53 protein-coding genes, 1 tRNA gene and 3 pseudogenes are annotated in these 52,545 nt (G+C 65.4%); 34 read left to right on the top strand and 23 right to left on the bottom strand.

Annotated features, from left to right (window positions below; translation table 11 throughout):
- The 3 genes from EET13_RS22205 to EET13_RS22195 form a co-directional block, all read right to left on the bottom strand.
- On the bottom strand, positions 1–244 hold a 244-nt coding region (locus EET13_RS22205; protein ID WP_136623228.1), incomplete at its 3' end, for a WXG100 family type VII secretion target.
- A 155-nt stretch (positions 245–399) separates the two neighbouring features.
- Entirely contained in the window at positions 400–1,575 is a 1,176-nt protein-coding gene (locus EET13_RS22200; protein WP_122444285.1) for a PPE family protein, read from the bottom strand.
- 67 nt (positions 1,576–1,642) lie between these two features.
- On the bottom strand, positions 1,643–2,467 hold the full coding sequence (locus EET13_RS22195) for a PPE family protein, SVP subgroup (protein ID WP_122444284.1): 825 nt from the start codon (positions 2,465–2,467) through the stop codon (positions 1,643–1,645).
- Positions 2,468–2,835: 368 nt separating this feature from the next.
- On the opposite strand from EET13_RS22195, the gene EET13_RS22190 reads away from it, so the two are divergent.
- The 3 genes from EET13_RS22190 (at position 2,836) to EET13_RS22180 (ending at position 5,091) form a co-directional block, all read left to right on the top strand.
- Positions 2,836–2,909, top strand: a tRNA-Leu gene (locus EET13_RS22190).
- Between the two features lie 276 nt (positions 2,910–3,185).
- Positions 3,186–4,472: a cytochrome P450 gene (locus EET13_RS22185; protein ID WP_122444283.1), complete on the top strand. Its 1,287-nt coding sequence runs from the start codon at positions 3,186–3,188 to the stop codon at positions 4,470–4,472.
- Positions 4,465–5,091, top strand: coding sequence for a TetR/AcrR family transcriptional regulator (locus EET13_RS22180; protein WP_122444282.1), 627 nt, complete (start codon positions 4,465–4,467; stop codon positions 5,089–5,091). Before EET13_RS22185 ends, EET13_RS22180 begins: the two co-directional genes overlap by 8 nt.
- A 232-nt stretch (positions 5,092–5,323) precedes the next feature.
- Here EET13_RS22180 and EET13_RS22175 read toward each other — a convergent pair whose 3' ends face one another.
- The 5 genes from EET13_RS22175 to EET13_RS22150 form a co-directional block, all read right to left on the bottom strand.
- Complete coding sequence (locus tag EET13_RS22175) at positions 5,324–5,920, bottom strand: hypothetical protein (RefSeq protein WP_136623227.1); 597 nt, start codon at positions 5,918–5,920, stop codon at positions 5,324–5,326.
- 354 nt (positions 5,921–6,274) lie between these two features.
- A complete protein-coding gene (locus EET13_RS22170; protein WP_244604047.1) occupies positions 6,275–6,706 on the bottom strand; it encodes a DUF5709 domain-containing protein in 432 nt (143 codons plus the stop codon).
- 655 nt (positions 6,707–7,361) lie between these two features.
- Positions 7,362–7,730: a DUF3060 domain-containing protein gene (locus EET13_RS22160; protein ID WP_122444278.1), complete on the bottom strand. Its 369-nt coding sequence runs from the start codon at positions 7,728–7,730 to the stop codon at positions 7,362–7,364.
- Between the two features lie 37 nt (positions 7,731–7,767).
- Complete coding sequence (locus EET13_RS22155; protein ID WP_122444277.1) at positions 7,768–8,487, bottom strand: hypothetical protein; 720 nt, start codon at positions 8,485–8,487, stop codon at positions 7,768–7,770.
- Positions 8,488–8,839: 352 nt separating this feature from the next.
- Complete coding sequence (locus tag EET13_RS22150; protein ID WP_122444276.1) at positions 8,840–9,553, bottom strand: hypothetical protein; 714 nt, start codon at positions 9,551–9,553, stop codon at positions 8,840–8,842.
- Between the two features lie 168 nt (positions 9,554–9,721).
- Here EET13_RS22150 and EET13_RS22145 point away from each other — a divergent pair, with 168 nt between their 5' ends.
- The 3 genes from EET13_RS22145 to EET13_RS22135 are packed head-to-tail and all read left to right on the top strand — an operon-like array spanning position 9,722 to position 12,721.
- Positions 9,722–10,246, top strand: coding sequence for a hypothetical protein (locus EET13_RS22145; protein WP_244604046.1), 525 nt, complete (start codon positions 9,722–9,724; stop codon positions 10,244–10,246).
- Positions 10,247–10,288: 42 nt separating this feature from the next.
- Positions 10,289–11,071, top strand: a complete 783-nt coding sequence (locus EET13_RS22140; RefSeq protein ID WP_168991318.1) for a hypothetical protein — start codon at positions 10,289–10,291, stop codon at positions 11,069–11,071.
- 54 nt (positions 11,072–11,125) lie between these two features.
- Positions 11,126–12,721 (top strand): esterase-like activity of phytase family protein, encoded by a 1,596-nt coding sequence (locus EET13_RS22135; RefSeq protein WP_122444274.1) that lies wholly within the window; start codon positions 11,126–11,128, stop codon positions 12,719–12,721.
- Between the two features lie 4 nt (positions 12,722–12,725).
- Here the strand turns inward: EET13_RS22135 and EET13_RS22130 are convergent, their stop codons facing one another.
- Positions 12,726–13,238, bottom strand: a complete 513-nt coding sequence (locus EET13_RS22130) for a nitroreductase family deazaflavin-dependent oxidoreductase (protein ID WP_244604045.1) — start codon at positions 13,236–13,238, stop codon at positions 12,726–12,728.
- 69 nt (positions 13,239–13,307) lie between these two features.
- On the opposite strand from EET13_RS22130, the gene EET13_RS22125 reads away from it, so the two are divergent.
- The 7 genes from EET13_RS22125 to EET13_RS22095 all read left to right on the top strand — a co-directional run bounded on the left by EET13_RS22125 (position 13,308) and on the right by EET13_RS22095 (position 20,260).
- Positions 13,308–14,063 (top strand): dienelactone hydrolase family protein, encoded by a 756-nt coding sequence (locus EET13_RS22125; protein WP_122444272.1) that lies wholly within the window; start codon positions 13,308–13,310, stop codon positions 14,061–14,063.
- 12 nt (positions 14,064–14,075) lie between these two features.
- Positions 14,076–14,387: a DUF6295 family protein gene (locus tag EET13_RS22120; RefSeq protein ID WP_122444271.1), complete on the top strand. Its 312-nt coding sequence runs from the start codon at positions 14,076–14,078 to the stop codon at positions 14,385–14,387.
- A complete protein-coding gene (locus EET13_RS22115; protein ID WP_122444270.1) occupies positions 14,384–15,154 on the top strand; it encodes a DUF427 domain-containing protein in 771 nt (256 codons plus the stop codon). The genes EET13_RS22120 and EET13_RS22115 overlap by 4 nt, the downstream gene beginning before the upstream one ends.
- 394 nt (positions 15,155–15,548) lie before the next feature.
- Positions 15,549–16,799, top strand: a complete 1,251-nt coding sequence (locus tag EET13_RS22110) for a YncE family protein (RefSeq protein WP_122444269.1) — start codon at positions 15,549–15,551, stop codon at positions 16,797–16,799.
- A 136-nt stretch (positions 16,800–16,935) separates the two neighbouring features.
- Entirely contained in the window at positions 16,936–18,567 is a 1,632-nt protein-coding gene (locus EET13_RS22105) for a long-chain fatty acid--CoA ligase (RefSeq protein WP_122444268.1), read from the top strand.
- Positions 18,568–18,643: 76 nt separating this feature from the next.
- A complete protein-coding gene (locus tag EET13_RS22100) occupies positions 18,644–19,714 on the top strand; it encodes an NAD(P)H-dependent amine dehydrogenase family protein (protein ID WP_122444267.1) in 1,071 nt (356 codons plus the stop codon).
- 72 nt (positions 19,715–19,786) lie between these two features.
- Complete coding sequence (locus EET13_RS22095; protein WP_122444291.1) at positions 19,787–20,260, top strand: SRPBCC family protein; 474 nt, start codon at positions 19,787–19,789, stop codon at positions 20,258–20,260.
- 36 nt (positions 20,261–20,296) lie between these two features.
- Here EET13_RS22095 and EET13_RS22090 read toward each other — a convergent pair whose 3' ends face one another.
- Positions 20,297–21,916 (bottom strand): amidohydrolase, encoded by a 1,620-nt coding sequence (locus EET13_RS22090; protein WP_122444266.1) that lies wholly within the window; start codon positions 21,914–21,916, stop codon positions 20,297–20,299.
- A gap of 162 nt (positions 21,917–22,078) precedes the next feature.
- Between EET13_RS22090 and EET13_RS22085 the strand changes: the two genes are divergently transcribed.
- Positions 22,079–22,933 carry a class II glutamine amidotransferase gene (locus EET13_RS22085; RefSeq protein ID WP_122444265.1) on the top strand — a complete coding sequence of 285 codons (855 nt, stop codon included), beginning with the start codon at positions 22,079–22,081 and terminating at the stop codon, positions 22,931–22,933.
- A gap of 6 nt (positions 22,934–22,939) precedes the next feature.
- Positions 22,940–23,791, top strand: a complete 852-nt coding sequence (locus EET13_RS22080) for a patatin-like phospholipase family protein (RefSeq protein ID WP_122444264.1) — start codon at positions 22,940–22,942, stop codon at positions 23,789–23,791.
- A gap of 1 nt (position 23,792) precedes the next feature.
- Here the strand turns inward: EET13_RS22080 and EET13_RS22075 are convergent, their stop codons facing one another.
- A complete protein-coding gene (locus tag EET13_RS22075) occupies positions 23,793–24,875 on the bottom strand; it encodes a patatin family protein (RefSeq protein WP_122444263.1) in 1,083 nt (360 codons plus the stop codon).
- Between the two features lie 99 nt (positions 24,876–24,974).
- Complete coding sequence (locus EET13_RS22070) at positions 24,975–25,433, bottom strand: lipoprotein LpqV (protein WP_122444262.1); 459 nt, start codon at positions 25,431–25,433, stop codon at positions 24,975–24,977.
- Between the two features lie 121 nt (positions 25,434–25,554).
- Here EET13_RS22070 and EET13_RS22065 point away from each other — a divergent pair, with 121 nt between their 5' ends.
- Together EET13_RS22065 and EET13_RS22060 are read left to right on the top strand one after the other, a co-directional pair.
- Complete coding sequence (locus EET13_RS22065) at positions 25,555–26,148, top strand: cysteine dioxygenase (RefSeq protein ID WP_122444290.1); 594 nt, start codon at positions 25,555–25,557, stop codon at positions 26,146–26,148.
- The gene (locus tag EET13_RS22060) at positions 26,148–26,531 is read left to right on the top strand and encodes a rhodanese-like domain-containing protein (protein ID WP_122444261.1); all 384 of its coding nucleotides are present in this window, start codon (positions 26,148–26,150) and stop codon (positions 26,529–26,531) included. The genes EET13_RS22065 and EET13_RS22060 overlap by 1 nt, the downstream gene beginning before the upstream one ends.
- A gap of 12 nt (positions 26,532–26,543) precedes the next feature.
- Here EET13_RS22060 and EET13_RS22055 read toward each other — a convergent pair whose 3' ends face one another.
- From EET13_RS22055 to EET13_RS22045, 3 genes are read right to left on the bottom strand one after another with little or no spacing between them, the layout of a single operon-like run.
- Positions 26,544–28,310, bottom strand: coding sequence for an alpha/beta hydrolase (locus EET13_RS22055; protein WP_122444260.1), 1,767 nt, complete (start codon positions 28,308–28,310; stop codon positions 26,544–26,546).
- Positions 28,307–29,080: an enoyl-CoA hydratase gene (locus tag EET13_RS22050; protein WP_122444259.1), complete on the bottom strand. Its 774-nt coding sequence runs from the start codon at positions 29,078–29,080 to the stop codon at positions 28,307–28,309. The genes EET13_RS22055 and EET13_RS22050 overlap by 4 nt, the downstream gene beginning before the upstream one ends.
- Positions 29,081–29,091: 11 nt before the next feature.
- On the bottom strand, positions 29,092–30,129 hold the full coding sequence (locus EET13_RS22045) for an enoyl-CoA hydratase/isomerase family protein (RefSeq protein WP_122444258.1): 1,038 nt from the start codon (positions 30,127–30,129) through the stop codon (positions 29,092–29,094).
- Between the two features lie 239 nt (positions 30,130–30,368).
- Here EET13_RS22045 and EET13_RS22040 point away from each other — a divergent pair, with 239 nt between their 5' ends.
- A complete protein-coding gene (locus tag EET13_RS22040; RefSeq protein ID WP_122444257.1) occupies positions 30,369–31,205 on the top strand; it encodes a Bax inhibitor-1/YccA family protein in 837 nt (278 codons plus the stop codon).
- A 150-nt stretch (positions 31,206–31,355) separates the two neighbouring features.
- Here the strand turns inward: EET13_RS22040 and EET13_RS22035 are convergent, their stop codons facing one another.
- A complete protein-coding gene (locus EET13_RS22035) occupies positions 31,356–32,573 on the bottom strand; it encodes an acetyl-CoA C-acetyltransferase (RefSeq protein WP_122444256.1) in 1,218 nt (405 codons plus the stop codon).
- A gap of 534 nt (positions 32,574–33,107) precedes the next feature.
- Between EET13_RS22035 and EET13_RS22030 the strand changes: the two genes are divergently transcribed.
- The 3 genes from EET13_RS22030 to EET13_RS22020 all read left to right on the top strand — a co-directional run bounded on the left by EET13_RS22030 (position 33,108) and on the right by EET13_RS22020 (position 34,493).
- Positions 33,108–33,320: a hypothetical protein gene (locus EET13_RS22030; protein ID WP_122444255.1), complete on the top strand. Its 213-nt coding sequence runs from the start codon at positions 33,108–33,110 to the stop codon at positions 33,318–33,320.
- A 96-nt stretch (positions 33,321–33,416) separates the two neighbouring features.
- Positions 33,417–34,055, top strand: coding sequence for a hypothetical protein (locus EET13_RS22025; RefSeq protein ID WP_122444254.1), 639 nt, complete (start codon positions 33,417–33,419; stop codon positions 34,053–34,055).
- Positions 34,056–34,079: 24 nt separating this feature from the next.
- The gene (locus EET13_RS22020; protein ID WP_122444253.1) at positions 34,080–34,493 is read left to right on the top strand and encodes a hypothetical protein; all 414 of its coding nucleotides are present in this window, start codon (positions 34,080–34,082) and stop codon (positions 34,491–34,493) included.
- A gap of 175 nt (positions 34,494–34,668) precedes the next feature.
- Here the strand turns inward: EET13_RS22020 and EET13_RS22015 are convergent, their stop codons facing one another.
- Positions 34,669–35,640, bottom strand: coding sequence for an SGNH/GDSL hydrolase family protein (locus EET13_RS22015; RefSeq protein ID WP_122444252.1), 972 nt, complete (start codon positions 35,638–35,640; stop codon positions 34,669–34,671).
- 243 nt (positions 35,641–35,883) lie between these two features.
- Here EET13_RS22015 and EET13_RS22010 point away from each other — a divergent pair, with 243 nt between their 5' ends.
- From EET13_RS22010 to EET13_RS21995, 4 genes are all read left to right on the top strand, one after another.
- Positions 35,884–36,951, top strand: a complete 1,068-nt coding sequence (locus EET13_RS22010; RefSeq protein ID WP_168990858.1) for an alpha/beta hydrolase — start codon at positions 35,884–35,886, stop codon at positions 36,949–36,951.
- Between the two features lie 43 nt (positions 36,952–36,994).
- Positions 36,995–38,389 carry a cystathionine beta-synthase gene (locus EET13_RS22005; protein ID WP_122444251.1) on the top strand — a complete coding sequence of 465 codons (1,395 nt, stop codon included), beginning with the start codon at positions 36,995–36,997 and terminating at the stop codon, positions 38,387–38,389.
- Positions 38,390–38,513: 124 nt separating this feature from the next.
- Positions 38,514–39,233: an RDD family protein gene (locus tag EET13_RS22000; RefSeq protein ID WP_122444250.1), complete on the top strand. Its 720-nt coding sequence runs from the start codon at positions 38,514–38,516 to the stop codon at positions 39,231–39,233.
- An 80-nt stretch (positions 39,234–39,313) separates the two neighbouring features.
- Entirely contained in the window at positions 39,314–40,483 is a 1,170-nt protein-coding gene (locus EET13_RS21995) for a cystathionine gamma-synthase (protein ID WP_122444249.1), read from the top strand.
- Between the two features lie 68 nt (positions 40,484–40,551).
- Here the strand turns inward: EET13_RS21995 and greA are convergent, their stop codons facing one another.
- Both greA and EET13_RS21985 read right to left on the bottom strand, forming a co-directional pair.
- A complete protein-coding gene (gene greA, locus EET13_RS21990) occupies positions 40,552–41,046 on the bottom strand; it encodes a transcription elongation factor GreA (protein ID WP_122444248.1) in 495 nt (164 codons plus the stop codon).
- Positions 41,047–41,275: 229 nt separating this feature from the next.
- Positions 41,276–41,710: a DUF4307 domain-containing protein gene (locus EET13_RS21985; protein ID WP_122444247.1), complete on the bottom strand. Its 435-nt coding sequence runs from the start codon at positions 41,708–41,710 to the stop codon at positions 41,276–41,278.
- A 108-nt stretch (positions 41,711–41,818) separates the two neighbouring features.
- Here EET13_RS21985 and mca point away from each other — a divergent pair, with 108 nt between their 5' ends.
- From mca to EET13_RS21965, 4 genes are read left to right on the top strand one after another with little or no spacing between them, the layout of a single operon-like run.
- Positions 41,819–42,691 (top strand): mycothiol conjugate amidase Mca, encoded by an 873-nt coding sequence (mca, locus tag EET13_RS21980; RefSeq protein WP_122444246.1) that lies wholly within the window; start codon positions 41,819–41,821, stop codon positions 42,689–42,691.
- A complete protein-coding gene (locus tag EET13_RS21975) occupies positions 42,688–42,987 on the top strand; it encodes a hypothetical protein (protein ID WP_122444245.1) in 300 nt (99 codons plus the stop codon). The genes mca and EET13_RS21975 overlap by 4 nt, the downstream gene beginning before the upstream one ends.
- The gene (locus tag EET13_RS21970) at positions 42,974–44,986 is read left to right on the top strand and encodes a thioredoxin domain-containing protein (RefSeq protein ID WP_122444244.1); all 2,013 of its coding nucleotides are present in this window, start codon (positions 42,974–42,976) and stop codon (positions 44,984–44,986) included. Before EET13_RS21975 ends, EET13_RS21970 begins: the two co-directional genes overlap by 14 nt.
- 13 nt (positions 44,987–44,999) lie before the next feature.
- The gene (locus EET13_RS21965; protein WP_122444288.1) at positions 45,000–45,383 is read left to right on the top strand and encodes a nuclear transport factor 2 family protein; all 384 of its coding nucleotides are present in this window, start codon (positions 45,000–45,002) and stop codon (positions 45,381–45,383) included.
- A gap of 277 nt (positions 45,384–45,660) precedes the next feature.
- On the opposite strand, the gene trhA is transcribed toward EET13_RS21965, so the two are convergent.
- A complete protein-coding gene (trhA, locus tag EET13_RS21960) occupies positions 45,661–46,389 on the bottom strand; it encodes a PAQR family membrane homeostasis protein TrhA (protein WP_122444243.1) in 729 nt (242 codons plus the stop codon).
- A gap of 154 nt (positions 46,390–46,543) precedes the next feature.
- On the opposite strand from trhA, the gene EET13_RS21955 reads away from it, so the two are divergent.
- From EET13_RS21955 to EET13_RS21945, 3 genes are read left to right on the top strand one after another with little or no spacing between them, the layout of a single operon-like run.
- Complete coding sequence (locus EET13_RS21955) at positions 46,544–47,332, top strand: (2Z,6E)-farnesyl diphosphate synthase (RefSeq protein ID WP_122444286.1); 789 nt, start codon at positions 46,544–46,546, stop codon at positions 47,330–47,332.
- A gap of 3 nt (positions 47,333–47,335) precedes the next feature.
- Positions 47,336–47,632 carry a 2-isopropylmalate synthase gene (locus EET13_RS32425; RefSeq protein WP_280177887.1) on the top strand — a complete coding sequence of 99 codons (297 nt, stop codon included), beginning with the start codon at positions 47,336–47,338 and terminating at the stop codon, positions 47,630–47,632.
- 4 nt (positions 47,633–47,636) lie between these two features.
- Entirely contained in the window at positions 47,637–49,010 is a 1,374-nt protein-coding gene (locus EET13_RS21945; RefSeq protein ID WP_122444242.1) for a hypothetical protein, read from the top strand.
- Between the two features lie 107 nt (positions 49,011–49,117).
- Here EET13_RS21945 and EET13_RS21940 read toward each other — a convergent pair.
- A pseudogene (locus tag EET13_RS21940) lies at positions 49,118–49,267 on the bottom strand (IS21 family transposase); the annotation flags it as partial.
- Positions 49,268–49,507: 240 nt separating this feature from the next.
- Here EET13_RS21940 and EET13_RS21935 point away from each other — a divergent pair.
- Both EET13_RS21935 and EET13_RS21930 read left to right on the top strand, forming a co-directional pair.
- A pseudogene (locus tag EET13_RS21935) lies at positions 49,508–51,082 on the top strand (Mu transposase domain-containing protein).
- Positions 51,083–51,164: 82 nt separating this feature from the next.
- Positions 51,165–51,332, top strand: a pseudogene (locus EET13_RS21930) (ATP-binding protein); the annotation flags it as partial.
- A gap of 61 nt (positions 51,333–51,393) precedes the next feature.
- Here the strand turns inward: EET13_RS21930 and EET13_RS21920 are convergent.
- Entirely contained in the window at positions 51,394–51,642 is a 249-nt protein-coding gene (locus tag EET13_RS21920; protein WP_122444241.1) for an integrase core domain-containing protein, read from the bottom strand.
- A complete protein-coding gene (locus EET13_RS21915) occupies positions 51,584–52,204 on the bottom strand; it encodes a DDE-type integrase/transposase/recombinase (protein ID WP_211189118.1) in 621 nt (206 codons plus the stop codon). Before EET13_RS21915 ends, EET13_RS21920 begins: the two co-directional genes overlap by 59 nt.
- Positions 52,205–52,545: the final 341 nt, after the last annotated feature.

Here is a 52,545-nt window from a genome sequence, read left to right as displayed (position 1 = left end):
CGTCGCGGATCAGACCGTCACGCACCCCGTGCAGCATGTTCACAATGTTGCGGAAGGCCTGGTTCATCTGGCCCATGGTGTCCAACGAGGTCGCCTCGGCCAGACCGCTCCAGCCCGCGCCGGAGATGTTCTGCGAGGACGCCCACATCCGGCGGGCCTCGTCCTCAACCGTCTGAGCGTGCGTCTCGAAACGGCCCGCCATCGCGCGCATCGCGTGGGGGTCGGTCATAAAGCGTGTTGCCATGTTGCCTGTCTCCTATCTCGAAGTCCGTTGTTGTAAGAGTTCTAGCATTTGAATCGTGCGGTGGTGGCAGCTTTGCGGAATCGCCTACGGCGCGCCCGCGGATTGCCGCCCTCACATATGCGACATGCCCCCTTTTTGGCCGGTTCTTGCAGCGGTCACACGACCACCTGCTTGGGCATAACTATTGGCTTGAACCCGTAACGCGGCCCGGCGTACGCGCCGGCGCCCTTGGCGGCAGCCGCCATCCCGGGCATCCCCGCCATTCCGGAGACCGGTGCGGCTTCCTCCGGGACACTCCAGCCGCTACCCGATAGCAAGCCGGCGGTGGAAGCCGTTGCTGGTGCGGCGCTCGACCAGCTCGCCGGCACCGACAGGCTGCCGACCAGTGACGCCTCGCCCAACCCGGCCGAGATCGCTCCGGCGCCGGCCGCGGGTGCGACGCTTTCTGCCAGCCCCGCGCCCGCGGCGGCGGCCGCTCCTGCCGCACCTTCGACAGCTTCTGCGGCTGCCTCCGTCGGCGCGAGGGCGTTGGAGAGGAATATCGCATTGGGGATCGCGGCCATAACGAACCACGCGGCGGTGTTGATCGCTCCGTTACATATGTTCGCTATGAACGGATTAGCCATGAGCGCGTCAATGTCGGAAATGATCCCGGTCAGTCCGGTCGCGTCGAGAACCGACGTGACCGGAGAGGCGAGCCCGGAAATCGTATTGGGCAATGCGGTAATCAGGTCGGTGAGTTGCGTGACGCCGGAAGAAGCGGCGGCCTGGCTCACCGCGGCGGCCTGGGCGGCGATCCCGCCGGGGTTAGTGGCCTGCGACGGCGGGGTCAACGGGGACAACACCCCGGCGGCACCCGATGCCGCCGCATAGCCGTACATCGCCATCGCGTCTTGGGCCCACATCTCCATATAGTGGCCCTCGGTGAGCATGATCGCCGGCGTGTTGATGCCCAGGAAGTTGGTGGCTACCAACGCCGCCAGCAGAGCCCTGTTGGCAGCGATGATGGGCGGAGGAACCGTCGCGGCAAACGCCGCTTCGTATGCGGCTGCCGATGCCATGGCTTGCACACCGGCCTGCTCCGCCGCAGCGCCGGTATAAGCCAACCAGGCTATGTAGGGCTGAGCTGCGGCGGCCGCGGCCAGCGACGCTGGGCCCAACCATAATTCGCCGGTCAGCTGCGCGATGATCGACTCAATTGAGGCCGCTGTGGTGCTCAGCTCGACGGCCATCCCGTTCCAGGCCGCCCCGGCCGCAAGCAGCGGTCCGGCGCCTGCGCCGGTGTACATCAGTCCCGAATTGACTTCTGGGGGCAAGGCTGCGAAATCCATTTCGTTCCTATCCTTTTGGCTTGTTTTCGCTCAGCTATCGCGTGGTGCCGGGTACCTAGACGCTCACTTAGACGCTCACCGGTTTCGGCATGACGATGGGTTTGACGCCGTAGCGTGGCGCACCGAAGCCGGCGCTGTTGCGCGCGGCCGAGGCCAGTCCCGGCACCCCGGGATAGAGCATGCCCGGAGTGGCTGCTGGTGCCGCGGCGGTCCATCCGGCACCCTGCAGCGCTCCGGTGGTTGTGCTCGAGACCAACGTGGCCTGTCCGGCCCAGCTGGGCGGCACCGACAAAGCGCCGATCGCCGACGCCTCGCCGACGCCGGCCGCGATGGAGCCTTCACCGAGCGCTGCCTCGGCCGCGCCGAGTTCTCCCAAGGCGGCTTCGCCGCCGAGGAAGGAGTCGGCGGCAGCGGCCTCTTCGGCGGGAAGCAACCCACCGCCGGCCAAACCGAGCAGGTTGGACGTGGCGGACGCCCAGTTCCCCATCCCGATGTTCAGGATGTTGGCCATGCCACCGGAGAACTGGTCGGGGATGGCTTCAGTCGTCCCCTGGATGAGGCCGCCCATGCCCGACATCAGTCCGGAGAAGGGCGAAGCGGCCGCCGAGGAATTGAGGGCCTCGGTGGCACCGTAAGTTCCGGCGCTGATCCCCAGGGTGTTCACGAACTGGTCGTGCAGGGCAGCTGCCTCGGCGCTGATCTGCTGGTAGAGAACGCCATACCCAGCGAACAGCGACGCCTGTAGTGCCGACACCATGTCGGCGGCTGCGGGAGCTATCGCAGTCGTCGGTGCGGCGGCTGCGGCGTTCTGTGCGGTCAATGAGGTGCCGAGCGCCCCTAGCTGGGCAGCCGCAGCTGTCAGCTCTTCCGGCACTATCTGCAGGAATGACATTGGTGCCTCCTAATGTGAAACATGGCGACCTTTTGACTCCCCGGGTCAACCCTGTGTGTTTGCGTAACGACCCCTGTGTATTGGCGTAACGCTAACCAGCCATGGCTTCACATTCGCCATCGAAAGCCTTAGGGTGGCAAACGTTTACGGCCTCTTAACGCTGGCGCGGGCAGTTTTAACAAGCTCCATGCGAGCGACACGGCCGTGTCATATGACCCCGATCGGCGTTGGTGTACTCATGCGCGGGGCGGGTGATCCTACTCAAACCCCCGCCAAGGCGCACGCTAGTGTTTCCTGGTTCGTATCCACATTCGTACCCAGCAGGGGATGTCGGGCGTCCGGCGTTCGGGCGCTACATTCGCCGCCGGGCCCCCATAGCCCAATTGGCAGAGGCAGCGGACTTAAAATCCGCACAGTGTCGGTTCGAGTCCGACTGGGGGCACGGGATTTCCTGCGGGTAGAGGGCAGTCCTTGCCTCAAACGTCGACAGCCTTGGGTCCCTGCACACCGGTCCATGGCTGCATGAGTCGGTAACCGGCTATTGCGCTGACTTCAGGGACAGTGCATATGCTCGGCCCTTGGCGCCACTGTGGGGACGTCATTGCGTAATACGTATGATCATGGCGGGCTAGATACCTTCTAGACAGGCGTTTTACCATCTTGTATTGACCGCTTTAGGCCGTTGGTCATACGCTCTTGATGACTGTGTCCGCACCCAATGTGCCGGTCTAGGCGCCAGCGGAGGTTGGGATATGACGTGAACAGCGCAGCTCCCAGCGTCTTCGAAGCCGGCCTTCCGACGTTCGCCTACGACCTCACCGCCACTCCACACGACGTCCTCGAAGATCTCCGACTGGCGCAATCGCGCGCGCCTCTCGCCATCGGACCCCTCGGCCCGGAAATCCTGTCCTACGAACTGGCTCGCGACGCATTGCGTGACAGCAGATTCCGCCTGCCACCTGGCATCACCCTGGCAGCGCAGGGCATCACGTCGGGTCCGTTGTTTGACAAGTTGGCAAGCAGCCTTCTGGGCCTGGACGGTGCATCACATGTTCGGTTGCGCAAACTGGTTTCCAAGGCGTTCACACCCCGCGCGATATCACGTCTTCAAGAGACGATCCATGGGGTGGTGAACGGCCTGATCGACCGGGTGGTTGACGCCGGGCGGTGCGACGTCGTGACCGACATCGCCTATCCCTATCCCACCCCGATCATGTGCGCGCTGCTCGGAGCGCCTCGCGAGGATTGGCAGTTGTTCGCGGACTGGACTGAGGAGGTCTTCAAAGCCTTCAACTTCCAGCCGGACGTCACCTTCGATGAGTCCGCGATCATGCGCGCATGGAACGAACTCGACGCTTATGTCGACGACATGGTCGCCGCCCGCCGAAACAATCTGACCGATGACCTGCTATCCGAGCTGATACGCGCAGAAAGCGACGGCGACCGGCTCAGTCTCGGCGAGCTGCGCATGCTGGTGGCGGGCTTCCTGATGGCCGGAACGGATACGACGCGAAACCAACTGGCGGCGTCGGTGCAGGTGCTCTGCGAGCACCCGGACCAATGGATGACGCTGCGCGACCATCCAGAGCTTGCGATGCAGGCGGTCGAGGAAAGCATGCGCCACTCACCGGCAGCCTGTATCGTCCCGCGGGCCGCCACTGACGATGTTGAGTTCGCCGGGTACACGTTCCCGGGAGGGACTTTCCTACTCGTGAATACCTTTGCAGCCAACCGAGATCCAGCGATCTATTGCGATGCGGACCGCTTCGGCATCGCGCGCAAGGACGTACCGGCAATTGTGACTTTCGGCGGTGGCGCGCACTACTGCCTCGGGGCTAACCTCGCACGCCGCGAACTGGCGGAAGCACTCACTGTCCTTAGCCGTCGCCTCCCCGCCACCCGTCGCGTCGGACCGGCCCCGTGGAAACCCCTGCTGGGAATGACCGGTCCCACAAGTCTTCCGATCGAATTCACCGGCGAAAGGCTAGTGAGGGCGGATGCGTAGCCGTGGCTGGGCCGGTTTGACACCCTCGTCGGACGAGGAGGCCATTTCGCGAATTCTGACTGCGGTAGACGAAGAGGTCGCCGAGCATGGAGCGGCAATACGTCTTGCCGACGTCGCCCGCAGACTCGGGGTCACTCGCCAGACGGTGTACCGCTATTTTCCCAATGCGGACGCGCTGCTCATCGCCAGCGCAATGCGTGCTGTCGACGGTTTCATCGACCAAGTTGCAGAACATGTTCGCGGACTCAACGACCCAGTCGCCGCAATCGTTGAAAGTGTGTCGTTTGGAATCGAAAATCTCGCCGGTGATCCACAGCTGGAAAACTTGCTGACCCGGCGACATGACGGCCAAGCCGTCACCTCGCTGACGTCCGACACGGCCATTACAATCTGTTTGTCCGTCTTTCACCGCTTCGATGTGGATTGGAGGCTTCACGGTTACCACGGCACCGCGCTCGGTGAACTCGCCGAAATGACCTTGCGCACAGTGCAGTCCATCCTGACCGATCCCGTGCAGCCACCCCGTGAGGGAATCGAATTACGCCGGTTCATTAGTCGATGGCTCGGTCCGGCCATCCTGTATCCACGGCTGGTGTCGCTGGTTGGCGCTGCTCGTTAGCTATCCAGGTAGCTGTCTGAGATTCTCTGCGCGAACGGTTCCTTGAGGCACTGACCGCGGAACGGTTTGTCAGCGCTTGAACTCGCGGATCGGCCCGACGACAACCGGCTGTGCCGTGCCGCAGTCCGGTGAGGATAGTCCGGGGGCTTGATTCGGGCCCCCAGGTTCAGCGCGGCTCGGCCGCAAAACCCACTGCCAGAGCGGGTTTGGTGCTGAATGACCTGTGTGGCAATCAGCCTAAACTCGTGGTTTGAGTCCGGGTGCGGAAGAACTCCTTACTGGCCGGCTGCAGGATCAATATCAGGATGGTTCCCACAAATGTCAATTCCAGGAACGCGAAAAAAATGATGATGACACCAATGCCAGCAGCCAGCAGCGTGAAAACCCCGATCGGTAGGAGCAGGATTGACAAAATCGCCTCTACCACCGAAACAACCAGAAGGACTTTTCTGGTACGGCCCTTCACAGCGGCGATTCCACCCCATATGAACAGAACGCCCAGGGCAAGCCGCACCAACGCGAACACGCCCTCCCCGACACGCCACGCATCTGTCACAAAGTGCTTGATGTCGAGGATGTCGAGAAGGAACAACAGTACAAAAAGATGGATGAGAATTTCCATGCCGCCAAGACCAAACGAAATGACCGCGGCGGTGGTGACGGCACTTGGGGGCCGTCCGGCGCGGTAGTCACCCGACATGGCAGTGCCGTACGCCGGGGCTGGAATGCCATAGCCGGGCGGTGCGGCGCCAAAGACCGGCGGTGGGGCCGGTTGAGGATGGGGCGCAGCCGCAGTATGCCTGGGCGGGCCGTGATCCGGATAAGACATCGGTTCCTCCCGTGGGCGGCGGTGTGAACGGCGCAAACCCTGACTGCCATCACACCACGCCTCACCGAAAAGCGCGCCATGACCCAAAGAAACGATGGTGTCGGGCCTTGTTGCGCCCGCGCTGGCCCGACTGGTCGCGCCGGATGAATTTCGCCGAATGGGACGAATCGGGCACCCGCGCAACCGACATCCACTGAAAGGCCGGTGACTATTGCCCAGCCGGTCTGCGTGACGACAGGCTCGGGCGCCCGAGCGCGCTATTGCCCGTGAGGCAACACGGCCAGCAGCACAGCCCACCGACCGGCATGGCGTCGGATCATGCGCGTTGTCTGTGGGCGCTCACGGCGAACTCGGTCAGTCGCCGTCGTCGATGATGTGCATCGCGGCTTCCTCGGCCGAGGCTGCGCCGCCACTGATACCGACGTCCTCGGCGACCAGTTCTGCCTCGGTGTCTTCGCCGAAGCCCAGGTCAGGTGCGACAAGGCGGCCCGCTCGGGCCCACCCGACCTCATCGCGCTGCGGGAACTCTGTCTCGCGCTCGGCTTGATCGGAGCGTTGCTGTTCGTCGTCGTCCAGCCACACCCCAATTCGCGACGCCGGATCCGGTTCTTCTTGCGCAAGCAGCTGATCCAACGTTTCGGACGGCCCGAAGGCGCCACGCGGGTACGGTCTCTCCGGCGGGGAGTACCCCTCATCGAGGATGTCGTCGACGCCCCGGTCGATCAGCGTGTCCTGCGGTTGAAGCTGGTTGTCGTCTTCCGCGTCGGCCCGGTAGGCATTGCTCACGGTGTCCTCCTTCAAATCCTGACCGCGAAATCGTGATCGCGCCGGATGTTTTCGACTCGCGCCAAGCCACAATCTAGCGCTTCCCGATTGCTGCGCCCTAGGGCCATTGGGCCTTCAGGGGCAGCGAAGCCACATCGATCAGTCGGCACCCACCACCGTTTTCAATTCCGGCCAATCTCGGTTGGAATCCGACTGGCGGCGGGCTGAAACCACGGCGGAAGGCCAGCAACTTGGCAACACTTCTGTCCGCCATCCGGGGCCGAATCATGTTGTCCACTTGCGTCTTTGGCCGGCTCAACGCTGCTTCGGTGACCACTGGCAAATGGTTGTGTTCGCTCCTGCTCAATCACCGACCACTTTTCGGAGCTTTCCCATATCCCGCCGGTTGCCGGACTCTGTGGTCGCCGATCCGGAAGTGCTTCATGGCGGACCGTCTTTGCGGCCATTTTCCGGCCCGGCTATCGGCCTGCCCGTCGTGGTTTTGTGGCAGCCCGCAAGCCAGAGGGTGACCGCCGTCATCGCCGCAACGGCGACCGGTGTTGCGCTACTCGCTTACACGGCAATCGAAGTCGGCGTCGTAGTAATACGGGATTCGCAGCTGATCCGCCAAGGCGGTCGGGTTGCTCGCCCTTCGGTAAAGGCCTGGCATCTGGTGCTACCCCTTGGTGATGCTGTTGCCCAAGCCGAGGTCTTGAATCTGCGGGTTTCCCTCCCGGTAGGTGACGGTGTTGTTCAGCCCGGCGATGACGATCTCGGCATCCACCCGCTGGAAGCGGAGTTTGTTCTCATCCCCGCCAATGACGACCGAGCCGCATCTGCCGGTTACCGTCAGGGTGTTCTTGGAGCCGCCGATGTTCAGTGACTTCCCGTCGGCGCAGTCCAGCTTGTCGGTGGCTCCAAATGTTCCATCGTTGATGGTGTTGTTGATCTCGGCGATCGGCGGCTTAGATGGCCCTTTGTTCTTCGAGCTGCACCCGACCAGGCCCACGGTGACCACCGCCACCCCGGCGACGATCTGAAGCATGCTTCTACTCACTGTGGCCAACTTTCTGTCATCGCAGCTATGTCATCGCCGACCAGGTACCGGTGGACTCCCACGCGTTCCCGGTGAAAGAAGTTGGGCCTCCGCCACTGTAGGTTCCGTGAATCTGGGGCGGCCCCTGACGAATCAGCACGGTTCCGTCGAGGTTGAAGATGAAGGTGGCCGGCCCGGACAGGTCTTGCTCGTAGCGGCAACTGGGATCAGCGGGTGAATGGCCTGTTTGGTGTCCGTTGAAGGTTCCGGTGGCGGTCAGCCCGGACAAAGTTCCGGTGAACTGCTCCTCGTAGGTATCCGTGGTGCCAAACGGAGCCACCAGGGTTCCCGCGCACGAAACCGAGCTTCCGCTGACCCGGCAGTCGTATCGGCTCTCGCCGTTGCCGATGGTCTTGATGCCGAGGTGGGAAGGTAGGCCCTTCCCGGTGCCACCGCCCGCCGGCGTCGAGGGGGGCGGATTCGGGTTCCCGCCTCCGCCGGCACCTCCATGGCGGCACGCGTTGAAGGCCTCGACGCATCGGGCAACGTCTTCGGGCGCCACGTACCTGACTCCGTAGAGACCGGTCTTCACGCTGGCATGCAGGCATTCACGCAGGTCGCTGCTGCACGTGGGTGAGGGCGCGGCCGAGGCGATGTTGGCCGGGTGCAGGCAAGCCATCAAGGATGTGGGCACATCGATCGCCGGAACGTACAGCCCGACCGCAGCCGCTGCGGCGACCGCGATCTTGCCGAGCCGGGTGGTCATGCTCGTAGCCATTGGTCGCCCATCGCTCTTTCCCGTCGCCTGCCGCTACTTGACTGACGGCCAAGTGCCTGTTCGGGCACAGATCGGGCCCAGATCGGGCCGGTATGGCATTCGGGCGGAGAGTCTGCGCAGCCCCCCTGAGCACAGCGTTTCTGTTGCATCGGTCCCTCACGCATGACCACCGTGGCGCCGGGCTGGAAAACATCACTGACCGGGCCGGAAAGACCTTGTGTGGCAACGTGATTGCCGCGGGAAACAGATTGCGTGTGACGGTTCTCGTCACCGTCGACCCAGACTGTGTTGCGGTGATTGCCATCCGCTCTTGATTGCGTCGAAATCGCATCGTCAGCACCTACTTGAGCGGCGTCCACGTGCCGGCGACTTCCCCTCGCGGCGTGGTAGCTGAAGTCGCCTCAGCACAACTGAACGTTGACTGCCGCTGTCCAGGACCGAAATTCAGGGTCACAGATCCGTCGGGGCCGAATACGTAGGTGTATGGCGTTGAATAGTTTTCGTCGAAGGTGCAGCCGTTGGCGTAGTGACCCTGTTGATGTCTGGCCTCGGTGCCCGTGACGGTCGAGCCCGACAGGGTCCCGCTGAAGGTTGCCGCGAAAGAATCGATGTCAGCGGGCCGAGGTTCCAACGTCGACGTGCAGGTGACCGTATCGCCATTGACCCGGCAGTCGCTGGCGTAACCCTCGAATTTCATCGTGAATCGTTGGGGCAAAGTCGAACCCGTTCGATCGTCGCCGCGAGCCGAGGTCGACGTGGGCGAAACCGGGTTACCGCCCCCACTGGTGTTGCCATGCGCGCAGGCATTGAAGGCCTCCACACATCGGGCCACATCCTCTGGCAGCACGTACCGGACGCCATAGATATCCGTTTTGGCGGCGGCATGCAAGCATTCACGCAAGTCGCTGCTGCACGTCGGTGACGGCGCGGCGGTGGCGACCCCGGCGGTGCGAGGGCACAACCGCGACGGCAGCGGCAGCCCCAGTGTCGGAGCGTATAGCCCTACCGCGGCGACGGCAGCCAGGGCCAGCTTGCAGAAGGTTCTGGTAGCCATCCACCACCTCGTCGTTGACGCTTCCTGCCGCTGCCATCGGCAGGAATCGGGCAACCCTAGCAACGCCGATCGGTTGTCAATAGAGACTTTGGGCCTCGTGAAGTGAATGTTCTGCGGCGTTCGGGGGAGTCCGATCGGGTGCGAATTCGCTGCACATCGTGTGCCGCCGTGACTAGGGTTGACCACGTGTCGTCGTGGCGTTATTGGTTGCTAGCCGGTCTGGGCATGACGATGATCTCGGTTGCGCCGGCGGTTGCCGCTCCGCCCGGCGACGACAACCCACCACCGGGGGAAGACCTCGACCGCTATCCGCTGGCCGCCGGGCTCTACGACGGTGTGTACGGCAGCCTCACGCCACAGACGCCCAACTTCTGGGGGTACTGGCTCTACTTCAAGACACCGGGGGGATGGTCATGCGGCCTGGCCCCCAACGGCGGCCCGATCGGCTGCGACATGGTGCCCGCCGACGCACCGCCGGGCACCAACCAGACCTTCGCCGATGCCGCCCATCCCGCCGGATACCGCCAATCCAATACTGCGACCTTCACCCGTGACGTCCCGGTGCTTCCCGCCGGTCAACGGGTGCAGACGCTTGGTGCCAGCTGCGCGATCGACGACACCGGTGCGGTGCACTGCCAGACGCAGGGCAACCACGGCTTCATTCTGTCCGCCGGCCACGGCGTGCTGTGGTAGCTGTGCGCTGCGGTTGCGGCGCCGGCCATAAACTGAACCTTCGTGGGCATGCTCTTTGGTTTTGCGCCGTGGATCGTCTACTGGGTGCTGGTCGGCAATGTCCCGTTCGAGATTGCCGTCGCGGTGTCGCTGTTGATCGCGCTGGCGGTTTTCGCGGTGGGCCGGGCCACCAACGAGCCCGGCCGAACGATTGAAATCGGTTCTGTCGCAACATTTTCGGTGCTAACGGTGCTGACCTTTGCGTTCAGCGAGCCGGTGATGGCGCGGTGGATACAGCCGTTGAGCAACGCGGGGATCTTGCTCGGGGCGCTGGCCGGCCTGCTGATCGGCAAACCGTTCGTCGGCGAGTTCGCCGCGGCCGAACAACCGCCCGACGTGGTCAGGACCGAGCTGTTCGACAGGATGAGCGTGAGGTTGACCTGGTTGTGGGTCGCCGCGTTTGCCGGGATGACGCTGTCATCGGTGATCCCGGCTATCGTGCTGCGCGACGCCACCATCCTCGACACGAATACGCCGCTGTTGTTCATCGGCTACTGGGTCGTCCCGTTTTCGCTGCTGGGTCTGGCGGCGCTGGCGTCTCGGCTATTGTCCGATCGGATGCTTGCCGGGGCGGGCGACGCCGTCCGGGAAACCTCCTTCGTCGCCTACGACGAAGCCACCATCGACGAGCTGTACTACCTTGCTCAGGAGCACGCCAATCGCGAAGTCGGCCCAGGTAAAGAGGCTTACAACGTCAAGGTCGGCGGCATGGGGATGCCGCTGACGGGCGACGAGTCGCGCAAGTCGTGGCCCTCGACCTACAAGGTTCGCGACAAGAAGCGCTAGCACATCTCGGCTCCCGTATACCCACGCGACAACTTCTCCTGCTAAATCATGCCCATGACGAACACGACGAGATGGTGGGTTGCGACGGTAGCGGTGTGCACAGCGCTGACGGCCTGCTCGTCGAGCACGTCCGACTTCCGGGCCGCGCATCCGGGCAAGGTGGATCTGAGCACGAGGGCCGGGACCGCTCTCACGATCACCCCGGACCGCATGTTGGCTGCGACGGGTGGCCTGACACCGGTGGCCTTCGGCAAGCCTGCGCACGGAACCATCGCCTACGGGGCAAACGGATCGATGATCTACACCCCCGACGCCGGCTTCGCCGGAACCGACGAACTCAGCGTCACCATCAGTCGCGCCGTCAAGACCTACGCCGAGAATCAGCTACCCCTGGCCACCATCGGCGGTGTCGCCATCAAGGCCAGCGCGCACGGGTCTGGGATTGCCGCGGTGCCCGGAACTTCCGACGAAATCTACGGCCTGACCGACCGCGGCCCCAATGTCGGTGGGCGCGCCCCCAACGAAAGGGTGTTTCCGGTACCGGACTTCCAGCCGCAGATCGCCAAGCTCAAGCTGGCCGACGGTGTGGCCACCATTGAGCGGACGATCCCGCTGCGCGGTCCAGACGGCTCACCCTTGGTCGGGCTGGTGGAGCGGCAGGCCAATACCGGCGAGTCGGCGGTTGACCTCAACGGCACGCCGCTGCCGTCGTCGGACTACGGAGTCGACCCCGAGGGCTTGGTCGCCACCCGCGACGGCAATTTCTGGATTTCCGACGAGTACGGTCCCTACCTGATCCACTTCGACGCCAATGGCAAAGAACTGGAACGTCTTTCACCGTTTGACGGCACATTGCCCAAGGAGTTGTCGCTGCGCAGCCCCAATCGCGGCATGGAAGGACTGACCATCAGTCCCGACGGCGCGATGTTGGCCGGCATCATGCAGTCGGCGTTGCAGACGCCGGGGCTGCAGGGCGACGCAAAATCGGTGCCATTGGCCCGCATCGTGACCGTCAACGTCATTGATCCCCAGATCGTCCACGAGTATCTGTATCTGCTGGCCAATCCTCAGGAGACGGACGTCTCGGTATCGGAGATCACGGCGCTGAGCGCCACCACCTTCCTGGTCGTCGAGCGGGATAGCAGGGCCGCACCCAACGCGGACAAGAAGATCTACACGGTCGACATTGCCGGGGCCACCGACGTAGGCCCCCGTTCGACGGTGCCCGGGGCGTCTTACCAGGCCGACCGCGGTGGGCTGCTCGTCAACGGGGTTCCGATCGAGACCACCGTCGGGGTTGGCACGGATACCGATGCCGTCGCCAAACTCAGGGCCGCCGGGATCACCGTTGCCACCAAGACGCTCAAGCTCGACCTGGAAGCGCTGCTGCGAACGCTGTCGGCCACTGGCGACTTCTACGGACACGACAAGATCGAAGGCCTGCTTACCCCGGACGGTGGTAAGACGCTCATCGTCGCCAACGACAGCGATTTCGGTCTGGCCGGGCTGGCGTCGGCAACCCCGCCGATGCGCCTGCAGCCCAAGGTCCTGCCCAACGGAACTCAGGACAACGGTGAGATTCTCGTCGTCGACACGACGGCACTGCCGCCGAAGACCGAGTCGGTGATGGTCGCGATCAAAGTGCGCTGACCGCTCAGTCGGTCACCGGCCGCAGCCGGAAAACCCTGATCTCGCGGGGCGCACATTTGGCGCGGTAGCGCTCGTAGCCGGCGTAGAAATCGGCGGCGGTGGCCCAGGCCTTGGCGCGGGCATCGCCCCTGAGCAGCTCGGCGCGGTACCGGCGAGGCGGTCCCTTGAATTCAACCGTGCAGTCGGGGTGCGTCAGCAGGTTGGCGCTCCACCCGGGATGGTTGGGTCGCCCGTAGTTGGACCCGATGGCCAGCAGCGTGTCGCCGTCTTCGAGAAACGTCAGCGGCTGGATGCGGGGCTTGCCGGATTTGGCGCCGGTCGAGGTGAGCAGACCGACCTTGTTCCAGCCGACCGAACTGAGCCGGCCGTTGGTGCGCGGGATCAGCGCTTTGTCGACACGCGGCGCAACGTGCAGGACGAACAGATCACCCACCGCGCTGATCAACACGCGCTCCATCAGGGCCTCATCCAGCCGTAACCGTCGTCCGCGAGTCGGGCTTTCCCGTCGAAGCGCCACGGCTTGACGGTACTCGATAAGTTGGACGGGCAGTGGCGAGGAGCAGCTTGCCAGACAAGGAGTATCGCGATGAGCGCTGTCAGTCGGGATGCGATTCGCGCGGAGACGATCACGATCACCGGGCACGGCGGCGACCACATCGAGGCCTACCGGGCCATGCCGCTCGCCGAGGGATCCCGGGGTGGCATCGTCTGGATCCATCACATGCCCGGCTACGACCGGGAGACCAAGGAGTTCGTCCGCCGGCTCGCGGTCAACGGTTACCACACGCTGGCCCCCAACCTGTATTCCCGCGAGGCGCCGGGCGCCGAACCGGACGATGCCGCCGCCGCGGCGCGGGCGGCCGGCGGGGTGCCCGACGATCGACTGGTCGGCGATGTCGCCGGCGCGGTGGAGCACCTGCGCTCGCTGCCGGGCGCAAACGGCAGATTCGGCGTCATCGGGCACTGTTCGGGTGGGCGCCACGCCTACCTGGCGGCGTGCTCGTTGCGGTTCGACGCCGCGGTGGACTGCTACGGCGCGTTCATCGTCGAGGATGCCCCCGAGGGGATGCCCAAGACCATGAAACCCATCCTGAACCTGGCCGTGCACCTCAGCTGCCCGCTGCTGGGATTGTTCGGGGCTGAGGACCGCTTCCCGGCGCCCGACGGGGTGGCCGCACTGGATGCCGAGCTGAGCAGGCTGGGCAAGCCGCACTCGTTCACCTCGTACGAGGGCGCTGGTCACGGGTTCTTCTCGGTCGACCGGCCGGCATACCGGGTCGAGGCGGCGCTGGACGGTTGGCGCCGCATCGACGAGTTCTTTGCTGCGTACCTGAAAGGCTAGGTCTGCCAACGCATGTGCACTTATCTGGCCGAACATCTGGACGTCGACGGCAGCGGCAAGGGTGCCACGGGGTGGTTCGGCGCCAGCCGCGCCACGGTGTATGTCGATCATCCCGTCCATGCCCGCTATGGCCACACGGTGAACATCGATGTGATCAATCCCGAGCTAGGCCCCTCAGCGCGGGTCGCGCTCGAACTCACCGAGGAAAGCGCGCTGGCGCTGGCAGACGCGATCCGCAAGGCGATCGCCCACGCGCCGGCCGGCCTGGCATCGAAGTATCAGGAAGTGTCAGGAGGACCAGGAGGACCGGTAGGCCACACATGAGCACCGAGCACGACTACCCGCAAATGGCCGCCGCGCGCGGACGCATCGAACCCGCGCCGCGCCGGATTCGCGGCTACCTTGACGACGCGCTGGTATTCGACACCACCGCCGCCCGCTATGTATGGGAATTGCCTTACTACCCAACGTATTACGTGCCGATCACCGATGTCCGCAGGGAATTGCTGCGCGACGAGGACCATCCCCAGGAGGTCCAGTTCGGACCATCGCGGTTGCACTCGCTGGTCGGGGCGCGCCGGACCTACCCGTCGGCGGCGCGGGTTTTCGATGCCGACAGCCACAGCGTGTTGGCGGGCACGGTGCGGTTCGACTGGGACCCGCTGCGGTGGTTCGAGGAGGACGAGCAAATCTATGGCCACCCGCGCAATCCGTACACCCGGGTGGACGCGCTGCGTTCGCACCGCCACGTCCGGATCGAGCTGGACGGTGTGGTGCTCGCCGATACCCGGTCGCCGGTGCTGCTGTTCGAGACGGGTTTGCCGACCCGCTACTACATCGATCCCACCGACGTGCGCTTCGGGCACCTGGAGCCCAGCTCGACGCGCACGCTGTGTCCGTACAAGGGCGCCACAACGGGCTACTGGTCGGTGCGTGCGGGCGACACGCTGCACCCTGACCTGGCCTGGACCTACCGCTATCCACTGCCCGCCGTCGCCGCCATCGCCGGCCTGGTGGCGTTCTACGACGAAAAGCTCGACATCATTGTCGACGGTGTCGCCTGCTCGCGGCCGCGGACCCAATTCGGCTGACGCCGGCGCGGGTACGGGGTTCAAGCGCACTGTGATATTCGCCTCTTTTGAGGGCGAAATATAAGGATTTCTTATCTAACGACTACGTAATTGGTCTGCAACAAATTAGCCATATAAACAAATCCTGCAGTAGGAAGCCTCTAAGAAGTTTGCTATCGTGCTTTTGAAGAAATGCCGGATAATTGCAGTCTGAGTTTAAACTGAGGTTACAGAGTGACCTGGGTAACAATGCCAAAATCGAAATCTTTTAGTCCAGAATTCAACGGCTAGACTCTTGCGAACGCGGTTAAATCAGCGCTTTTGGTGCTGAAATCCGGGTAGTCCCGGGCGGTCAGGTCGCACAGAGCGGTCGCGATGTCTGAAGCCCGCGCAACACAGCAAAGGCGGTGCTCACGTGAGCGATGTGAAAGGCCGAAACACCGGCCGGGATGATCGGGATGGCGGACAGGTCCAGCTTTTCGAGTCCGGCACCAAGCCTCATCTGAAGCCTCATCTGAAGCCTCATCTGAAGCCTGATCTGACGCTCGATGCGACGCCCGAATTGCCGGCCGCGGTCGAGATCCGCATCAACAACGGCCCCATCGCCGGCATGGACATGAGCCTCGACGGCAGCCGGCTGCTGGTGACCAACTACGGCGACAACAGCGTGTCGCTCATCGACACCGACACGTGCCGGGTCGTGGAGACCATCGCCGGCATCACCGAGCCGTTCGCGATCGCCACCGGCCGCACAGCGGCCGATCGGGCATACGTCAGTATCGTGTCGCCGTCTTACGACTCGATCGGCGTCATCGACACGTCCACCAACACCCTCGCCGCCACCCACCCGCTGACCCTGAGCATCAGCGACCTCACCGTCGACCCCGGCGGCAGCCACGTCTACGCGAGCCGGAACGGCGCTCGCGGTGCCGACGTCGCCGTCCTGGACGTCGTGACGGGGCAGGTCGAGGCCGTCGACATCGCGAGCGCCCCGGGAGTCACCGCCCAGTGCGTGCGCAGCAGCGCCGACGGAAGCCGACTCTACGTCGCCCTCAACGGACCGTCCGGCGGACAGCTGGTCGTCGTCGCCACCCGCGCCGAGCGCGACGCGGATCGCGGCGCCACCGGTCGCTCCCGCTGGCGCCGCAAGAACCCCAAAAGCACCAACGGCGGCCAGCAAGGCAAGCCGCAGCTGCGCGTTGTCGGCGCCGTCGACATCGGTTCGTCGGTTCGCGATATCGCCGTGAGTCCCGACGGCACCACCGTCTACGTCGCCAGCTGCAGCGCCGACTTCGGTGCCGTCGTCGACGTCGTCGACGTCCGCGCCCGCAAGGTCACTGCTACCCGCAAGATCGAGCAGATCGGTGGTTTGGTCACCCGCCTGACCCTCGGCGGTGACGGTGATCGTGCCTACCTGGTGAGCGAGGACCGGGTCACGGTGCTCAACACGCTGACCCAAGACATCGTCGGTACCGTGCGCGCCGACCAACCCTCGTGTGTGATCGAGAGCCGCGACGGCAGCCACCTGTACATCGCCGACTACCTCGGCACGGTCACCTTGGTGCCGGTTGCCGCGACCATTCCTGGCACCGACGACTCCCGCACCTGCGATTCGACGGAGTGGATCATTCCAGAGCTGCTGCAGTACGAGGCAGCGCTGGCCTGACGGCGCGGCCGGGGGTGGGCCTGGCATTGAACGCGGTTCTCGGGGGAACCCGTATCTCATGACCTACCGCGGCGATAGCATTCGCCCGACCAGACATGAGGCGGTGCTGCGCCGAGATCCGTAAGGCGGTACATCGATGTACAGCACGATGCAGGAGTTTCCGCTGACCATCACCGCGATCATGCGGCACGGTTGCGGCGTCCACGGCTTACGCGAGGTTGTCACCGCCACCGGTGACGGCTATCGGCACACCAGCTACCGCGACGTGGGGCAACGCGCCGCCCAACTGGCAAACGTATTGCGCCGCCTCGGGATCACCGGAGACCAGCGGGTGGCCACCTTCATGTGGAACAACACCGAACACCTGGTGGCCTACCTCGCCGTGCCGTCGATGGGCGCGGTGCTGCACACGCTGAACATCCGGCTGTTCGCCGAGCAGATCGTCTATGTGGCCAACGAGGCCGAGGACCGGGTTGTGCTGGTCGACTTGTCGCTGGCCCGGCTGCTGGCCCCGGTGCTGGCCAAACTCGACACCGTGCACACGGTGATCGCCGTGGGCGACGGCGACACCGCGCCACTGCAGGAATCGGGCAAGGCCGTACTGCGCTACGCCGAGCTGATCGACGGGGAGTCGGCCGAATTCGACTGGCCGCAGCTCGACGAGCGTTCCGCGGCTGCGATGTGCTATACCAGCGGCACTACTGGCAACCCCAAAGGTGTTGTCTACAGCCACCGTTCGAGCTTCCTACACACGATGGCGGCATGCACCACCAACGGCATCGGGGTGGGCTCCAGCGATCGGGTGCTGCCCATCGTGCCGATGTTTCACGCCAACGCCTGGGGGCTGCCCTATGCGGCCCTGATGGCCGGTGCCGACTTGGTGTTGCCGGACCGGCATCTGGACGCCCCGTCCCTCGTCCACATGATCGAAAACCTGCGACCCACCTTGGCCGGCGCGGTGCCGACAATCTGGAACGACGTCATGCATCACCTGGAGAAGGACCCCGGCCACGACGTGTCCTCGCTGCGGCTGGTGGCCTGCGGCGGCTCAGCGGTTCCGGAGTCGCTGATGCGCACGTTCGAAGAAAACCACGGCGTCCAGATCCGGCAGCTGTGGGGGATGACGGAGACATCGCCGATGGCCACCATGGCGTGGCCGCCCCCGGGGACCCCGCAGGACCGGCACTGGGCCATCCGGTCGACGCAGGGCCAGCCGGTGTGCGGGGTGGAGGCCAGGATCGTCGACGACAACGCCCAGGTGCTGCCCAACGACGGCAAAGCCGTTGGCGAGGTGGAAGTCCGCGGGCCGTGGATCACCGGCTCGTATTACCTGGGATATGACGAGTCGAAGTTCGACTCCGGCTGGCTGCGCACCGGCGACGTCGGCCGTATCGACGAGCAGGGCTTCATCACGCTCACCGACCGGGCCAAGGACGTCATCAAGTCCGGCGGCGAATGGATCTCCTCGGTCGAGCTGGAGAACCTGTTGATCGCCCATCCCGACGTGGTCGAGGCGGCCGTGGTGGGCGTGCCCGACGAGTGCTGGCAGGAACGGCCGCTGGCGGTAGTCGTGATTCGTGAGGGAGTCGACGTGAGCGCCGGTGATCTGCGAAAGTTCCTGGCGGACAAGGTAGCTCGATGGTGGCTGCCCGATCGGTGGGCCGTTGCCGCCGAGATCCCCCGGACCAGTGTGGGCAAGTACGACAAAAAGACCATCCGGTCCCGCTACGCCGACGGCGGTTACGACGTTGTCGAGGTGCACAACTGACCGCGAGCAGTCACAGAATCGCATAGATTCGGGTCGAATGGTGCGACTCTATGTCTGCTCGCGAGGAGGTGAATTGATGACCCTAAGGGTCGTTCAATGGTCAACCGGGTCGGTGGGCATTGCCGCAATCAAGGGTGTGCTGGAGCACCCGGAACTTGAATTGGCGGGCTGCTGGGTGCATTCCGAGGCCAAAGCCGGCAAAGACGTCGGCGAGATCATCGGCACCGCACCGGTGGGAGTCGTCGCCACCAACCGCGTCGACGAAATCCTGGCCCTCGATGCCGACGCGGTTGTCTACGCGCCATTGCTGCCCAGCGTCGACGAGGTGGCCGCATTGTTGCGCTCGGGCAAGAACGTCGTCACTCCGGTCGGATGGTTCTACCCGAGCGAGAAGGAAGCCGCGCCGCTCGAGGTTGCCGCGCAGGCCGGTAACGCGACGCTGCATGGCGCAGGTATCGGGCCCGGAGCGGCCACCGAGCTGTTTCCACTACTGCTGTCGGCGATGTCGACCGGCGTCAGCTTTGTTCGCTCCGAGGAATTTTCGGATCTGCGGACCTACGGCGCGCCCGATGTGCTGCGCTATGTGATGGGTTTCGGGGGCACGCCGGACAGGGCGCTGACCGGGTCGATGCAAAAACTGCTCGACGGCGGTTTCATGCAGTCGGTCCGGCTGTGTGTCGACCGGCTGGGCTTTGCCGCCGATCCCGAAATCCGCGCATCGCAGGAAGTCGCCGTTGCCACCGCGCCCATCGACTCCCCGATCGGGGTGATCGAACCGGGCCAGGTTGCCGGGCGCCGGTTTCACTGGGAAGCGCTCGTCGGAGACAAAGTGGTGGTCGAGATCACAGTCAACTGGTTGATGGGCTCCGAAAACCTGGACCCGCCATGGTCTTTCGGGCCGGCGGGGGAGCGTTACGAGATCGAGATACACGGAAACCCCGACACCTTCGTCACTATCAAAGGCTGGCAGCCCGAAAGCGTTGCAGCCGGGCTGCAAAACAACCCGGGCATCGTCGCCACCGCGGCGCACTGCGTCAACGCGATCCCCGCGACCTGCGCAGCGCCGGCGGGCATCCAGAGTTTCTTTGATCTGCCGCTGATCAGCGGCCGGGCGGCACCGGGCCTGTCGCGATCGAGCCTGCCCTGAGGTGACGACACGTCGTGCGGGCCGCGGTTAAAGTTGTCCGGAAATCGATTTCGAGACAAAGGGGATGGGCAACTGACACGTTCTGTCGTAGTCGAGCAATCGCGAGCAATACCCGTCACCGTCGAGGACGCCTTCAGTCGCACGCTGCCGATAGCGCTGCCGGTGATTTGTTCCCAGTGGTATGGCGTGATCCCGCCGATCAAGGAGGTTCGGGACCAAACCGGTGATTGGGACGCGGCGGGCCAGACCCGGGTCATCGCCATGGTCGGCGGCGGCCTGGTGCGCGAGACGCTGACCAGCGTTGACCCGCCGCGATGGTTCAGCTACACGCTCACCGACATCAAGGGCCCGTTGGCGCCGCTGGTCAGCCTGGTGGAAGGCAGGTGGAGCTTTGCGCCGGCGGGGACCGGAACCCGGGTGGCCTGGCAGTGGACGCTGCACCCCAAATCGGGCCTGACCGCACCGCTGCTGCCGCTGTTCGGCAGGATGTGGCGGGGTTACGCGCGCATCGTGCTCGAGAAACTCGCCGAGCAGCTGGTGGGCTGAACAGCGGCGCGTGGCGCTCGCGCTGCGTCGACGGCTTCAGCCCAATGCCGCGCCGTACACCTGCCGGCCTGCCAGAAACGTTGCGCGCACCTCGAGATCGGCGATCTCCTCGGGGGCGACCGTCCTCGGGTCCTGCGATAGCACGACCATGTCGGCGTATTTGCCGACCTCCAGCGAGCCGATCACGTCGTCGGCGAACAACTGCCACGCCGCGTCGAGTGTCTGGGCGCGGATCGCCTGCTCGACTGTCAACCTCTCCTGCGGTGCCAGCACGCGCCCGCTGGGTGCGGTGCGGGTGGCCGCGACGCTGATGTTGCGCAGCGGTTCTTCGGGCGTCACCGGCGGATCGTTGTGTAGCGAGATCCGCAGCCCGGCGGACACCGCCGAACCAGCCGGCGCCCAGCGCGACCCGCGGTCGAGCCCGAAAAGGCCGTCCACCAGGATGTCGCCCCAGTAGTGGATCTGGTCGACGAACAGGCTCACGGTGACGCCCAGCGCGGCGGCACGGCGCATCTGGTCGGGGCGCAGCATCGGCGCGTGCTCGAGCCGCAGCCGGTGATCGGTTCGGGGATGCTTGCGCAGCGCTTCCTCGTAGACGTCGAGAATGGTGTCGATTCCCGCGTCGCCCATGACGTGACAGGCCATCGGCCAGCCGCGCGGGAAGTAGGCCTCGACGATCTCGGTCAACTGCTCGCGGCTGTAGTTGGCGTGGCCGCAGGAACCCGGCGCGATCCCCATGGCGCGGCTGGCGCCGGTGGTGAGATAGGGAGCCGACAAGTCGATATTGCCCAGCCATGGCGAGCCGTCGACCCAGATCTTGATACCCACCTGGCGCACCATGTCGTCGCCGTTGGCAGGGGTCATGTCGGTGCTCAGCGCCGCGTTGGAGATCTCGTAGGTGCGCAGCCGCACGGTCAGCTCACCCGCGTCGTTCAACTGGTCAAGCATCGGGCGAAAGGTGGGCTCGAACGCCATCTCCGAGCACGTCGTCAGGCCCGCCTGATTCAACCGGGCGCACTCGGCGCGCAGCATGGCGGGATAGTCGGCCGGGTTGATCGCGCCGGCGACCAGCGGCAACAACGCGGCGGTTTCCTCGGCGGTGCCGTCGAGATCGCCGTTGGCGTCGCGACCGTACTTGGCGCCCTTTGGGTTTGGCGTATTGCGGGAGATTCCGGCCTGCCTTGCGGCGGTCGAATTGAAGTAGGCCTTGTGGCACGAGTTATGAAAGATGACCAGCCCGGTGTCAACGGCCAAGCCGTCGAGCCAGCCAAGAGTCGGCTCCGGCAGCCCCGGTTGCAGCAGCGGATCCCAGCCGAACAGGTAGGCGCCCGCCGCGCCTCGTGCGGCCACTTCCCGGTGAATCGCGCCGACCACCTCGTTTGCGTCCCGGACCGTGACCGGGCGGATGTCGACCATCCGGTTCGACAGCACCATGGACTCCAACAGCGGATGCCCGTGCGCCTCCACCAGGCCCGGCATGACACAACCCGATGCGGTATCGATGACCGGTGTATCGGAGCCGACCCAGCCCTCGACATCCGACCAGTTGCCCACCGCGACGATCCGGCCCTCTTTGACGGCAACGGCTTCGGCGGTTGGCCGTGCGTCATCGACAGTCAGTACCACACCGCGCACGACGAGGTCAGCAGCTGCCATCGGTGGCCTCCCGCCTGATATGCCGCCGGCAACCGGGACGCCACCGAGCGCTAGCCGGTATTTGACCACACCGGAGCACCGCAGTCATGACTTTGCCGGGCGCAGTCCGCCGCGGTCACGGTCGGCGATTTCGGCGCCGCGAGGTTGGGTAGCGTTGAGGCTATGTGCCGCCTCTTTGGCCTGCATGCCGGGAATGACGTTGTCACCGCCACTTTTTGGCTGCTGGACGCCCCCGACAGCCTGGCCCGGCAAAGCCGGCGGAACCCGGACGGCACCGGAGTGGGGGTGTTCGATGAACGCGGCCGGCCGGAGTTGCACAAGGAGCCGATGGCAGCCTGGCATGACACCGCGTTCGCTACCGAGGCCCGCGAGCTGACCGGCACGACGTTTGTCGCTCACGTGCGTTACGCGACAACCGGGTCGCTCGACGTCCGCAACACCCACCCGTTCTTGCAAGACGGACGAATGTTCGCACACAACGGTATGGTCGAGGGTCTGGACGTCATCGACGGACGACTACGCGAACTCGGCGCCGCGGATCTGGTGTTGGGCCAGACCGATTCCGAGCGGGTGTTCGCGTTGATCACCGCCACGATCCGCGCTTGCGGCGGCGACCCGTCGACCGGAGTTGTCGACGCGCTGCGATGGCTGGCCACGAACGTGGGTGTCTATGCGGTCAACATACTGCTCAGCAGCGCCACCGACATGTGGGCGTTGCGGTACCCGGACTCGCATAAGCTCTATCTGCTGGACCGGCGCGATCTGGCGGCATGCGGACCGGAATTTCACTTGCGCACCAAGCGGATTCGCGCGTGGTCACCGCATCTGTGCACCCGGCCGTCAGTGGTTTTCGCCACCGAGCCGATGGATGAGGACCCGCGTTGGTCGTTGCTCGAACCGGGCGAGCTGGTCCATGTCGACGCCGGGCTGCACATGACCCGCGATGTGGTGCTGGCAGATCCGCCCGATCACCTGCTCCGGCCGGCGGATCTGAGCTCGTCGGCGATGGCGGAATAGCTCGACGTGGCAAGCAGACGGGCACTCGTGCTGGCCGGCGGCGGATTGGCCGGAATCGCCTGGGAGACGGGGATTCTGCTCGGAATCGCCGAAGAGTCACCGGCGGCGGCCCGGCTGCTGCTGGATGCCGACGTGCTGGTGGGGACATCGGCCGGATCTGCGGTGACAGCGCAGGTCGCCAGCGGTTGCCCCCTGGCAGTCCTGTTCGAGCGGCAACTCGCCGCGACCTCGGCCGAGATTGACCCCGGCGTCGATGTCGAGGCCATCACCGAGCTGTTCCTGCGGGCACTGCGAGCCCCCGGTGAGCAGGGGCCGTTACTGCGGATCGGCACCGTCGCGCTGGCGACGCAGACCGTTCCCGAGCCGATGCGCCGGGCGGTGATCGCCCAGCGGCTGCCGGTGCACGAGTGGCCCGACCGGGATCTGCGGATCACCGCGATCGATACCGCCACCGGCGAAGTGGTGATCTTCGACCGTCATTCGGGTGTCGACCTGGTCGATGCGGTGGCCGCCAGCTGCGCGGTGCCGGGAGCGTGGCCGCCGGTGACGATCGCGGGCCGACGTTACATGGACGGCGGCGTGGCCAGTTCGGTCAACGTCAGCGTCGCCGAAGACTGTGAGGTGGCGGTCGTCTTGGTGCCGTCCGGCGCGGATACGCCGTCTCCGTTTGGCCCGGAACCGGCTGGCGAGATCGCGGCATTCCCGGGCACCGCATTGGCCGTGTTCGCCGACGAACAGTCGCTGTCGGCGTTCGGGCCCAACCCGCTGGATCCGCGCTGCCGGGCCGGCTCAGCCATGGCGGGACGTGCACAAGGCCGCCGGGAAGCGGCGGCCCTCGCCCGCTTCCTGGGCCTCTGATTCAGCCTTCGATCGCCGGTGGGGCCGGCTGGTCGTTCTCCGCTTCAAGCGCATCCAGGGCACGCGCCGCCAGGGCGCGACCGGCGGCGATCACCTCGACGGCGCGGTGGAATTCCAGGCTTCGGCAGGTCGCGCGCGGCACCTCGATCAGCAGGTCGGCGGGGTAGGCCGCCAGTGTGTGGCGAGCCAGCGCGGACTGGGCGATGTCGATCGTTCGATTCATCACTTCAAAACTGCCCATTTTCGGAAGTCCTGGCGCCTCGTCTTCGGCAGTGTCGGTGCCGTCGCGCTCGGCCGCGCGCTCTTCCAGCGCCGCGCTTTCGGGCCAGGACTCCGAGTCCTGCGACCCCGCTCCGAACCGGCTCAGCACCGCCCGCGCCGTCGGCCGGTCAAGCAGTGCCCGCGCGGCGGTGGCGTCGAAGATCGCCGAGGTGCTGCGGACCACTCGGTTCAACCATTCGGCGGTCATCCCCGGCTCTGTTGCGCGCGACGCACCGGCCTCGCTGCCGTTGAGGCTCACCGCAATGGTCAGGTCGGCGTTGACCGCGGCGATCGGCGCAATCGGAAGCGGATCCAGGATCCCGCCGTCGGCGAGCAGGCGTCCGTCGAGTTCGTGCGGGGCGATGACCCCGGGTATCGCGATCGACGCTCGGATGGCCTCGTCGAGAGGGCCGCGCTGAAACCACACCGACTTGCCCGCCAACAGGTCCGTGGCCACCGCCGTATACGGAATCGGCAGTTGTTCGATGGTCACCGGGCCGAGGATGTCGCGCACCGCATCCAGGATTTTCTCGGCCCGCAATACCCCGGCCGCGGTGATCGACGGGTCCAGCAGTCGCAGAATGGTGCGTTGCGTCAACGACTTCGCCCAGTCGGTGAACTCCTCCAACCGACCGGCCGCGTGCAGACCGCCGACCAGGGCTCCCATCGAGGATCCGGCGACCCCGACGATGTCGTAGCCGCGCTCCCGCAGCGTCTGGATCACCCCGATGTGGGCGTAACCACGGGCACCGCCGCTGCCGAGCGCCAGCGCGACGCGACCCGGAGATGATCCGCGCATCCGCACGGCTATTGGCCCGGTCATCCCTTCATTGTGGCCGATGTGGCTCCCAGGGAACCGGCCGGCAGTTTGTTGCAGCCGTGATCACAATTGCGCGACCGGCTAGAAACGCCCGGCGAATGGCTATCCGCATTCGTTGTTGGCGGCTGCGACCGCCGCCACGATCACCGCCGCCTGACGGGCCGGGGTGAGAGCCGTCCACCGGATATTCCAACTGCCGGCAACGCCGGATTGCGAGGTCTGCACCATCGCCAGATACGGCTCGACCATCGCCTCGCCGGTGCCGGACTGGGTTTCCATCCACACCTTGGCGGCATGACAGGCCTGGAAGTATTCCTCCTCGGTCGACTCCGCCGGGACATCAACCCGGGTCGTCACGCCGGTGGGTGAGATGCCGACAAGACCCGGCGCCAGCGAACTCGGAGCAAGCACCGACGATGGGGCTGCAGACGACGACGAAGAAGCGGCCCTGCCGCCGCCGCCGGGATGTGCGCAGCCGGTGACGACCGACAAACTCACCGCGACAGCCAGCGGCCCCCACACCAGCGGACACGGCAGGCCCCGACGACGAGATCCGCGCATGGTGCCAATTTATGCAACACTATCTGCCGTGATGAAGTGCGTCGGATTTTTCGAGTGTTGTCGGCCCTGACCTACCGCCGATAACCCGATCCGTCTCGCACTCTGGAGTTCTTTCATGGCTATGCCGCTTACCTCGCCGCTTACCTCGCCGCTTACCTCGCCGCTCTCTTTACCGATCGTGACACCCCCGGTCCCCGGGCCGACCCGGCTGCGGGTGCCCGATCTCCTGCACGCCACCGACCACGTCGCCGACGACGTGCTCAGCGGACGCTACGACCATCTGCTGCCCCCGGGCGGCCTGCCCGGGACGGAGCGCTGGTTTGCCCGCGTCCACGGAGACGACGACCTGGATATCTGGCTAATCGGTTGGGTGCCCGGGCACTCCACCGAATTGCACGATCATGGCGGGTCAATAGGGGCGCTGACGGTCCTGACCGGGTCGCTCACCGAATACCGGTGGGACGGCCGGCGGTTGCGGCGGCGTCGGCTCGATGCGGGCGATCAGGCCGGATTCCCGCTGGGGTGGGTGCACGACGTGGTGTGGGCGCCGCGCGAGGCCCCGGCCGCCGATCCGATTTCGAGTCCCATGCCGCCGACGCTGAGCGTGCACGCGTATTCGCCGCCGCTGACGGCGATGTCGTATTACGAAGTCACCGAACGCAATACGCTGCGCCGCCAGCGCACCGAGCTGACCGACCAACCCGAAAAAGCGTGATGAGCCGAATCGATCGAATCTTGGAAGCCGCCCGCAGCCGGTATCGCCGCCTGCCCGCCGGCGAGGTGCCTGAAGCGTTGCGGCGCGGCGCGGTGCTCGTTGACATCCGGCCGCAGGCCCAGCGCGCTCGCGAAGGCGAGGTTGCGGGCGCATTGGTGATCGAACGTAACGTCCTGGAATGGCGCTGCGACCCGACCAGCGAGGCCCGGCTGCCGCAGGCCGTCGGCGACAACGTCGAGTGGGTGATCCTGTGCTCAGAGGGCTACACCTCGAGCCTGGCCGCGGCCGCGCTGCTCGACCTCGGACTGCACCGCGCGACCGACATAGTCGGGGGATACCACGCGCTGGTGGCCGCCGGCGTGCTGGCCTCGGTGGACCAGTAGCCCGTACGGGCGTCAGCCCGACGAGCCGAGCGGCTTGGCGTCCGAGTGCAGTATCGGCCGCAGTCGCTCGGTCATCTGCTGGGTCCAGCCGGGCGGTGACAATATCGCGGCCCAGGCGTCGGCCGCGTCGGCGACGTAGTGATGCCCGTGCCCGGGGGGCACCTCCACCGCCACTGCCATGTCGGCGGTGACCTGCAAGAACGTCACAACCGGGATCCAGCGGGTCTGCGGCAGCACGTCGTAACCGCGCGGCTCGCGCAGCCAGTCGGGTTTCTTGAACAGCAGGTCGGGTGTCCACCACGCGATCGGATCCGAGGCGTGCTGCAGATAGACCACCCGCGGGCGCGCCCAGGGCTCGCCCGGGCGTTGCAGATCACTCGGGCGTGCGACGAACCGCACGTTGGCGCCGCGGTGATAGATCGGCAGCCACTCCGGTGAACCCGGATCGCGAGTAGAGGTCAGGTCGTTCCAAATGGTGTTGTTGAATGTCGGGCCGCTGAACAAGGCGCCGTCGGTGCGGGCCAGGACGTTGTCGAGACTCATGAACGGCGCCTCGCCGCCGAAGGATCCCAGGCTCTCACCGAACACCACCAACTTGGGGCGCTTGAATTCCGGCATCTGCCGGATCAGCTTGTCGACCGCCTCGAACAGCGCCTGCCCGGCATGGCGGGCATTCTCCTTGTCCACCAGGAACGACAGCCAGCTCGGCAGGTACGAGTACTGCATACTGACGATCGCGGTGTTGCCGTTGTAGAGGTATTCCAGTGCGTCGGCCTCGGCCTCGTTGATCCACCCGGTGCCGGTGGTGGTGGCGACGGCGACGACAGCGCGTTGCAGGCCACCGGCCCGCTGCAATTCGCGTGCTGCCAGCTCGGCGGTATCGGTAATTCCGTTGGCCGAGTCCAGTCCGGCGTAGGCCCGGATCGGCTCGGTCGCCGGCGTGCCATTGAACTTGGTCAGTTCAGCGACGGAGGGACCGGCTTCGACGAAGATGCGGCCTTGATGACCCAGCGAGTCCCACGTCACCAGCGATTGCGGGCCGCCCGACCTAAGCGACGACTTCGGCGGCGCCGTGTTGGGGTTCATCTCCTCGTTGACGGAGGCAAAAGTGCTGTTCATGGAGTGCATCGCGAACTTGAGCACGACACCGTTGAGCAGCGTGATCGTGAGCGCCACCAGCAGGACTACCACGATGGTCGCCGACACCCGGAACGGCGCGATCCGGTCGACCTGACCCACCAGGAAACCGACCAGCCGCCGAATGAACTGGCCGATTTCGACAAGAGTGAACAGCGCGATCAGCGACACGATCGCGGCCAACGGGTAGTCGTACCACTTCAGATGTTCGACACCCATCAGGTCGCGCACGTCGTCCTGCCAGACGTGGAACCAGATCGCCATCAGCACCATGCCCACCGCGCCGACGGCGATCAGCGGCAGCCACACCCAGCGCGGGGGTGGCGGGCTGGAATTTCGCGAGCGCATGTACCGGACCAGCCACACCGCGAAGACGCCCAAGCCATACCCGATGGCTCCGGAGATGCCGCTGACCAGACCCTGATAGAGCGGACCGCGCGGCAGCAGCGACGGCGTCATGGAGAACCACAGGAATATCAGTCCGAGCGTGGTACCGGTGAACGTGTAGTGGCGAATCCACCATGCCTTACGAACCCGTTGTGGCGCAGGTGTTTTCGCTGCCGGAACAGCGGACGTGTCGGTTGCCGCAGCTGTCGGCTGGGCGTCGGTGTCGGTGCTTGTGGCAGAGCGCGCTTCGCTCATCGGTGAGTGAAGCTGGGCGGGCGCTTCTCGATGAAGGCCGCCATTCCTTCCGATTGATCGTCGGTGGCGAACGTCGAATGGAAGAGCCGGCGTTCGTAGAGCAGTCCTTCTGCCAGAGTCGATTCGAAGGATCGGTTGACGGCCTCTTTAGCCATGCGGGTGGCCGACCTCGACAGTTGCGAGATGGTGGTGGCGACGGCCTTGGCCTCGGTCAGCAGGTCGTCGGCCGGCACCACCCGCGACACCAGCCCGCTGCGCTCCGCCTCCGCGGCGTCGATGGTGCGCCCGGTCAAGATGAGGTCCATGGCCTTGGCCTTGCCGATGGCCCGGGTCAGCCGCTGCGAGCCACCCATGCCGGGCAGCACGCCGAGCTTGATCTCCGGCTGCCCGAACTTGGCGGTATCGGCGGCGATCAGCAGGTCGCACATCATGGCCAGCTCGCAGCCACCGCCTAGCGCGTATCCGGCCACCGCGGCGATGGTCGGGGTGCGCACGGCGGCGAATGTGCCCCAGGCGGCAAAGAAGTCGGCATCGAACGCGTCGGCGAACGTCAGGCCTACCATTTCCTTGATGTCGGCGCCCGCGGCGAACGCCTTGGCGGAGCCGGTGATGATGATCGCCCCGATACCGGGGTCGTTATCCAATTCGGTTGCTGCGCTGGTTACTTCGTTCATCACCTGGCTGTTGAGCGCATTCAGCGCCTGTGGGCGGTTCAGCGTGATGATGCCGACCCGCTCGTCGCGCTCGACCAGAATCGTTTCGTAGCCCATGGATCGCCTTCCTAGAAGCTCAAGTCGTCATCGACCGGCTCGAAATACGCTGCGACATCGGCGCTCGTGATCTCGTCGAGGGAAGCCGGTGACCATTTCGGCTTGCGGTCCTTATCGACCAGTTGCGCGCGGATGCCTTCCACCAGATCGTGGGAGCGCAGGGACGCCGACGACACCCGATAGTCTTGGACCAGGACGTCTTCCAGCGTTTCCATGGTCGCCGCGCGGCGGACTGCCTCCAGCGTGACCGACAGCGCGATAGGGGAGCGGGTGGCGATCAGCTCGGCTGCGTCGTTAGCCCGTCGCGCACCATGATCCCGTAGCTTGCCGATGATCTCGGCGACGCTATCACCGGTATAGCATTCGTCGATCCAGTCGCGTTGTGCGGCAAGCTCACTGGGGGGCGGGTCGACGGCGTAGTGAGCAAGCGCACTCGCCACGCCGTCGTTGGCGATCGAGGCGCGGAACGCGTCGAGCTCGGTGTGCGGCACGTAGTGGTCGGCAAAGCCCATCTCGATCGCGTCGGCACCCGAGAACGGCGCACCGGTCAGCGCGGCGTGCAACCCGAGCGCGCCCGGTGCCCGGGACAGCAGATAGACCCCACCGACATCGGGGATGAATCCAATGCCCACTTCAGGCATCGCAACTTTGGACGTATCGGTCACCACCCTGGTGTCGCCGTGGGCACTGACGCCCACGCCTCCGCCCATCACGATGCCGTCCATCAGCGCCACGTACGGCTTGGAGAACTGGCCGATCTGGCCGTTCATCAAATACTCGGCGCGCCAGAACCGCCGCGCATCGACCCCGTCCTTGCGGGCACTGTGGTAGACCGCGACGACGTCACCGCCTGCGCACAAGCCGCGTTCCCCGGCTCCGGAGACCACCACTGCACGGACTTCGTCGTCGCGTTCCCATCGAATCAGCACGGTGCTGAGCAAGTCCACCATCGTTTGGTTCAGCGAATTGATCGCCTTGGGACGGTTGAGAGTAATGAAGCCAACGCCACCGTCGACATGGGTCAGAACTTCGTCGGATTCGCCAGTCACGGCCTCAGTCACGCCTTGTCTCCCCTCTCAGGAATCTGTCCAAGTCTGCCCCATGAGTTTGACCAGCAATCTAGATCGTGACTCGCCCCGGGGTGGCCGCGGGGCTAAGGTTTATCGTGAGCCGGACGACAAAACGGCAGCTCCGCTGGGAACTCGGGCGGGCCACTGATCGTTGAGCAGGTGTTCGCACAACTCGAAGCTGTAGTCATTTATGTGGAGCCACAAGAGAGGATCCGACTGTGCGGGAGACAAGTAACCCCGTATTTCGTTCACTGCCGAAGCAGAGGGGCGGATACGCACAATTCGGTCCGGGCCTGGCCCAGCCGGGATACGCGGCTGACCCCTACCCGGCTCCCTACCAGGAAACCCGGGCTGCGCGCCCGCTGACCATCGACGACGTCGTCACCAAGACCGGCCTGACCCTGGCCACGTTGACCGCCAGCGCCGTGGTCTCCTATTTCCTGGTCGCCCAGAACCTCAACCTCGCGATGCCGCTGACCATGGTCGGCGCGCTGGGCGGCCTGGCGCTGGTGCTGGTAGCAACCTTCGGTCGCAAGCAGGACAACCCGGCGATCGTGCTCACCTATGCCGGGCTCGAAGGCCTGTTCCTAGGAGCCTTCTCGTTCGTCATGGCCAACTTCTCGGTGGGCCCGGCCAACGCCGGAATGCTCATCGGAGAAGCCGTGCTGGGTACTCTGGGCGTGTTCTTCGGCATGCTCATCGTTTACAAGACCGGTGCGATTCGGGTGACGCCCAAGTTCACCCGGATGGTGGTTGCTGCCCTCTTCGGCGTGCTGTTCTTGATGCTCGGCAACTTCATCCTCGCGATGTTCCACGTCGGTGGCGGCGAGGGTTTGGGCCTTCGTAGCCCTGGTCCGCTCGGCATCATCTTCTCCCTGGTCTGCATTGGCATTGCGGCGTTCAGCTTCCTGATCGACTTCGACGCGGCCGATCAGATGATCCGCGCCGGAGCGCCGGACAAGGCGGCCTGGGGTATCGCTCTGGGGCTGACCGTGACGCTGGTCTGGCTCTACATCGAGATCCTGCGTCTGCTCAGCTACTTGCAGAACGACTAGTTCGGGCGACAAAAAGCCGGCACATGCGTGCCGGCTTTTTGCTGCGTTGGTCGGCCTCGAGTGGGTGTGGGTGGCGTCGCCGGCCAGGGCGTCGCTACCCTGTGCTCACCGTGAACGCCCAGCAACCACACTCGACTGCCTGCAGAGCCCCTAACTGAGCCGCTCGAGCACCATCGCCATGCCCTGGCCGCCACCCACGCACATGGTCTCCAGACCGAACGTCTTGTCATACGTCTGGAGGTTGTTGAGCAGAGTGGTTGTGATGCGCGCGCCAGTCATGCCGAACGGGTGTCCCAGGGCGATCGCGCCCCCCGAGACGTTCAGTTTGTCCTCGTCGATACCCAGTTCCCGGGCCGAGCCCAGCACCTGCACGGCGAAGGCTTCGTTGATCTCCACCAGGTCGATGTCTTTGATCGACATGCCGGCTCGTTCGAGCGCCTTCTTGCAGGCCTCGATCGGGCCGAGGCCCATGATCTCCGGCGACAAACCGCTGACGCCTGTCGATACGATGCGCGCCAAGGGTGTCAGGCCGAGTTCTTTGGCTTTGGTGTCGCTGGTGATCACCAGTGCGGCGGCACCGTCGTTGAGCGGGCAGGCGTTGGCGGCGGTCACGGTGCCGTTTGGCCTGAACACCGGCTTGAGCTCGCTGACCTTCTCGTAGGTGGTACCCGCACGCGGCCCGTCATCGGTGTTGACCGTAGTGCCGTCCGGGAGCGTGACCGGGCTGATTTCACGTCCGAAGAAGCCGTTCTTGATCGCCTCCTCGGCGCGGTTCTGACTGCGTACACCCCAGTGGTCCTGGTCTTCGCGGGAGATACCGGTGAGGATTGCGACGTTTTCCGCCGTCTGGCCCATCGCGATGTAGACGTCGGGCAGCTTGCCGTCGGCGCGGGGGTCGTGCCAGTCGTCGGCTCCTGCGGCGGCAGCAGCTGAGCGTTCCTGCGCTCCGTCGAACAGGGGGTTCTTGGTATCCGGCCAGGAGTCGGAGTTGCCCTTGCCGAACCGGGAGACGGTCTCTACACCCGCGGAGACGAATGCGTCGCCTTCGCCGGCCTTGATCGCGTGGAACGCCATCCGGGTGGTCTGCAGCGACGACGAGCAGTACCGGTTAACCGTGGTACCCGGCAGGAAGTCGTAGCCCAGCGCAACGGCAACGACACGCGCGATGTTGAAACCCGACTCACCGCCCGGTAGACCACAGCCCATGATCAGATCGTCGATCTGGTGTGGGTTCAGTGCGGGCACCTTGTCCAGCGCGGCACGTACCATTTGCACGGCCAGATCATCGGGTCGCATGGTAACCAGCGAGCCTTTCATGGCGCGGCCGATAGGCGAGCGGGCGGTTGAGACGATGACGGCTTCGGGCATGACGGACTCCCTCCATTGGGGTGTGCGAAGCTGAATTTAGCCTGGCGACGATGCGGCCGCTGAAGCGGGGCGAGAAGGAGCGGGGCAATTGGGCTGGGCCTGGCGACGCTGCGGGCCGGTGGGATCGAGTGTGCAATGGCGGCATCGACTGTGCCATCACGGCGGGTCCGAGGCCACCAAGGCCGCCGCATGTGCACGCTCGACGCCACAGATGCACGCCGGCAGCCACAGATGCACGCTCGACGCCAGCAGACGCGCGCGAAGCCGCGGACGCTCGGATGAGCTAGGGGTAGCGAGTGTCCTCATACGTGGGTTTTGAGGCTCGGCCATTCGGCCGGGCGTGGTGCTAGAGACGAGGGATCTCCGTGTTCGGAGATCCCTCGTGTCGGTCGTAGCCTCGGGTTGTTCAGACCAGGGATCAATGATGGCCGACTACGCAACTTTACTGCGCGATCATGTGACGCTCACCTGTCGGTCGGTGGACCGGATCTTCTTGCAGTCATATGTGCCGAAACTGCAGTCGGTGGGCGGGGTGTGCCAGTTTCTGTACTGCAGAAGGGGTTTGGAATTCCGTCGTCGGCGGCGTTCGGCAAGATCGGCGACGCCTACGTCGCCGAGGTGCACTGGTGGGCTAAGGCGAACGCGATCCCGGTGCACCGCTTCGCCAAGGGCGAGAACAAGGAGATCGCCCGGCCATTGATCGAGAGGAAGCCGAAAGGGAGGGCGGCGAGGGGCGGGTGGTGTTGATCGGGATCGCGCAGGAAAAGACGCCCGATATGGCGCTCGTGGAAGGCCAAGGGCCAAGGGCATGTGGCTCATCCGCACATAAAGTGGACTCGCCAGATGGGCTTTGTCAATCATTTCTACTTTTACCTGTGGGATCCCGACTGGGGTGGCGCGTTTTGGAAGACCAATGCCTACGCACCGTGGCCGGTGTGGATCTGGCTCAACGGGCACACCTGGGCGCAACGGCACTGCGACCGGCTGGGCATCGGCTACACCCCTCTAGACAACGGGTTCCGCGACTGCGAGGACCCCGCCGCGCTGCAGCGCATCTGCGACCGACTGGGGTCGGGCGCGGTGAAGAGCTTCCTTTGGCGCTGGCAAAAGCTGTTGCCATCGCCGTTCACCCGCGATGACGTGCGTGCAGGCTACGTCTACGAACTGGCGTTTCGCCAATTCGAGGGTTCTGATACCCGGGTGTTCGACCGGCCCCCGGCCGGGCGATCGTTTTTCGAACAGCTCATCCGTGACCACCTCGACGTCGGACGCCCGGAGAAGGTGTCGCTGATCTTCGACCGGCGCATCAGCTCGCGCACGCCGGGCACCTGGCGGACCCAAGTGATCACTAAGGGTGTGGATCCGCAGATCAGCTGCTACTACAAGTCGAGTCGGATCAAGCAATACTTCAAGGAGCATCGCGCGTCGCGCACCGAGACGGTCAGCTGCGACACCGCGATTTTGGCATCGCCCGGCGGGTGACCGCCGAAACTGGAAGGCCCTTCGGTGGTTGGCGAGCATGCCAACCAGCGTCTATGCGACGCACAAGCCACCGATGCCCGGCCCGCTCCCGGTGTGGCCACCTTCACCAAGGTGACCCGACCCTCACAGATCGACGGTCAACATGCCTCCGGACTGCGGTTCGGGGATCCGCGGGCGGTGCTCGCCGCTATCGTCGGATTCACCCATCTGCTCGCCGGATTCGACAACCCAGCTTTGGTTCGAGCGGTAACCACCTTGCTGGGCTGCTCCTACACAAGCCGCCAAGCCACATATGACCTGCGCCGGCTCAAACGCAAGGGGCTCATCGTCAGGCTGCCGGGCCACCACCGCTACCAACTCACCCGCTGGGCCGCCGCGTCGCGGTGCTGTTCGCCAAGGTCTACGGACGTGTTCTCGCGCCCGGCCTGGCCGAGTTAGGCCCAAGGCTCCCAACGGATCTCGCCAAACGCAGCGATCTGGCGATCGCCTGGCGCCAACTCGAACGACACCTCAATCAATTCACAAACGCAGCACTCACCGCGGCCTGAACCGCAACTGATCTAATTGTGAACTTCGCCCTCACCAAGCGAAGCTAGACCAAACCCGGCCCAGGTCAACCCCCGGCCGAAGCGGCGACGGCTGCGGGCACAGCAGGCAGCGGACGCCGCCACAGTCGGGACACGATGTTGCCGCGGGTGTGGTCGCACCCGCGTGCCGGTGTCATGGGCCGGGGCGCGACATCGAACCCTGTGCGAAAGGCCTTTAGGCGCGGCCTATCGCGAAGCGCATCGCGCAGGGCAAGCAACAGCTGGTCGGCAGCCAGCGCGTAGGCGGTAACCGACGGATGGTACCGGTCGGCGGAGAACATGCCTTCGGGCGCGGTCCGGAATTGGGGCGCCAGCAGGTGCGCCAGTGGAACCGGCGTCCCGCCGGCCGCTTTGACGGCGACGGTCTGGGCGCGCGCCAGCCGCGCAGCACGCGTGTGCGCCAAGGAACGCAGCGGCTGCGGGATGGCCGTGATGACGCCGAAGTCAGGACAGGTGCCGACGACCACGGCCGCGCCGCGGGCACGCAACCTGCGCACCGATGAGGCCAGCCGCTCGGCGGACTCGCCGATGCGGTTGAGAGAGGTGACATCGTTGGCGCCGATGATGATCACCGCCGCGTCCGGTGGCGGCCCGGCCACGAACATCGCATCGACTTGGCCGCTTACGCCTTTCGAAGTGGCGCCGACGATGGCTTTGGTGCTCAGCCGGACCCGCTTGCCGGTCTGCTCGGCGAGTTTGCGTGCGATCAGCACGCCCGGAACTTCCTCGGCGCTACTACAGCCGTATCCACACGCCGTCGAGTCGCCGAACATCATCAAGTGCAGGTCGAAGGGTGTTCCCCGGCGCCACCGTTGCACCAGGCCGCCGCCGCGGGTGTATACGCCGTCGGCACGGGGCGGCATATCGCAGGCTCGCGGTATGACGGTGCGCACGTGCGTCGCCTGGCCAACCAGCAAGTTGCGTGCGCCAAGATAGGCCGTGCCCGTCGAGGCAAGTGCACCCGCTGTGGCCAAAGCGATAGTTGAACGCCGCGGCACGCTTATGCCCACGACACCAGTTTAGGTCGGCTTCGCTGTTTGCGCGGGTAGCTGACAAAACAGGTGAATCACGGTGTGGATCAATTGTGATATCGAATCAGACTCTGCAAACCGTGCCGCGGGAATAAGCTGTCAAGCTAAGTCGGACGAGTTGGCTGACCGCTTCGGGGAGCAGGTGAACCGGACGGTCGCCCTCTTCGTCACATGCTGTATCGGACTACAACGGCGTAGGAAGTGTTGAGCATGACGGCACCGAGCAGGGTATCCGGTTCTCCCAGACATCCCATTCGCCCACGGGACGTGCTGAAGGCACGTAGACTGCAGGCACGCAGATTTGCCATCAGCGACGGCGCTCCGGTGGAGGTCGTCGAGTCCGGACCAAGTATTGCTGCGCGATTTGCTACGCTCGCGTCGCGGCTGACAATCCGGCCGGTTCTTACTGTGGGCAGCTACGTTCCTCATGTGCCGTGGCCGTGGGGGCTGATCGACCATGCAGCCAAGGTGTTACTTCCGGCGCCAGTAACCGTCAGGGCCTCGGTGAACTTGCCGAATGCGTCGGCTCAACTGGTTCGAGCGCGAGGCGTGCTTCCCGCGGACGGCACTCGGCGAGTGGTTCTGTATCTGCACGGCGGCGCGTTCCTGACGTGTGGAGCAAACTCACACGGGCGGCTGGTCGAGTTGCTGTCGCAGTTCGCTGATTCGCCCGTCTTGATCGTCAACTATCGGCTGATGCCCAAGCACTCGATCGGGATGGCGCTCGACGACTGTTACGACGGCTACCGCTGGCTGCGGCTGCTGGGTTATGGCCCGGAGCAGATCGTGCTGGCCGGCGACTCTGCGGGAGGGTATCTCGCGTTGACACTCGCGCAGCGGCTGCAGGACGAGGGAGACGAGCCGGCAGCGCTGGTAGCGATCTCGCCACTGCTGCAGCTGGCAAAGGAAAACAAGAAGGCGCATCCGAACATCAAGACCGATGCCATGTTCCCGGCGAAGGCCTTCGACGCGCTCGGCGAATTAGTTGCTAGCGCCGCTGCCAACAACGCCGTCGACGGCAAAGCCGAAGAGCTCTATGAGCCACTGGAGCACATCCGCCCGGGCCTGCCGCGAACACTGATTCACGTCTCCGGATCCGAGGTCCTGCTGCACGACGCGCAACTGGCCGCCCACAAGCTGGCGGCGGCCGGGGTGCCCGCAGAAGTTCGCGTGTGGCCGGGGCAGGTGCATGACTTCCAGGTTGCCGGTCCGCTGCTGCCGGAGGCGGTGCGCTCCCTACGTCAGATCGGTGAGTACATCCGGGAAGCCACCGGCTAGTGCTGCTTGTGCGGGACCCCAAACCGCCTGAGACCATGAACGCATGCGGATCGCCCAGCACATCAGTGACCTCATTGGCGCCACACCACTGGTCCGCCTGAACTCGGTCGTCCCGGACGGGGCGGCAACCGTGGCGGCAAAGATCGAATATCTCAACCCCGGTGGCAGCTCCAAGGACCGGATCGCGGTGAAGATGATCGACGCTGCCGAGGCCAGCGGGCAGCTCAGGCCGGGCGGCACCATAGTCGAACCCACGTCCGGGAACACCGGGGTGGGGCTGGCGTTGGTGGCCCAGCGCCGCGGGTACCGGTGTGTGTTCGTCTGCCCGGACAAGGTCAGCGAAGACAAACGAAACGTGTTGCGCGCCTACGGCGCCGAGGTAGTCGTGTGCCCGACGGCGGTGCCGCCCGCCGACCCGGACAGCTACTACAGCGTCTCCGACCGGCTGGTCCGGGAAATCGACGGAGCCTGGAAGCCCGACCAGTACGCCAACCCCGAAGGACCGGCGAGCCACCACGCCACCACCGGGCCCGAAATATGGGCCGATACCGAAGGCAAGGTCACCCATTTCGTCGCCGGCATCGGTACCGGCGGAACGATCACCGGCGCGGGCCGCTATCTCAAAGAGGTCTCCGACGGTCGGGTGCGCATCATCGGCGCCGACCCCGAGGGCTCCGTGTATTCCGGCGGCTCCGGCCGTCCCTATCTGGTCGAGGGGGTCGGTGAGGACTTCTGGCCGGCGGCCTACGACCCTTCGGTTCCCGACGAGATCATCGCCGTGTCAGACGCAGACTCGTTTGACATGACCCGGCGGCTGGCCCGGGAGGAAGCGCTGCTGGTGGGCGGATCGTGCGGGATGGCGGTGGTAGCGGCGTTGAAAGTCGCCGAAAAAGCCGGGCCCGACGCGCTGGTCGTCGTTCTGCTGCCCGACGGTGGTCGCGGTTATATGTCGAAGATCTTCAACGACGCGTGGATGTCGTCGTACGGGTTTCTGCGCAGCCGTCTCGACGGGTCCACCTCGGAAGCCACGGTTGGCGATGTGTTGCGCCGCAAGTCCGGTGCATTGCCCGACCTGGTGCACACCCATCCGTCGGAGACGGTGCGTGACGCGATCGGGATTCTTCGCGAATACGGGGTGTCGCAGATGCCTGTCGTCGGCGCCGAGCCGCCGGTGATGGCGGGCGAGGTCGCCGGCAGTGTGTCGGAACGCGAACTGCTGTCGGCCGTTTTCGAAGGCCGCGCCAAGCTGGCCGACGCCGTGTCAGAGCACATGAGCCCGCCGCTGAAACTCATCGGGGCCGGCGAATTGGTCAGCGTGGCCGAAAAGGCGCTGCGGGACTGCGACGCATTGATGGTGGTGGAGGAGGGCAAACCGGTTGGCGTGATCACCCGCTACGACCTGCTGGGTTTTCTGTCCGAAGGTTCGGGGCGACGCTAAGCGACGCCTGGAGTAATCACCAGCAACGGCGCGGCGAACGGCGTTCGACCAGCCGCTCTGGAAGATCTGACCTCAGGTACTGTAAGGCCGCCTCAAGCCGAACCCTGAGTGGAAGGTTGCTCCCATGACCGATCAGCCGCCTCCCGGCGGGTCCTACCCACCACCGCCACCGCCTCCCGGCTCCTCCGGTGGGTTCGAGCCACCGTCCCAGCCATCGGCGCCGAGCGGCGGCGCCTACCCGCCGCCTCCGCCGCCTGCCGGGTCGTATCCGCCTCCGCCGCCCCCGCCCGAGGGCGGCTACCCGCCGCCGCCTCCGCCGTCGGCAGCCGGCTACGCACCGCCGCCGCCCGGGCCGGCGATCCGTTCCCAGCCGACGGAGTCCTACACGCCCTGGATCACCCGTGTCCTGGCGTTCTTGATCGACACTGCTCCGATTGTGGCCGTCTACGGCATCGGATGGGTGATCGCAATGGTCACTCAGCAGTCGTCCTGCGTCACCAGCGTCAACCAGTACGACGTGAGCCAGTACTGCTACGCGCAGGACTCCATCATCGGTGTGCTGGCGCAGGGGTTGGCGTCACTGGCGATACTGGCCTACTGGGTGTGGAACTACGGCTACCGTCAGGGCACCACCGGCTCGAGCATCGGCAAGTCGGTGCTGAAGTTCAAGGTGGTCAGCGAAGCCACCGGACAGCCGTTGGGCTTCGGCATGTCGTTGGTGCGTCAGCTCGCACACTTCGTCGACGCGATCATCTGTTACGTCGGTTTCCTGTTCCCCTTGTGGGACGCCAAGCGCCAGACGCTGGCCGACAAGATCATGACGACGGTCTGCCTGCCGGTCTGACTCCGGCAGCCATTCGGCAAGGCGCTACCCCGCCGTTATACGACGGCCGGGGTAGCGCCTGCTACTAGGGTGGACCAACGATGAACGATCACCACCGGGACCAGCATCATCACTTCACCGGGCTAGCCACCAAAGCCATCCACGGCGGCTACCGGCCCGATCCGGCAACCGGAGCCGTCAACGCCCCGATCTATGCCAGCAGCACCTTCGCTCAGGACGGTGTTGGCGGGCTGCGCGGCGACTACGAATACGCTCGCACGGGCAATCCGACCCGGGCCGCGCTGGAGGCGTCGCTGGCCGCCGTCGAAGAGGGCGGGTACTGCCGGGCTTTCAGCTCCGGCATGGCCGCCGCCGATTGTGCGTTGCGGGCGATGCTGCGACCCGGCGACCATGTTGTCATTCCCGACGATGCCTACGGCGGCACTTTCCGGCTGATCGACAAGGTCTTCACCCGGTGGAATGTCCAGTACACGCCGGTGGCGCTTTCGGATCCGGACGCGGTGCGCGATGCGATCTCGCCGCGCACCCGGTTGATCTGGGTGGAAACACCGACCAACCCGTTGCTGTCGATCGCCGACATCGCGACCATAGCTCAGCTGGGTGCGGACAGGTCGGCAAAAGTTTTGGTGGACAACACTTTTGCATCACCTGCGCTGCAGCAGCCGCTGACGCTGGGAGCCGACGTGGTGCTGCACTCGACCACCAAATACATCGGGGGGCATTCCGACGTCGTCGGCGGCGCCTTGATCACCAACGACGCGGAGCTGGACCAGGCGTTCGCTTTCCTGCAGAACGGCGCGGGAGCCGTGCCGGGGCCGTTCGACGCCTACCTGACCATGCGGGGGCTGAAGACGTTGGTGCTGCGTATGCAGCGGCACAGCGAAAATGCTCTTGCCGTAGCGCAATTCCTCGCGCAGCAACCCTCGGTCAGCACCGTGCTGTATCCGGGGCTGCCCGACCACCCCGGGCATGACGTCGCCGCACGGCAAATGCGCGGCTTCGGCGGCATGGTCTCGGTGCGTATGAGGGCCGGGCGGGAAGCCGCCCAGGATCTGTGCGGCAAGACCAAGGTCTTCATCTTGGCCGAATCGCTGGGCGGGGTGGAGTCGCTGATCGAACATCCCGCCGCCATGACCCATGCGTCGACGGCCGGTTCGCAGCTCGAGGTCCCCGACGATCTGGTGCGGCTTTCGGTCGGCATCGAGGACATCGCCGACCTGCTCGGCGACCTAGAGCAGGCACTTGGCTAGAGCCGCCGTCGATGGTGAACCAGACCCGGCCGACGCAACACTTACACCCGGTGAGCCTGAACCGGTCCCTAAGAGTGATACGGCTCCGCGCTGACCAGGGTGACTTCGACGGTGCTGCCGTTGGGCACCTTGTAGCTGCGGGTCTCACCGACCTTGGCGTCGATCAGCGCGCCGCCCAGCGGCGAATTTGGTGAGTAGACCTCGAGTTTGCCCTCGTTGACGCCCTCCTGGCGGGTGGCGATCAGAAACGTTTCGGTGTCGGACTCGTCGCCGTTGTAATAGACCTTGACCACCGAACCGGGCAGGGCCACCCCGGACTGCGTGGGCGCTTCGCCGACCTTGGCGTTGCTGAGCAGGTCCTGTAGCTGACGGATGCGAGCTTCCTGCTGACCTTGCTCCTCGCGAGCGGCGTGGTACCCGCCATTTTCGCGCAGGTCGCCTTCCTCGCGGCGATCGTTGATTTCGGCGGCGATGATCGGACGATTCGCGATCAACTGATCGAGCTCGGCCTTGAGTCGGTCATGTGATTCCTGGGTCAACCAGGTCACCTGAGTATCCGTCATCTCGTCGCGCTCCTTGTGTTCTCTTACGCGTACTCGCATAAGGTGCTGATCCCGCTGCCGGCGTATGCGGGTTCCCGCCCCCGGGTGCTGCCACTTCGTTTTGCTCACGGCCGTTAATGCAGCAATACACGGTCCAAAGTGGGACCGTGCATTCGTCAATGTTACCACTGCGGAAACAGTCGATGACGGCATCTACGCAGTTCGGCTCACGGTGAGCCAGAAGGTGCGCTCAGGACGAGCGCAGGTAGGCGGGCACGTCTGTGCCGCAACCGTATATGTCGGCCATCACCGGCGGCTTGCTCGATTTGAGCGTCGTGGTCACCTGCACGGTGTGCTGATCCGAAGGTGTCACCAGCACTTCGCGCCGGCCCGTCTCGCTGCCGTCGGTGGCGCGCACGCGGACAATGCAGTCCACCGGCTCCGACGGGTTCTTGCGGGTCACACTGATCGTCACCGATGCCGTTTCGTCATCGATCACCCGATAGGCGGCCAGCGACCCCTTGACCGCACTGGTGCCGATCCGCTGGTAGGCGATCAAGGCCACTGCCAACCCAGCCACCACTGCCGCCACCGTAAGGGCGACGGGGAGGCGGCGCCGTGATCGGCTGGACAGTCGGGTGCGCCCATAGCGGGCTTCCGGGCGGGTCGGCGGTGCTGTGTTCATGCCTCGTGGATGGCTGGTTGCGCAGGATGGAACGATCGAGACTGGAATTATAGGGTCGCAACCGGGCGAGCAGCCGACCGGCCAAGCGGCACAGGAACAAGGGGGCACGTGAGCGAACTGCGGTTGATGGCGGTGCACGCCCACCCCGACGACGAGTCCAGTAAGGGTGCGGCCACCCTTGCCCGGTACGCCGACGAGGGCCACCGTGTGCTGGTTGTGACCTTGACCGGCGGCGAGCGCGGCGAAATTCTCAACCCGGCGATGGACCTGCCTGACGTGCATGGCCACATCTCGGAGATCCGCCGCGACGAGATGGCCAAGGCGGCCGAGATTCTCGGTGTGGAGCACACTTGGCTGGGCTTCGTCGACTCCGGATTGCCCAAGGGCGACCCGCCGCCGCCGCTGCCCGAAGGCTGCTTTGCGCTGGTGCCGCTGGAGGAGTCCATCGAAGCGTTGGTGCGGGTGGTCCGGGAGTTTCGGCCGCACGTGATGACCACCTATGACGAGAACGGCGGATATCCCCATCCCGATCACATCCGCTGCCACCAGGTCTCTATCGGCGCCTACGAAGCTGCCGGCGACTACCGTCGGTTCCCGGACGCCGGTGAGCCGTGGACGGTGTCCAAGCTGTACTACATTCACGGCTTTCTGCGGGAGCGCATGCGGATTTTGCAGGAGGAGTTCATTAAGCGCGGCCAGGAGGGCCCCTTCGCCAAGTGGCTCGAGCACTGGCATCCCGACCACGATCCGTTTGCGAACCGCGTGACGACGCGTGTCGAGTGCTCGAAGTACTTCGCTCAGCGTGACGACGCGCTGCGAGCACACACCACCCAGATCGACCCGAACGCCGAATTCTTCGCCGCACCGCTGTCCTGGCAGCAGGAGCTGTGGCCCACCGAGGAATTCGAATTGGCGCGCTCGCGCGTTCCCATCCGTCTGCCGGAGACGGAATTGTTTACCGGAATCGAGCCGCGCCAGTGAACCATCTTTTGCTCAGCGTGATTGCCGACGACGCGCCCCGCAACCACGGCCCCGATTTCGGCAAGGCCAGTCCGGTGGGACTGCTGGTCATCGTGTTGCTGGTGGTCGCCACGTTGTTCCTCGTGCGATCGATGAACCGGCAATTGAAGAAGGTGCCCGAATCGTTCGACCGCCAGCATCCCGAGCCCGACCAGGCTGCCGACGAGGGCACGGATCCGGTGGTTCCCGACGAGCCGTCAGGTACCGACGGTAAGGGATCGCCGCGACCACCGGGACCCGCCGATGAGTCCGGCTGATTCCGCCGGAACCAATACCCTCGCGGCGGCGACCAGCCCTTACTTGCGCCAGCACGCGGACAACCCGGTGCACTGGCAGGAGTGGACGCCGCAGGCACTAGCCGAGGCCGTCGCGCGCGACGTGCCGATCCTGCTGTCGGTGGGCTACGCCGCCTGCCATTGGTGTCACGTGATGGCCCACGAATCCTTCGAGGACGACGATGTGGCCGCCGTGATGAACGTCGGGTTCGTCTGCATCAAGGTGGACCGCGAGGAACGGCCGGACATCGACGCGGTCTACATGAACGCCACGGTCGCGCTGACCGGACAGGGCGGCTGGCCGATGACGTGCTTTCTCACTCCGGACGGCCGGCCCTTCTTCTGTGGCACCTACTACCCGAAAGATAGTTTCCTGCAACTACTTTCGGCTATATCCGAGACCTGGCGGCAGCGCCGTGACGAGGTCGAGCAAGCTTCGGACCATATCGCCGGCGAGCTGCGCTCGATGGCATCCGGCCTGCCCGGCGACGGGCCGGACGTCGCGCCGCGGCTATGCGATCACGCCGTCGCGGGATTGCTGGAAAAGCAGGACATGGCTCACGGCGGCTGGGGCGGTGCACCCAAGTTCCCGCCGTCGGCGCTGTTGGAAGGGCTGTTGCGGCACTACGAGCGCACCGGTTCGCCCGCGGCTCTGCAGGCGGTGTCGCGTACCGGCACCGCGATGGCCCGAGGTGGCATCTACGACCAACTTGCCGGTGGCTTCGCCCGGTACAGCGTTGACAACGCTTGGGTGGTACCGCATTTCGAAAAAATGCTGTACGACAACGCGCTGCTGCTACGCGTCTACGCACACTGGGCCCGGCGCACCGGGGATCCGTTGGCTCGGCGAGTCGCCGCCGAGACCGCGGGGTTCTTGCTCGACGAGCTGGCCGACGGTGAGATGTTCACGTCGTCGCTGGACGCCGACGCCGCCGGCCGCGAGGGGTCGACGTACGTCTGGACGCCGGAGCAACTGATCGAGTTGCTGGGCACCGACGACGGCCGTTGGGCGGCAGAGGCTTTCGAGGTTACCCGCGCTGGCACGTTCGAACACGGTGCCTCGGTGCTGCAGCTACGCAGGGATCCCGACGACCCGCAACGGTTCAAGCGGGTCAAGGCTGCCATGTTGGCGGCGCGCCGCACCCGAACTCAGCCGGGGCGCGACGACAAGGTCGTCACGTCCTGGAACGGGCTGGCCATTACGGCGCTCGCCGAGGCCGGTGTCGCGTTGCAGGAGCCGCGACTGGCGCACGCCGCGCAGCGATGCGCGAGCGCGCTGCTGAGTCTGCACCTGGTTGACGGCCGGTTGCGGCGCGCCAGCCTCGGCGGGGTGGTCGGGGACAGCGCCGCCATCCTGGAGGACCACGCCATGCTGGCCACCGGGTTGTTGACGTTGTATCAGCTGACGCTCGACGCGGATTGGCTAACGGCGGCTTCAGGCTTGCTGGACACCGCGGTGCAGCATTTCGGCGATCCGCAGCGTCCGGGCCGGTGGTTCGACACCGCCGACGATGCCGAGAAGTTGATGCTGCGGCCCGCCGACCCGCTGGACGGTGCGACGCCCTCGGGTGCGTCATCGATGGCCGAGGCATTGCTGAGCGCCGCTCACGTGGTGGAAGCTGGCCGCGCCGGGCGGTATCTGCAGGCAGCCGCCGATACCCTGCGCGAACATTCGGTATTGCTGGCGCGGGCGCCACGGTCGGCCGGGCATTGGCTGTCGGTCGCCGAGGCGGCAGTACGCGGGCCGCTGCAGATCGCGGTCGCTTGTGCTGATCCGGAGTCACCGCTGTTAGCCGCCGCTCGCCGGCTCGCACCCGGAGGGGCGATCGTCATCGGCGGGCGGGTGGGTTCGTCGCCGCTGCTGATCGACCGAGATCGGGTGGCTGGCGCCGACGCCGCCTATGTGTGCCGGGGGAGGGCCTGTGACCTGCCGGTGACCAGTGCGGATGGACTCGCCGCTGCCCTGCGGCCGGCAGGGTAGTAGCGTGCCGCTCATGCCGGACAGCACCGACAGAGCCCAGGCGATCGCCGACACGGTCAACCGTTACATCGCCGTGCTCAATGATGGCGGCGTCGACGAGCTGGTCGGCTTCTACGCCGACGACGCCACACTGGAGGATCCCGTAGGCGGGGAGGTGCACATCGGCACGCAGGCGATTCGCGGGTTCTACTCCGCAATCGCGGGGCTCGAGCGGGCGTGTGAGCTGGTGTCACTGCGGGTCTCGGGCAATGAGGCGGCCTTTCAATTCCGGCTGACCATGACGGCCGGCGAGAACGCGATGCGGGTGGAGCCCATCGAGGTGATGGTGTTCGACGACCGCGGCAAGGTGACCGCGATGAAGGCCTACTGGTCGGCCACCGACGTCACCCGGCTGTAGCTTCAGCGTGCCGACGATCCCGGCCGGGGAGCGGGCGGGTGAGGAGGTGCGCAATCGGGCTTCAGTGTGCCGACGATCCCGGCCGGGGAGCGGGCGGGTGAGGAGGTGCGCGATCGGGCTTCAGTGTGCCGACGATCCCGGCCGGGGAGCGGGCGGGTGAGGAGGTGCGCAATCGGGCTTCAGCGTGCCGACGATCCCGGCCGGGGAGCGGGCGGGTGAGGAGGTGCGCAATCGGGCTTCAGCGTGCCGACGCTCCCGGCCCTCGCTTGAGCGGCGGTCAGAACACCACAAACCACATCGCGATGTAGTGGCAGATCGCCGCCACTGCGGTGCAGGCATGAAAGAACTCGTGATAGCCGAACGTCGACGGCCACGGGTCAGGCCATCTTACTGCGTAGAGAATGCCCCCGATGCTGTAAAGGGCGCCGCCGACAAACAGCAAAACCAGCGCCGTCACGCCCGCATTGTGCAGGATCGTCGCTGTGTACCAGACCGCAACCCAACCCAGCAGAAGATAGAGGGGTACACCGACCCAGCGCGGCGCCGTCGGCCAGCACATCTTCAGCAGTACGCCGGCGACCGCCCCACCCCACACAATCGACAGCACCACCCGCCCGGCGTGGCCTGGCAGGGCCAACAGCGCAAACGGCGTGTAGCTGCCGGCGATGAACACGAAAATCATCGAATGATCGGCCCGCTTCATCCAAGCGCGGGCCGTCGCTGATTCCCAGTTGACGCGGTGATAAGTGGCGCTGACGGTGAACATCACCACCGTGGCCATGATGTAGGCCAGCGTCGCCAGCCCGGCCTTGGTGGAGCTGACGGCCCAGGAGACAGCGACCAACGAGGCCCCCGCGAAAACTGCGGTTCCGGCCGAGTAGACGTGAATCCAGCCCCGGAACCGGGGTTTGTGCAGGGCACGGGTAACGCCCTCGACGATGTGATGGGCAGCATTGGACGACGTGAGCCCGTGTGATTCGGGTGCTGCGGTGGCCTGGCTGCTCATGTCTCCCATCTTCCCGTGTGGTATTGCCGGTAACCGTCACGATCACCCTAGTCGCGTTGGTCGGCGCAGACGGTGACGACGTGAGCGGGCGCGCGGTGATTTTGGCCCGGATCAAGGCCTGAATCTGATGTCCGTCACAGTAGTCTGGATTCTCGTGGAGATCATCCCACCGCGGCTCAAAGAGCCGTTGTATCGGATTTACGAGCTGCGCCTGCGGCAGGGTCTGGCCGCCACCAGGTCCGAATTGCCGCGACACATCGCGGTCCTGTGCGACGGCAACCGGCGCTGGGCGCGCAGCGCCGGTTACGACGACGTCAGCTACGGCTACCGGATGGGCGCGGCCAAGATCGCCGAGATGCTGCGGTGGTGCCAAGACGCCGGCATCGAAATGGCCACGGTCTACTTGCTTTCGACCGAGAACCTGCAGCGCGATCCCGACGAGCTTGCCGGACTGATCGAGATCATCACCGACGTCGTCGAGGAGATTTGCGCCCCGGCCAACCGCTGGAGTGTCCGTACCGTCGGCGATCTGGAGCTGATCGGCGAGGAGTCGGCCCGTCGGCTGCGCGAGGCGGTGGAATCCACGCCCGCGGCGGCGCCGTTTCACGTCAATGTCGCGGTGGGCTACGGCGGGCGCCGGGAGATCGTCGACGCGGTCCGAGCGCTGCTGAGCAAGCAGCTTGCCAACGGCGCAACCGCCGAGGAGCTCATCGATGCCGTGACGGAAGACGGTATTTCCGAAAACCTGTACACCTCTGGCCAGCCCGATCCCGACTTGGTTATTCGAACCTCGGGCGAGCAACGCCTGTCCGGTTTCTTGCTCTGGCAAAGCGCCTATTCGGAGATGTGGTTCACCGAAGCGCACTGGCCGGCGTTCCGCCGGGTGGATTTCCTGCGCGCGCTGCGTGATTACAGCCAGCGCCACCGCCGCTACGGCAAGTAACCCGTGCTGATCGCAAGCGCGGCGAAGCCGGGTGCAGGGGGTCGGCACGAATCCGACCTCGTGCTGATCGCAAGCGCGGCGAAGCCGGGTGCAGGGGGTCGGCACGAATCCGACCTCGTGCTGATCGCAAGCGCGGCGAAGCCGGGTGCAGGGGGTCGGCACGAATCCGACCTCGTGCTGATCGCAAGCGCGGCGAAGCCGGGTGCAGGGGGTCGGCACGAATCCGACCTCGTGCTGATCGCAAGCGCGGCGAAGCCGGGTGCAGGGGGTCGGCACGAATCCGACCTCGTGCCAAACTGAATACATGGCTGCGCTGTCGGCGGCGGTGTTCACGCTGAGCCTGTGGCTGGGGTTGTATCTGCTGGCCCGCGATCCCCGCAAACCAGTGCTAGCTTTGGCGGCCACCGGATTGTGTGGTTTTGCACTGGTGGTGGCCTTGGACGCGGTCCGGACGACCAGTGATGTGCCCGCCCAGCTACTGAGCCGGCTGGAGATCTACCTTGTCGCCGTCCCCAGCGTCGCGTGGTTAGCGGTGCTCCTCGAGCTGGCCCGACCGTGCGACAGCTGGCGGGCACGCACGCGTGAGCTCTTTCTCATCGGCGCTGCTGCTGCCCTGACCCTGCTCGGTGCGACGATGGCCGGCGGCGTCACCGGCCCCCTGCGAGCAGGCCACCTGATGATGTTGGCGGTGATATCCGCGTCCACCCTCGGGGCGATGGCGCTGGCGGTGCTGCGGCCCGCCCAGCCGACGCCGGTTGTCGGCGTGGTGATCGTCGCGACCCTATTCTTCGCGCTGGCCAATGCCATCCTGGTCATCCCGCTCGGCCTGGTACCCAGCTGGCTGGCCCTGGCGTCGACGGGTTTCGATGTCCTGGCGCTTGGGGTAGCGGTCGCGCTGTGGGACGCCTTCGACGAGGGTCAGGCGCTGCGGGCCGACATGCTGCGTTCCTTTTTGGGCACGGTGGCGGTGGCGGTGTTGTTCGGCGGCCAGGCGCTGGTCGGTTTGGCGGTGACCCACAACTCTGAGCCGACCGCACAGACCGCGCTGACGGTGCTGCTATTCACCAGCTTGACCATTGCCATCACCGTGCAGGTACTGGCCGATCCGTTGGCGGGGGTCCTGGACCGTCTGGCGTTTTCCAAGTCGCCCACGCTGCGCGCCGATCGGGCCGCGTTGCGGCATACCGGGGCGGGTTTGCCGCTGCGCTCGGTGAACCCGCTCGCCGACGTCGACGACGATGCCTTCGCTCGACTCACTCGCCGAGCGCTCGGTCACTACGGCGACCTCACCAAATTGGTCGCCAGTCCGTTGACCGCCTTGCCGGTGATCGACAAGCGACTGGCCGCACGTGGTGCACCCGACCAGCCGCTGGAGCGGGCCAATGAACTCAAGGCGGTGCTGGCAGACGGCATTGCCCGGCTCAAACCGCGTGACGCCGGCGACTTCGGGACCACCGAACAATGGCGTTACTACAACTCGTTGTACTTCCCCTACGTCGCCGGCGTGCGGGCCTACGCGCAAAACGCCACCGCAGCCGGTTTGGATCCGATCGCCCGCCAGGCGTGGCAGTGGCTGGTCACCGAGGTACCGCAGCGCTCGTTGCACAACTGGCAAAACGCCGCGGCGCGGCTCATCGCTGCCGATTTGCGGGGGCGGGTCAGCGTTTCCACCGATTAGCCAGTCGTCGTGGTCGCCCGAGGTGGCCGCTGATGCCCTGAAGGTGGTGTGGGCGTTAGACCCTAGAGGCCACCGAGACCACCGACTTCTACATGGCCATTGACACTCGGTCGGGCACGCACCCCGGGCGTGCCGTCCCCGTCCAGGTACTTGCGGACCGTCTTGCGATCAAACCCGGTATGGCGGGCGATCGCCGAGATCGTCCAACCACGTTTGCGTAGGGCATGTACTTCCACATCGTCCTCCCATGTGAGCATGAGAAAGCGGGCCTCCTTCGGCAGCGCTGCGGGCTTCAGACACCAGCAGCATCGAAGGAGGCCCGCCCTTCTCGGCGGAGCCGCACGGATGGGGAATTTCGATGTGTCGCCTGCCATGAGGATGGGACCAGTGTGACCTGATTTTTGCCAGGGGGATGGGACCACTGGCGCGTCGCGTCGGTGGTCTTTTCATTTGTCCGTTCGATCGCCGTGACAGCGCAAGTCGCGGAGGCGGCGGGCATGGCTTTTCGGGAGGCCAGTGTGAATGAGATCAAGGGAAGTGCTACGTGTGTGGCTGGGGGTGGCGGGGCAGCCGGCGCCGGGGTACCGCACGATCGCCGCGCATTGCGGCCTGGACCGCAAGACGGTGCGCCGCTACGTGGAGGCCGCCCAGGCAGCTGGGCTGCGCCGCGACGGCGACCTCAGCGCGGTCGATGACGCGTTGATCGGGATGGTCGCCGAAGCGGTGCGTCCGGTCCGCCCCGATGGTCACGGCGCGGCCTGGGAGCAGCTGCTGGGGTTCGAAGAACAGATCACCGCGTGGGTGGCCGGCAACAATGAACAGCGGCCGTTGACGGTGACCAAGATCCACACCTTGCTGTCCCGGCAGGGGTGTGGTCCCGTATCGGACGTTGCACCGGTTCGCTGGTGAGCGTTGCGGTTTCGGCCGCAAGGACACCACGGTGCGGGTTGCTGATGGTGCTCCGGGGGTGGAGTGCCAGGCCGATTTCGGCTATCTGGGGATGCTGACCGACGCCGATGACGGGCGGCGTCGCAAGGTGTATGCGCTGATCTTTACCGCGGTGTACTCCCGGCACATGTTCGTGTGGCTGTCGTATTCGCAGACCCTGACCGCCGTGATCGCCGGATGCGAGGCGGCGTGGGCGTTCTTCGGTGGCGTGTTCGCGGTGCTGATCCCGGACAACCTCAAACCGGTGATCGCCGCCGCGGACGCGGTCAACCCGCGGTTCAGCCAGGGGTGCTTGGACTACGCCAGCCATGCCGGGTTCCTCACCGACCCGGCTCGGGGGGCATCGAAACTTCTGGGACGGTGAAACATTCACCAGTTTGCACCAGGCGCAGGAGGCAGCGGTGCGGTGGTGTCGTGACGCCGCGGGCATCCGCATCCACGGCACTACCTGTGCCCGGCCGGTGCAGATGTTCACCGCCGAGGAACAACCCAAGCTGCTGGCCTATGCCGGTTGCTATGACGTGCCGGTGTTCAAGACGGTCAAGGGGCACCGCGATTTCCACGCCGAGGTCGCCAAGGCGCTCTACTCCCTGCCCGAGCAATGGATAGGTACCGCGCTGGACGTGCGGGCCGACAGCGAGCTGGTGAAGTTCTATCGCCGCGGTGTGCTGGTGAAGGTCCATCCGCGCCAGCCCGCTGGTGGGCGCAGCACCGACCCTGCTGATCTGCCCGAGCACAAGACCGGCTATGCCCTGCGTGATGTGGCGGCGTTGATCGCCACCTGCGCCGCGCACGGCCCCAACGTCGGGATCTACGCCGAACGCATCCTCGATGACCGGCTGCCCTGGACCCGGATGCGCACCGTCTATCGACTGCTCGGCTTGGTACGCCGCTACGGCACACCGCGGGTCGAGGCGGCCTGTGCGCTGGCCCGGGACCTCGATGTCGTCTCGGTCACCTAGATCGCTTCCATGCTCGAACGCGCCACTGAGACCAGCACGCCGGTACTGCCGCAGGCGGTCGGGCACACCGCGACCCGGTTCGCCCGCGATCCTTCCGAATTCAGCTCCACCCCAACACCATTGACCGTCGTTCCCGGCGCTGATCCCGAGGAGACCCGCTGACATCACCAGCACTCACAGTGGCGCCACCGACCCTATCGGCGCTGATCTGCTCCGCCTTCTCAAGACCCTCAAACTCGGCGCGATGGCCGACACCCTGCCCGAACGCGCTGCACTGGCCCGCCAACACAAACTCAGCCACATCGGATTCCTCGAAACACTGCTAGCCGACGAGGTCTCCCGACGCGAATCCCGCTCAGCAGCACTACGAGCAGCCAAAGCCGGCCTCGACCCCACCATGCGGTTCGACACCTGTGGCGAGTCCCCGTTTCTGAGTCCACCCGGTTTTAGAGTCGGGTTGGTGTGATCCAGATTCAGTTGATCTCGCAGGCCACCGGGGTGTGGGTGCACCTGCAGACGGCAGCGTACTCGGCTGGCGTGCGGTAGCCGAGCGCTGAGTGGCGGTGTCGGGTGTTGTGCTCCTCCTTGAAGTCGCCGATGACCACGCGGGCCTCCCGCAGGGTGTTCCAGTGGTTACGGTTGAGGCATTCCTTGCGCAGGCGGTTATTGAACGATTCGATGTAGCCGTTGATCCACGGGCAGCCCGACGGAAAATAGGACATGCCAGCGTTGCTCGCAAAACTTTTGCAGCGCTTGGGAAATCATTTCCGGGCCATTGTCGAGGCGGAGCACCTTCGGCGGGCCGCCGGCGGTGGCGAACACCTTCTCGAGCTCCTCGACAAGATCTGGGCCGGTAATGGAACGCTCGACAATGTTCAACAGCGACTCACGGGTGTGCTCGTCGATCATCGAGGCGATCTTGATGGCCTTACCGTCGACGGTGGAGTCGAACTGGAAGTCGATCGCCCACACCACATTCGGCGCGTCAGCCTCGATCGACGGGATCGAGGACACTCCCGCTCGCTTGCGCGGCGAACAGATCTTGACCTGCAGCCCCTCCTGGCGCCACAACCGGTGGATCTTCTTCTTGTTGACTTCACGGCGCTCGTCGTAGCGCAACGCCGCCCACCCACGCCGGAACCCGTGGCACGGGTGTTTGCTGGCATACGAGCGCAGCCAGGCCCTCAAGTCGGCATCAGGATCAGCCGGGGTTTGCGCTGCCGGCAGTCGGCGGTAAGTGGAGCGGGGCAGCCCAACGGCCTTGCAGGCCAGCCGTTCTGACATGCTCATCGTGTCTTTGAGCATGTCCACAGCGCGGCGCTTGGCAGCTGGGCTCAGAATTTTCCTCAGTGAGCGCGGTCAAATGCCGGTCTCGACAGCGATGGTGGCCACCGATTCACCCGATCGCTGACCGCGCTCACTGAAATTCCCCACTGACGCTCATCGAAATTCCCCACCCGTGTGGCTCCGCCGAGAAGGGCGGGCCTCCCTCGAAGCTGCTGGTGTCTGACGCCAGTTGCTCCACCGAAGGAGGCCCGCTTTCTCATGCTCACATGGGAGGACGATGTGGAAGTACATGCCCTACGCAAACGTGGTTGGACGATCTCGGCGATCGCCCGCCACAC

Origin of the sequence: Mycobacterium attenuatum, assembly GCF_900566085.1 — a bacterium.
Classification (GTDB): Bacteria; Actinomycetota; Actinomycetes; order Mycobacteriales; family Mycobacteriaceae; genus Mycobacterium; species Mycobacterium attenuatum.
The sequence above is the reverse complement of the archived record's forward strand: the minus strand, read 5'-3'. Positions and strand labels throughout refer to the sequence as shown.

Excerpts from the sequence above, each read along its gene's own strand:
- EET13_RS22200 (WP_122444285.1), bottom strand. The coding sequence starts at position 1,575 with ATGGATTTCGCAGCCTTGCCCCCAGAAGTCAATTCGGGACTGATGTAC.
- EET13_RS22195 (WP_122444284.1), bottom strand. The coding sequence starts at position 2,467 with ATGTCATTCCTGCAGATAGTGCCGGAAGAGCTGACAGCTGCGGCTGCC.
- EET13_RS22185 (WP_122444283.1), top strand. The coding sequence starts at position 3,186 with ATGTGCCGGTCTAGGCGCCAGCGGAGGTTGGGATATGACGTGAACAGC.
- EET13_RS22180 (WP_122444282.1), top strand. The coding sequence starts at position 4,465 with ATGCGTAGCCGTGGCTGGGCCGGTTTGACACCCTCGTCGGACGAGGAG.
- EET13_RS22175 (WP_136623227.1), bottom strand. The coding sequence starts at position 5,920 with ATGTCTTATCCGGATCACGGCCCGCCCAGGCATACTGCGGCTGCGCCC.
- EET13_RS22160 (WP_122444278.1), bottom strand. The coding sequence starts at position 7,730 with ATGCTTCAGATCGTCGCCGGGGTGGCGGTGGTCACCGTGGGCCTGGTC.
- EET13_RS22155 (WP_122444277.1), bottom strand. The coding sequence starts at position 8,487 with ATGACCACCCGGCTCGGCAAGATCGCGGTCGCCGCAGCGGCTGCGGTC.
- EET13_RS22150 (WP_122444276.1), bottom strand. The coding sequence starts at position 9,553 with ATGGCTACCAGAACCTTCTGCAAGCTGGCCCTGGCTGCCGTCGCCGCG.
- EET13_RS22135 (WP_122444274.1), top strand. The coding sequence starts at position 11,126 with ATGACGAACACGACGAGATGGTGGGTTGCGACGGTAGCGGTGTGCACA.
- EET13_RS22125 (WP_122444272.1), top strand. The coding sequence starts at position 13,308 with ATGAGCGCTGTCAGTCGGGATGCGATTCGCGCGGAGACGATCACGATC.
- EET13_RS22120 (WP_122444271.1), top strand. The coding sequence starts at position 14,076 with ATGTGCACTTATCTGGCCGAACATCTGGACGTCGACGGCAGCGGCAAG.
- EET13_RS22115 (WP_122444270.1), top strand. The coding sequence starts at position 14,384 with ATGAGCACCGAGCACGACTACCCGCAAATGGCCGCCGCGCGCGGACGC.
- EET13_RS22105 (WP_122444268.1), top strand. The coding sequence starts at position 16,936 with ATGTACAGCACGATGCAGGAGTTTCCGCTGACCATCACCGCGATCATG.
- EET13_RS22100 (WP_122444267.1), top strand. The coding sequence starts at position 18,644 with ATGACCCTAAGGGTCGTTCAATGGTCAACCGGGTCGGTGGGCATTGCC.
- EET13_RS22090 (WP_122444266.1), bottom strand. The coding sequence starts at position 21,916 with ATGGCAGCTGCTGACCTCGTCGTGCGCGGTGTGGTACTGACTGTCGAT.
- EET13_RS22085 (WP_122444265.1), top strand. The coding sequence starts at position 22,079 with ATGTGCCGCCTCTTTGGCCTGCATGCCGGGAATGACGTTGTCACCGCC.
- EET13_RS22075 (WP_122444263.1), bottom strand. The coding sequence starts at position 24,875 with ATGACCGGGCCAATAGCCGTGCGGATGCGCGGATCATCTCCGGGTCGC.
- EET13_RS22070 (WP_122444262.1), bottom strand. The coding sequence starts at position 25,433 with ATGCGCGGATCTCGTCGTCGGGGCCTGCCGTGTCCGCTGGTGTGGGGG.
- EET13_RS22065 (WP_122444290.1), top strand. The coding sequence starts at position 25,555 with ATGCCGCTTACCTCGCCGCTTACCTCGCCGCTTACCTCGCCGCTCTCT.
- EET13_RS22060 (WP_122444261.1), top strand. The coding sequence starts at position 26,148 with ATGAGCCGAATCGATCGAATCTTGGAAGCCGCCCGCAGCCGGTATCGC.
- EET13_RS22055 (WP_122444260.1), bottom strand. The coding sequence starts at position 28,310 with ATGAGCGAAGCGCGCTCTGCCACAAGCACCGACACCGACGCCCAGCCG.
- EET13_RS22050 (WP_122444259.1), bottom strand. The coding sequence starts at position 29,080 with ATGGGCTACGAAACGATTCTGGTCGAGCGCGACGAGCGGGTCGGCATC.
- EET13_RS22035 (WP_122444256.1), bottom strand. The coding sequence starts at position 32,573 with ATGCCCGAAGCCGTCATCGTCTCAACCGCCCGCTCGCCTATCGGCCGC.
- EET13_RS22025 (WP_122444254.1), top strand. The coding sequence starts at position 33,417 with ATGGGCTTTGTCAATCATTTCTACTTTTACCTGTGGGATCCCGACTGG.
- EET13_RS22010 (WP_168990858.1), top strand. The coding sequence starts at position 35,884 with ATGACGGCACCGAGCAGGGTATCCGGTTCTCCCAGACATCCCATTCGC.
- EET13_RS22005 (WP_122444251.1), top strand. The coding sequence starts at position 36,995 with ATGCGGATCGCCCAGCACATCAGTGACCTCATTGGCGCCACACCACTG.
- EET13_RS22000 (WP_122444250.1), top strand. The coding sequence starts at position 38,514 with ATGACCGATCAGCCGCCTCCCGGCGGGTCCTACCCACCACCGCCACCG.
- EET13_RS21995 (WP_122444249.1), top strand. The coding sequence starts at position 39,314 with ATGAACGATCACCACCGGGACCAGCATCATCACTTCACCGGGCTAGCC.
- greA (WP_122444248.1), bottom strand. The coding sequence starts at position 41,046 with ATGACGGATACTCAGGTGACCTGGTTGACCCAGGAATCACATGACCGA.
- EET13_RS21985 (WP_122444247.1), bottom strand. The coding sequence starts at position 41,710 with ATGAACACAGCACCGCCGACCCGCCCGGAAGCCCGCTATGGGCGCACC.
- EET13_RS21970 (WP_122444244.1), top strand. The coding sequence starts at position 42,974 with ATGAGTCCGGCTGATTCCGCCGGAACCAATACCCTCGCGGCGGCGACC.
- EET13_RS21965 (WP_122444288.1), top strand. The coding sequence starts at position 45,000 with ATGCCGGACAGCACCGACAGAGCCCAGGCGATCGCCGACACGGTCAAC.
- trhA (WP_122444243.1), bottom strand. The coding sequence starts at position 46,389 with ATGAGCAGCCAGGCCACCGCAGCACCCGAATCACACGGGCTCACGTCG.
- EET13_RS21945 (WP_122444242.1), top strand. The coding sequence starts at position 47,637 with ATGGCTGCGCTGTCGGCGGCGGTGTTCACGCTGAGCCTGTGGCTGGGG.
- EET13_RS21920 (WP_122444241.1), bottom strand. The coding sequence starts at position 51,642 with ATGTCCTATTTTCCGTCGGGCTGCCCGTGGATCAACGGCTACATCGAA.
- EET13_RS21915 (WP_211189118.1), bottom strand. The coding sequence starts at position 52,204 with ATGTCAGAACGGCTGGCCTGCAAGGCCGTTGGGCTGCCCCGCTCCACT.